We start from the raw sequence: 57,671 nt of genomic DNA on the forward strand, positions 1-57,671 counted from the left end.
GTAGCCCCGTACCATAGAATCTCCCACAGTTTGGATCGGTGCCAGCCCGCGATTTCCCGGCCAACACAAATCCCCTGTGGGAGCAAAGCTTGCTCGCGATAGCGGTGGATCAATCTACATCCAGTTTGAATGTGACCGCACAACAGCCGTTATTGCGTCGCCACCCTGCCCGTCTCATCACGCTCGCGGATAATCAACGCCTGATAGTGCGGATCGGCCTTGATCTGCTGTTCGGTGAATGGCAAGACACTCCACTGCTTCTGCGAAAACGCCTGGGTCTGGTCGGCCGAATAAGGCGATGCCGGGTCGCTGGAGAGAGAGAATGCCAGCAACCCCTGGGCCTGCGGACCTTTGCCGTCAAACGTCACCACTTGCAGATAACTGGTCCCGCTGACCACCTCCCGCTTGCCGTCCGCCCCGGGCACACTCTGGATCGCGTTGTAGATGCCCAGCTCCCCGGGACCGCCGTGAATCGGTGTCTGTCGGCTGCCGCTGCTGGCCACCTGGACGTCTTGCCATTGGCTGTCCTTCGACAAGCCGGCGACCTTCACCGTCTCCACCGAAGCCAGCATGGCATCGCGCACGGCCTTGAGCACGGCTGGCCGCTCGATCGCCAGGCCACGCGGTGTGTGTTGCGGGTCTTTGGGGTCGAACGCGACGCGCCATGAATCAGGCAGCGCCTCCAACCGGTCCATGATGTGCTGGAAATGCACGAACCCCAGGCCGCTCTTCAGGCCGGCCTTGCGATCCCAGGCCTTGAGGCTGGCACACGCCTCGACCAACGCCGAAGCCTCCACCCCCAAGTCACCGGCGCACACGCCGAGCAGGTCCGGCATCACCTGGTCAGCCAGGTAAACCTGATCGTCCATGACCATGCGCTGCAAATCCTCGACCTTCACCGGCCCGCTCTTGGCCAATTGGCCCATCCGGTCCAGCGCAAAACGCGCACGCAGTCCCAGGGGCTGGCCTTGCTGGCTGATCAACGGGGAGTAACCGGACAACGGCTGCGCAGGGTTGACCATCCAGGCCGAATCGTTGGAGTTCTGCACATAATCGCGACGCAGCAACTGCGGAAGCTTGTCGGCGGCATAAATGCCTTTTTGCACGGCGTTGGAATCGATATCCCAGGCACACTCGCTGCGAGAGCCATCCAGCACGATCAGTCGCAACCCGGCCCGGGGATCGCTGCACCGAGCCAGTTTCTCGGCGTCGACGTTCGGCACCACCGACACGTTCATGTAGAGGCTTTGCCCCTGGTCGTCCACCGCCAGGGTATTGACCCAGGGAATGCCCTGGATCTTATGGACCGCATCCTGCAGATCCTTGAGCGTGACCGCCTTGTTCATGGCGTACCACTGGGCCAGCACGCGATCGTTGTCCAGGTTCGCGTCCCGCAGGCTGTAGGCGAACCGGTTATCCCAATCCAGCCGGCCAGGCCATTGCACGATCGGGCCGAACTGCGAGCCATAGACCACTCGGGAAATCGTCTGCACCTGGCCGTCAGGTTGCTTGACGTCCACCGCAACCGTCTGCTGACTCATCGGCACAGACTTGCCGTCGAGCAGATAGCGGGTCGGGTCCTTCGGGTCGAGTTGCAGGCGGTACAGGGTGAAATGTTTCGAGCTGTCGACGGTGTGGGTCCAGGCCAGGTGCTGGCTGAAACCGATATTGATCATCGGCAGGCCTGGCAGCGCCGCGCCCATGACGTCCAGCTTGCCGGGAATGGTCAGGTGCATCTGGTAGAAACGCATGCCGCCCACCCACGGAAAATGTGGGTTCGCCAGCAACATCCCGCGGCCGTTGAACGAGCGCTCGCTGCCGATGGCCAGCGCATTGCTGCCACGCTCCAGGGCAAAACGCTGCTGCCGGGTTGCGGCGGCAGCGAAACCGGTGACCGGGGTGCCCGTCAGCGCGGTCGCCTGGGGCGGTTGCGCGCCGGCCAGAGCCTCGGCGAATTGGCCAACGCCGCCTTCCACCAACAGCCGACGGGTCAACTTGACCAGGTCCAGCGCCGTGATCGGCCGCACCCACTCGCTGGCACATTGTTCGGGCAGGCCTTTGGCCTTGCGTTCGACCAGCGCACGGTTGTAACCCGCCACGTAGCCTTCGACCAGTTGCTGCACTTGAGGTGTCTGGGCCTGCCAGAAAGCGGAAACCGCTTGCGGCGTGTTGAGCCAGCTGAAGAACAGATCGCTGACGCGGTTCTCCCGCTCCTCGACCGTGACCTGCTCCGGCCCGAAATAGCGCGAGCGCTGGGCGTTCACCGTGACAATCTCATTGGCCAACAGGCACAGGTTGTCCTGGGCATACGCATAACCGATGCCATAACCCAGCCCGCGTTCATCCTGGGCCCGGATATGCGGTACGCCAAAACGGGTGCGACGGATCTCGGCACTGGCCTGCTGCCCATCGTCTTGCGCATTGACCACGGGGCTGAGCCCGAGGGCGATCCCCAGAAAAGCGCCTGCGAGGCCAATCCTCGATAACTGCACGGACATTCTCACGTTCACTCCTGATGAAACTTCAGAAACCAGGACGGCTACCGGTGCGCCAGTAGACAAACACTCGACCCGCCTGGGAAATCACATGCCGCGTGCTGAACCGGAATGTGCCTACCTTGAAAACGAACCGGATGAAAAAAAATTAATGGCTGGCGACCGTTTGAACACGGGGGTTTGACGAAGCAGGGGCAATTTTTTCACATCATCGCCCTCATGATTGCGCGTCCTCGTTCGTCCTATTACAGGAGAGTATCCGTGACCTTTTCTGATCAGGCTGGTAAGGAGTTTTTGCATGCGTAACGCGCAACTGCCCATGGAGGGCAAGCCAAGGGCGAACGGCGTCTCGCTGAGCGCCCCCCACCGTGTATTCGACAGGCCGACGGAGCGAGGCGGCAATGACCACATCAGGCGTTTGCTCAAGAGCTTCGGGCTCAGGACCAGCCTGATTCGCCTCAAAGTCATCGACGCGTTGCTCAAGGCCGCCCACGAAAACCGCAGCCTGGGCGTGCGCGGGGTGCACAGCCAGTTGTTGGGGCTGGACATTCCATTGTCCTTTCTCAGCGTGCGTGAGGTGTTGAAGCGCCTGTGCAGCGAGGGCGTTGTCACCCTCAACCCGGATAAAAGCTACTGCCTGCACCCCAGTGCGATGGCCGTGCTCCAGGCCGAGGATTGAAGCCGGCGCTCAGGACTTGACCTTGCGCCGCATCACGCCATTGATCACCACCACGATGATCGCTACGGCGATGGCGATGTATTGAAACAGCTGCTCGCTGATCATGCCCTTGCCCTGCATCCAGGACAGTCCCAGCATGATTGCCAGGACGACGAGGACGATCAGAATCGAGTATTTCAAACGTTGTGAATGAGTCATTGCCAATTTCCTGAATGTATCCGTTCTGTATCCGAAGACTTGCCAAGCCCATACCGTATTGCGGGAATGGCGGGCTGCCAACGGGGTCCCATGGTACAGCCGAAGGAGCGTATTCGCGCAACCGCGGCGGTTAATCATGAGGAATTATGTATGTTCCGTCGTATCAGCCTATCAACAGCCTGAACACCCAGATCGCCACCGCCGCCGAGCAACAGAGCGCGGTGACCGAACAGTTGGCCTAGGGTTTGTTGACCGGGTACATATCCATTGCTGCGGTAACGGCGGCTTATGGTTCCGCTCTTACAGCGGGTCACTTTTGGAAGAGCCGGGAGCCGGACCAGCCAAAAGTAACCAAAAGCGCTTTGCCCCACCACTCGGTGCCTCGCCTAGGCTCGGCATGCCCTCACTCCGGCATTGCTCCGTGGGCCCGCCGCGAAGGGCCATCCATGGCCCAGCGCGGCTAACCCGGCATCCATGCCGGGTTGCCCACTCCACAATGCCTGCGTTCAGCCATCGTGGTTAACGGGGCGTCCCAGATCAAAAACAAAAGCCAGGCGGCCTAACAGCCGGCCTGGCTCTTACGGTCGTACACCCGTCAGATCTGTTTGAGCAGAACCTGTGGGAGCGAGCTTGCTCGCGATGGCGGGGCTCAGCCTCGATGGATGTCGAATGGGCTGATGCCTTCGCGAGCAAGCTCCCACAGGACTTTATTCGCCCTTGCAACCTGACAATTCTGTAATCCCCGCCTCAGCCCCCCGTCAGCTCGCGCTCACTACTCTGTTATCCTCTCTCCAAACCGTTCGACAAGAGACCACCTCCATGGCCAACCCCCTGCACCTGCTCGCCTTGAGCGCCCTGTTCATGACCACCCTGGCCCAGGCCGCCGAACCGGTCACCATTGATGTGCACCGCGACGCCAACTGCGGCTGCTGCAAAAAATGGGTTTCACATCTGCAAGAAAATGGCTTCAAGGTCAACGACCATGTCGAGGCCGACATGAGTTCGGTCAAGCAGCGTCTGGGGGTCGCGCCGAATCTGCGTTCCTGCCACACCGCCGAGATCAACGGCAAATTCGTCGAAGGCCATGTCCCGGCTGATCAGGTGCTGGCCTTGAGCAAGCGCGATGACTTGCTCGGCGTGGCCGCACCGGGCATGCCCATGGGCTCGCCCGGCATGGAAATGGACGGCATGAGCGATGCTTATCAAGTGATTGGCCTGAAAAAAGACGGGACCCAAACCGTAGTGGCGGATTACCCGGCTCACTGATGGGCGAAGCCTATATCGGCTTGTTCCTGGCGGCTTTCGGCGCGGCAACCTTGTTGCCGCTGCAATCCGAAGCATTGTTGGTCGGCTTGTTGCTCAGCGAGCGCCACGAGGTCTGGTTGCTGCTGGGGGTCGCCACGACTGGCAATGTCCTGGGTTCGCTGGTGAACTGGTGGCTGGGCACGCGCTTGGAGCACTTCAAGGATCGGCGCTGGTTTCCGGTCAGCCCGGCCCACCTGGACAAGGCTCGCGTGCATTACCAACGCTTCGGCCGCTGGTCGCTGCTGCTCAGTTGGCTGCCCATCATCGGTGACCCGTTGACCCTGGTGGCCGGGGTGATGGGCGAACCGTGGCGGCGCTTCCTGCTGATCGTGACCCTTGCCAAGGGCCTGCGCTATGGCGTTCTCGCTTTGGCGACACTGGGCTGGATGGACTGAACGTTCGGGCCGTTCGGTTGCCTGTGGTTAATGTCGCCATAATCGGGTCGCGCCAGGATCGGCGGCGGCCACAAGGAGATTGACCATGCCCCGCACCACCGCGCGCTGGTTGCCCAGCCTGTTCCTCACCGCCGCCCTGCCCCTGTTTGCCCAGGCCGCCAATCCGCCGGAGGGCCCGGCCTACGGAGCCCAGTTGGAGGGCTTCGAACATCCCTATACCCTCAAGCACTTCGCCTTCCAGTCCCAGGGCCAGTCGTTGCAAATGGGCTATATGGATGTGCCGGCCCAAGGCAAGGTCAATGGCCGCTCGGTGGTGCTGATGCACGGCAAGAATTTCTGTGCCGCCACTTGGGGCGATTCGATCAAGGCCCTCAGCGAGGCCGGATACCGGGTCATCGCAGCCGACCAGGTCGGCTTCTGCACATCGAGCAAACCCGAGTATTACCAGTACAGCTTCCAGCAACTGGCGAGCAATACCCAGGCCTTGCTCAAAACCCTCGGCGTACAGAAAGCCGTCGTCCTCGGCCATTCCACCGGCGGTATGCTCGCCACCCGCTACGCCTTGCAGTTTCCCGACCAGGTCGAACGCCTGGCGATGGTCAACCCCATCGGCCTGGAAGACTGGAAAGCCCTGGGCGTGCCCTATCGCACCGTGGACCAATGGTACGCGCGGGAGCTGAAGGTCACCGCCGAGGGCATTCGCAATTACGAGCGCACGACCTACTACGGCGGCCGCTGGAAACCTGAGTTCGACCGTTGGGTGGATATGCTCGCTGGCTTGAACAAAGGCCCGGGACATACGCAAGTGGCGTGGAACTCGGCGCTGATCTACGACATGATCTTCACCCAGCCGGTCTATTACGAATTCAAGGACCTGACCGTGCCCACCCTGCTGCTGATCGGCACCTCCGACACCACCGCCATCGGCAGCGACATCGCGCCGCCAGCGGTCAAGGCCAAATTGGGCCACTACGAGGTACTGGGCAAGCAGGTCGCCGGGCTGATTCCCCGCTCGACCCTGGTGGAGTTCCCCAATCTGGGGCATGCCCCACAGATGGAAGAGCCGGACCGGTTCCACAAGGCCCTGTTGGGCTGGCTGGACAAACCCACTCCCTGACGAGGTGTTCCATGGCGGTGCAAATAGCAGTCATAGACGATTGGCAAGATGTGGCACGTGGCGTGGTCGATTGGTCGGTACTGGACGGTGTCGGCCAGGTGACGTTTCTCCACGACTATCCCACTGACCGCGACACCCTTGCCGAGCGCTTGCAGCGCTTCGAAGTGATCTGCGTGATGCGTGAACGCACGGTGTTCGACGAGGGCCTGCTGCGCCGCCTGCCCAATCTCAAGCTGCTGCTCACCGGCGGCATGCGCAATGCCGCCCTGGACCTGAAGGCCGCCGCCGAGCTGGGTATCCAGGTGTGTGGCACCGACAGCTACAAGCACGCCGCGCCCGAACTGACCTGGGCGCTGATCATGGCCCTGACCCGCAACCTGGTGCAGGAAGCCAATGCCCTGCGCGCCGGCCTGTGGCAGCAAGGCCTGGGCGGCGACTTGCACGGCAAGACATTGGCAATCCTCGGCCTGGGCAGCATCGGTACCCGGGTGGCGCAGTTCGGCCAGGTGTTCGGCATGCGGGTCATCGCCTGGAGCCAGAACCTCAGCGCCGAGCGCGCCGCCGAAGTGGGCGTGACCTACGTCAGCAAACAAGCGCTGTTCGAGCAGGCCGATATTCTCTCGATCCACCTGGTGCTCGGCGAACGCACCCGCGGCCTGGTGGATGCCCAAGCGCTGGGCTGGATGAAACCCGAGGCGCTGCTGGTCAACACCTCCCGTGGGCCGATCGTCAATGAAACCGCCCTGATCGACGCCCTCCAACACCGGCGCCTGGCCGGCGCCGCCCTGGACGTATTCGCCCAGGAGCCCTTGCCCGCCGCCCATCCGTTCCGAACCCTGGATAACGTACTGGCCACGCCGCACCTGGGTTACGTCAGCCGACAGAATTACCAGCAGTTCTATTCCCTGATGATCGAAGACCTGCTGGCCTGGGCGGCGGGCCAGCCGATCCGGTTGCTGACGCCGGCAGGCTGAATCTAAGCCCCAAATACCCAGGACAACTCCTTCTGTGGGAGCGGGCTTGCTCGCGAATATGGTCTGTCAGTCACACATTTTCCGACTGATACACCGCATTCGCGAGCAAGCCCGCTCCCACAGATATAGCGTCTTTTCAGCGCCGACAATGGCCATCAAAACGCCTCTACCGCGCCCGCTCCTCAATGGTGCATCACGCCATTCCATCGCGCACGCCAATGAAACAACCCCGTCCCCATACACATTTTTCTTTTCAGAAAACTGCACTTCGTCGGTGCGTATCCCCCTTTGTCGTGTAAGAGATTGCCGACAAAAACCGTGATTGTCGGACAATACGACGAACCGAGCCGCACCGCTCTAGGTTCTGACCTAGACTGCCTAACTGGGGGGGAACCCAACCGGTCATCCAGACGAAAAAAAGTCGAAACTTTTCGCAACGGCGACAGGTCAGGTTAGAGGTAGGGCAACCGCGACTGGTGCAGTCCTTGCACTGGTCATTGCAACAGCTCCTTCAGCTGATTCGCTTCGCCGCATTGGGTAGCCGTTCGCTTTCCTTGCGTTGCGCTTGTGCGCCTGGCCGCAGGATTTGGCCAATGAAACAACAGCTCTGGCGCTTGCCGGAAACAGATCGAGAAAATGGGAGATATTTATGATCAGTGCTGCCTTGGAACCACAACAAGTCCGTTCTCAACTACCGCCCGCGGCCGAATCGCCAACGGCACCGGTGCTGGCCACCGGCGGCAAGGCACTGCTCCCCGTCGTTCGACAGAATCCCAACCGCAAGAAAGTATTGTTCGTCACCTCGGAAATCGCTGACCTGGTCAAGACCGGCGGCCTGGGCGATGTCTCCTCCGCACTGCCCCGGGCCATGGCTGGGCTGCATGATGTCCGGGTGCTGATCCCCGGTTATCCGCAAGTGATGAACAGCGGCAATCCGATCCACATCATCGGCGAACTGGGCGGCCACGCAGCGCTGCCGCCCTGCAAGATCGGGCGCATGGACATGGCCGACGGCCTGGTGATCTACGTCCTGATCTGCCCGGAACTCTTTGCCCGCGAAGGCTCCCCTTACGGTGCCAACAACGGTCGCGACTGGCCCGACAACCACATTCGCTTCGCCCGCCTGGGCCTGGCCGCCGCCGACATCGCCGCCAACCTCGCGCAGATCCACTGGTGCCCGGACCTGGTCCACGCCCACGACTGGCCAGCCGGGCTGGCGCCGGCCTATATGCACTGGCGCGGGCAACGCACCCCGACCCTGTTTACCATTCACAACCTGGCCTACCAAGGCGTCGTCAGCCTGGCGTCCTGCCCGGAGCTGGGCATCCCCGAACACGCCCTGCAGCAGGAAGGCATGGAGTTCTACGGCAAACTGTCGTTCCTCAAGGCCGGGATGGCCTACTCCAGCCATATCACCACCGTCAGTGCCACCTACGCCCAGGAGATCACCACCCCGGCGTTTGGCTGCGGGCTCGACGGTTTCCTCGCTGCCAAGACCCAACAAGGTTTGCTCAGCGGCATCCCCAACGGTATCGATGAAAGCTGGGATTCGGCCACCGACACCCACCTGTTCCGTCAGTTCGCCATGGGCGACTGGGAAGGCAAGGCGGTCAACGCGTCCCATGTGCGCGAACTCTTTGGCCTCGACGACTCCACTGGCCCGCTGTTCGCCGTGGTTTCGCGCCTGGTCTACCAGAAAGGCCTGGACCTGACCGAAGCGGTCGCCGAGTTCATCGTCGAGTCCGGCGGCCAGATCGCCATCATCGGCCGTGGCGAACCGGAGGAAGAACAGGCCATGCGTGAACTGGCACTGCGCTTCCCCGGACGCATCGGCGTGCGTATCGGCTTCAACGAAACCGATGCGCGGCGGATGTTCGCCGGCAGCGACTTCCTGCTGATGCCTTCGCGCTACGAGCCCTGCGGCTTGAGCCAGATGTACGCCCAGCGCTTCGGCTCGCTGCCGGTGGCGCGCAATACCGGAGGGTTGGCGGACACCATCGAAGATGGCATCACCGGTTTCCTGTTCGATGAGTCCACCGTGGAAAGCTACAAACAGGCCTTGAGCCGCGCCTTCAAGGTCTTCGAGTTCCCCGACCTGCTCAACGCCATGCGCTGCCGGGCCATGTCGGCGCCGTTCAACTGGTGCCAGGCCGTGGAACCCTACGCCGAACTTTACGAACAGCTGGTGGCTAAGTCACTGGGAAAATCGGCCAGACAATGAGGTAACGATGACGTCAAGGACGCCTGAAACATGGACCCACGGGGCGGTCATGCTGGATGACGAGCACACCCGCTTCGCCCTCTGGGCCCCGGATGCATTTTTTGTCAGTGTCGAGCTCGACACTGGAGATTCAATACCGCTACTGCCCCAAGCCGACGGCTGGTTCATGATCCAGACCCGTTGCCCCGCTGGCACCCGCTACCGCTACAACATCGATGGCGAGCTGGAGGTGCCGGACCCGGCCTCGCGCGCCCAGGCCGGCGACATCGATCGCCAGAGCGTGGTGGTCGACCCGCATGCCTACCCCTGGCGACACACCCAATGGTCCGGCCGCCCCTGGCACGAAGCCGTAATCTACGAGTTGCACGTGGGCGCCCTGGGTGGTTTCGACGGCGTCGAACAGCATTTGGCACGCTTGGCCGGGCTGGGCATCACCGCCATCGAGCTGATGCCATTGGCGCAGTTTCCCGGTGATCGCAACTGGGGCTACGACGGCGTCCTGCCCTACGCACCCCAGGCCTCCTACGGCACGCCCGAACAGCTCAAGCATCTGATCGACAGCGCCCACGGCCATGGGCTGTCCGTCATCCTGGATGTGGTCTACAACCACTTCGGCCCCGACGGCAACTACCTGCACCGTTATGCCAAGGGGTTCTTCCGTGAAGACAAGCACACGCCCTGGGGCGCGGCGATTGATTTCCGTCGCCGCGAAGTGCGGGACTTCTTCATCGACAACGCGCTCATGTGGCTGCTGGAGTACCGTTTCGACGGCCTGCGCCTGGACGCGGTACACGCCATCGAAGACCCGGACTTTCTCCAGGAGCTGGCGACCCGGGTGCGCGAGCAGGTGGACCCGATCCGGCATGTCTGGCTGACCGTGGAAAACGAACACAACCAGGCCCACCTGCTGGAGCATGTCTACGACGCCCAGTGGAACGACGACGGGCACAATGCCCTGCACGTGCTGCTGACCGGTGAGACCGACGCCTACTACGCCGACTATGCCGAGCAACCGACCGAACAACTGGCCCGTTGCCTGAGCCAGGGTTTCGTCTTCCAGGGCCATCTCAATCGCCATGGCGAAGCCCGGGGCGAGCCCAGCAGTCACCTGCCGCCGAGCGCGTTCGTGCTGTTCCTGCAGAACCATGACCAGATCGGCAACCGTGCCTTGGGCGAACGCCTGCATCAGCTCGCCGCACCCCAGGCCCTGCAGGCAGCGACAGTCTTGTTGCTGTTGTCACCGATGATCCCGCTGCTGTTCATGGGCGATGAGGTGGCGGCCGAACAACCGTTCCTGTTCTTTACCAGCCACCACGGCGAGCTGGCAGAGCTTGTGCGCGAAGGCCGACGCAACGAATTCAAGGCTTTCAGTGCCTTTGCCGATCCGCAGCAGCGCGAACGAATTCCCGATCCCAACGCCGCCAGCACCTTCGAGGCTTCACGCCCAAGCCTGGAGTCGCGAGGCCCGGAGCAGCAGGCCAACGAGGCACTGTATCGGCAACTGCTGAAAATCCGCCGTGAAGAGATCGTCCCGCGCCTGCCCGGTGCCCAGGCCCTGGGCACCGATGTGCTGGGCCATGGCGCCATCAGCGCACGCTGGCGATTGGGCGATGGCAGTGTGTTGCGCATCGACTTCAACCTCGGCGATCAGCCCGTCGAACACAATGCCCCGGAAGAGGCACGCATTCTTTTCGAACATCCGCAGCAAGTCATGGGTCTGTTGCAACAGGGCGCCCTTGCGCCCTACAGCGCGCTGGTCAGTCTGACGCAGGCGACAACCTTGCCCAACATCACTGGAGAGCGCCTATGAGCGATGCGCAACTGGAAATCCTCGCCAGCCGAGCGGGCCTGGCGGTGGATTGGATCGATGCCAATGGCCGGGCCCAGAAAGTCTCGCCGGCGGTCTTGCGTTCGGTCCTCACCGGCCTGGGCCATCCGGCCGGCAGCGCCCAGGAAATCGACGCCAGCCTGCTGCAATTGCAGGAAGCTCAACAGAACCATCAATTGCCACCGCTGATCACCGCCGACGTCGGGGTCAGCCTGGACTTGAGCCGCTACTTCGAGGCCGGGACGCCCTGCGAAATCAAACTCGAAGATGGCGCGACACTGAACCTGAACCTTGATGCCGATGCCAAGCTGCCGGGGATGGTCCCGGTGGGTTATCAGCACATCAGCATCCAGGACCAGCATTTCACCCTGGCCGTCGCGCCGGCCCGTTGCTACAGCGTGGCCGATGCGGTGGACGACCCGACGCCACGGGCCTGGGGCCTGAGCGCGCAACTGTATGCCCTCAGGCGTCCCGGTGACGGTGGCTTCGGTGACACCCAGGCCTTGGAGGAGCTGGCACGGGTGGCCGGCGAGCGCGGCGCCGAGGCCGTTGCCATCAGCCCGATGCACGCGATGTTCAGCAGCGACACCGGGCGCTACAGCCCCTACTCACCGTCGAGCCGACTGTTCTTCAACAGCCTGTACGCCGCGCCGGGCACCATCCTCGGTGAACGTGCGCTGCGCACCGCCATCGACGCCACCGGCCTGACCAATCAACTGCGCACCCTGGAAGAGCAGCCGCTGATCGACTGGCCGGTCGCCGCCCAGGCCAAGCAAAAAATCCTGCGTGCCCTGTACGACGGCTTCAGCCAGGGTGAGCATCCGTTGCATGAAGACTTCAGCAGTTTCCGCCACACCAGCGGCGAAGCCCTGGAAAACCATTGCCGCTTCGAGGCCTTGCAGGCCGAGCGCGCCGCCCGGGGTGAAAGCCTCGACTGGCGCCACTGGCCGGAAAAATGGCGCGATCCGCGCAGCGCGGCCCTGGCCCATTTCGCCGAGGAAAATGCCGATGAGATCGGCTTCTACGCTTTTTGCCAATGGTTGATCGCCCGCTGCCTGGAGCGCGCCCAGAGCGCAGCCCAATCCAGCGGCATGGGCATCGGCCTGATCGCCGACCTGGCAGTGGGTGCCGATGGCGGTGGCAGCCAGGCCTGGAGCCGGCAGGACGAACTGCTCGCCTCCCTGACCGTGGGCGCCCCGCCGGACATTCTCAACCGCTCCGGCCAAGGCTGGGGGATCTCGGCGTTTTCCCCGGAAGGCCTGGTGCGCAACGGCTTTCGCGCCTTCATTGAAATGCTGCGGGCCAACTTCGCCCACGCCGGCGGCTTGCGCATCGATCATGTCATGGGTTTGCAACGGCTCTGGGTGATCCCTAACGACGCCCCACCTCGCGATGGCGCCTACCTGTATTACCCGGTGGACGACCTGCTGCGCCTATTGGCGCTGGAATCCCATCGTCATCAGGCTATCGTGCTCGGCGAAGACCTCGGCACCGTGCCCGACGGCCTGCGCGAAAAACTCATTGCCCGCTCGATCCTGGGCATGCGCGTGCTGTTGTTCGAACAGGACAACACCCACTTCAAGCCCATTCTCGACTGGCCGGACAATGCCCTGGCCACCACCAGCACCCACGACTTGCCCACGCTCAATGGCTGGTGGCACGGTCACGACATCGACTGGAACGCCCGGCTCGACCTGATCGACTCGCACACCGAAATGGATTGGCGCAAACACCGCGAGCGCGAACGCGAAGGCCTGCGCCAGGTGCTGAACCAGGACCCGCAGAACTTTCGCGAAGAACACCGCGAGACCGACCAGGTGCTCGATGCCAGCGTGCGCTTCCTCGGTCACACCCGCGCGCCGCTGGTGCTGTTGCCGCTCGAAGACGCCCTGGGCATCGAGGAGCAAGCCAACCTGCCGGGCACCATCGACACCCACCCCAATTGGCGCCGCCGCCTGGCCGGGCCAAGCCAGACGTTGCTGGATCACCCGGACGCTGCCCGGCGTCTGGAAATACTCGCCTGCGCGAGGCTTCAGGCGAACGAGCGTGACCGATGAAACAGCCGTTGATCCAACCCCTGCGGGCAACATTGCGCCTGCAGTTTCATAAAGGCTTCACCCTGGACGATGCCATCCCCCAGGTGCCGTACTTCGCTTCGCTGGGCATCAGCCACCTGTATGCCTCGCCGCTGCTCAAGGCCCGCGCCGGCTCCATGCACGGCTACGACGTCGTCGACCCGACCCTGGTCAACCCTGAACTGGGCGGCGAAGCCGCGCTCAAGCGCCTGGTCGCGACCTTGCGCGAACATCGGATGGGCTTGATCCTCGACATCGTGTCCAATCACATGGCCGTCGGCGGCAACGACAACCCCTGGTGGCTGGACTTGCTGGAATGGGGGCGCCTGAGCCCCTACGGTGAATTCTTCGACATCCAGTGGCACTCCCCCGACCCACTGATGGAAGGCCAATTGCTGCTGCCGTTCCTGGGCAGCGACTATGGCGTGGCGTTGCAGGAAGGCACCTTGCAGCTGCACTTCGATGCCAACCACGGCAGCTTCTACGTCGAGCACTACGAACACCGCTTCCCGATTTGCCCGATGCACTACGGCGAACTGCTCAAACCCGCCGAAACCTTGCCCGCCGAGCAAACCGAAGCGCTCAAGGCCCTGGCCGAGCGCTTTACCACGCTGAATTACCAGACCGACGCCCACACCCTCGCCCGCCCGCTGCAAACAGAGTTGCAGGAGCTGGCGGCACAAGCAGACATCTTCGCCGCCATCGAGGACAACCTGGGCGGCTACGACTCTACCGACGCCGAAGGCTTCGAGCGCCTGCACCAACTGCTCGAGCGCCAGAGCTACCGGCTCGCCAGCTGGCGCACGGCAGCGGACGACATCAATTGGCGGCGCTTTTTCGATGTCAACGAACTGGGTGGGCTGCGGGTCGAGCGTCCAGCGGTATTCGAGGCGACCCATGCCAAGATTTTCCAATTGATCGACGAAGGATTGGTGGACGGCCTGCGCATCGATCACATCGACGGCCTTGCCGACCCTCGTGGTTACTGCCGCAAATTGCGCAGGCGCGTCGATTCACTGTCGCCGACCCGACACCTGCCGATTTTCGTCGAGAAGATCCTTGGCGACGGTGAAACGTTGCGGCGGGACTGGAACATCGACGGCAGCACCGGTTACGAATTCATGAACCAGGTCTCGCTGCTCCAGCATGACCCGGCCGGCGCCGCCCCCCTCGCCGAATTCTGGAACCGGCATAGCGAGCGGCCAGCGCACTTCATCGAAGAAGCCCGCCTGGCCCGCCAGCAGATCCTCAATGGCTCCCTGGCCGGAGACTTCGAAAGCGTCGCCCAGGCCTTGCTGCAAGTGGCCCGTGACGATGTGATGACCCGCGACCTGACCCTGGGCGCGATTCGGCGGGCCTTGCAGGAACTGATCGTGCACTTTCCGGTGTATCGCACCTACATCACACCTGTGGGCCGCTCCGCCGAAGACGAGGTGTTTTTCAACCAGGCCCTGGAAGGCGCCCGGCAAACCCTCAGCGAAGCCGACTGGCCGGTGCTCGACTGCCTGGCCGGCTGGCTCGGTGGGATGCCCTGGCGGCAACGCCCGCGCGGTAGCCAGCGTAAACGCCTGCGCCATGCCTGCGTGCGTTTCCAGCAACTGACCTCGCCGGCCGCCGCCAAAGCCGTGGAGGACACCGCGCTCTATCGCTCGGCGGTGCTGTTGTCGCGCAATGACGTGGGCTATAACACCGAGCGCTTCAGCGCCCCGGCCCAGGAGTTCCATCAAGCAGGCCTCGAGCGACTCGAACATTTTCCCGACAACCTGATCACCACCGCTACCCACGACCACAAGCGCGGCGAAGACACCCGCGCCAGGCTGGCCGTGCTCAGCGAACGCGCCGATTGGTACACCGCCTGCGTGGAGCAATGGCGCATTCTTTCGCCTTCGCTGCACAGCGACCCGGCGGCGCCCTCGGCCGGTGATGAACTGATTCTGTACCAGGCCTTGCTCGGCAGCTGGCCGCTGGACCTCGACCTCCAGGACCACAAGGCCCTGGCCGCCTACAACGAGCGCCTGTGGCAATGGCAACGCAAGGCCCTGCGGGAAGCCAAGCTGCAAAGCAGCTGGGCGGCGGTCAACGATGCCTATGAGCAAGCCACCCAGATGTTCCTCGAACGGTTACTGCTGGGCGATGAGGGGTTGCCCTTGCGCAGTGCCATCGCCGAGGCGGTCCAGGCCATCGCCCCGGCGGGCGCCCTCAACAGTCTGGCGCAAACTTTGCTGCGCATGACCGTACCCGGCGTACCGGACCTGTACCAAGGCAACGAGTTCTGGGATTTCAGCCTGGTGGACCCGGACAACCGTCGCCCGGTGGATTTCCAGGCACGCCGCGAGGCGTTAGGGGCCGACAGCACGCCAGCCGCGTTGATACGCGATTGGCGTGACGGCCGAGTCAAACAGGCATTGATCGCCAGGACGCTGGCTGTGCGAGCCGAGTATCCGCAGCTATGGCGCCAGGGTCGCTACCAGCCCCTGGAAGTGCTCGGTGAGCAAGCTGAGCGAGTACTGGCCTTCATGCGTGAAGACTCGCAACAACGGGCGATCATTGTTGTACCTGTCCATGCGGCGCCGTTGCTGGAAAACAGTGCCGTGCCGCTGGTGGCTGCGTCGGATTGGGGCGATACCCGTGTGTCGTTACCGTTCGCCGCTGGGGATGAAAAACTGAAGGGACTTTTTTCAAGCGCAACAGTCACACCCCAAAGGGAGCTGCTGATCAGCACCGCGCTGGGGAATTTCCCGGTCAATGTCTTTATCCAACCTTGAGTTGAATCAGGAGCACTGCGATGAGTACCGACGATAAACGCATTCGCGAATTCGCCTATCAGATCTGGGAGTCCGAGGGTAAGCCCGCCGGGCAGGAGAAACGCCATTGGGAGATGGCGCGCAAACTGGCCGAAGCCGAAGCACTGGCGCCGAGCAAGCCACCCAAGGCGGCGAGCAAATCAGCGGCCAGCAAAACCGATGGCGTCAAGCCTGCTGCCGCCAAGAGCACCACGGCCAAGACCGCCGCAAAAAGCACGCCCCCCAAGGCCAAGCCTGCGGCCAAAGCTGTTGCGACCACCGCAGACAAGAAGCCACGGGCCACACGCAAGCCGCCGGCGGTTTGATTCATCCCCCTATCGGTCTCGTTGCCAGGTGGGAGCAAAGCTTGCTCGCGAAACAGGCGCCTCGATTTCTGAAGGAGCGCATCGCTTCATCGCGGGCAAGCCTTGCTCCCACAGAAAAGCAACGTTGTCCCACATAGCGGGGCGGTGCGACGTTTCGCTAAATCCCCTCGCCACAAGTGAACCGCATCGCTGTATCTGTCTGTCTTTTGCAGGAGCAACTATGACCCGTCCAAACAAAACCACGCCGCCGCCCGTGATCGAGGCTTCGCGGATTCGTGAGGGGCTGCCTTTTCCACTGGGTGCAACCTGGGATGGCCTCGGGGTCAATTTCGCGCTGTTTTCAGCCAATGCCACCAAGGTGGAACTGTGCATTTTCGATGATGCCGGCGAAGTCGAACTCGAACGCATCGAGCTGCCGGAGTACACCGACGAGATTTACCACGGCTATCTGCCGGACGCCCATCCAGGGTTGATCTATGGCTACCGCGTCTACGGTGCATACGACCCGGCGAACGGCCACCGTTTCAACCCGAACAAGCTGCTGATCGACCCGTATGCCAAGCAACTGGTCGGCCAATTGAAGTGGTCCGAAGCCCTCTTCGGCTACACCATCGGCCATCCCGATGGCGACCTCAGTTTCGATGAACGCGACAGCGCCCCGTTCGTCCCCAAGTGCAAGGTCATCGACCCGGCGCACACCTGGGGTCACGACCATCGCGTCAGCGTGCCCTGGGACAAGACCATCCTGTATGAGACCCACGTACGCGGCCTCACCATGCGTCACCCTTCGGTGCCGGAGAACGTGCGCGGTACGTTCGCCGGGCTGATGGTCGACGATGTGCTGGAGCATATCCGCAAGCTGGGTGTCTCGTCGGTGGAACTGCTGCCCATCCATGCCTTCGTCAATGATCAGCACCTGCTGCACAAAGGCATGACCAACTACTGGGGTTACAACAGCATCGCCTTCTTTGCCCCGGACCCACGCTACCTGGCCAGCGGCAAGATCGCCGAGTTCAAGGAGATGGTCGCGCACCTGCACGAGGCCAACCTGGAAGTCATCCTCGACGTGGTCTACAACCACACCGCCGAAGGCAACGAACAGGGCCCCACCCTGTCCATGCGCGGCATCGATAACGCTTCGTACTACCGGCTGATGCCCGACGACAAACGCTACTACATCAACGATTCCGGCACCGGCAATACCCTGGACCTGAGCCATCCTTGCGTTCTGCAAATGGTCACCGACTCCCTGCGCTATTGGGCCACGGAGATGCACGTCGATGGCTTCCGCTTCGACCTGGCGACCATCCTGGGTCGTTACCATGACGGCTTCGACGAGCGCCACAGCTTCCTCGTGGCCTGTCGCCAGGACCCGGTGCTGCGCCAGGTGAAAATGATCGCCGAGCCTTGGGACTGTGGTCCCGGGGGCTACCAGGTGGGACGTTTCCCGCCGGGCTGGGTCGAGTGGAACGACAAGTTCCGCGACACGGTACGCGCCTTCTGGAAGGGCGACGACGGCCAGCTCGCCGATTTCGCCAGCCGAATGACGGCTTCGGGCGAGATGTTCAACCAGCGTGGCCGGCGTCCGTACGCCTCGTTGAACTTCGTCACCGCCCATGACGGTTTCACCCTGCATGACCTGGTGTCGTACAACGACAAGCACAACGAGGCCAACGACGAGAACAACCAGGACGGCAGCAATAACAACCTGTCCTGGAACCATGGCGTCGAAGGCCCGACGGACGATCCAGAGATCAACGCGCTGCGCCATCGACAGATGCGCAACTTCTTCGCCACCCTGCTGCTGGCCCAAGGCACGCCGATGATCGTCGCCGGCGACGAGTTTGCCCGTACCCAGCACGGCAACAACAATGCCTATTGCCAGGACAGTGAGGTCGGCTGGATCAATTGGAACCTGAGCGAGGACGGCGCGGCGCTGCTCAAGTTCGTCAAGCGCCTGATCAAGTTACGCCTGACCTACCCGATCCTGCGGCGCGGACGGTTCCTGGTGGGTAACTACAACGAGGATATCGGCGTCAAGGACGTGACTTGGCTGGCCCCGGACGGCAGCGAAATGACCATTGAACAATGGCAGGACAGCCATGGTCGCTGCCTCGGCATGTTGATGGACGGCCGTGCCCAGGAAACCGGCATTCGGCGCAAGGGCGGCGATGCAACGCTGCTGCTGGTGGTCAACGCACACCATGACATCGTCAACTTCCGCCTGCCGGAAGTCCCCGAGGGCAGTTTCTGGACCTGCATGGTCGACACCAACCAGCCGACCGTTCGTGGTCAGGAGCGCTTCGATTTCGATTCCGAATACTCCGTCACCGGACGCTCGCTGCTGCTGTTTGAGTTGCAACGCGAAGAAGAGGAATGAAGTACCGGCTGTAAAGCGCCAGGAGGACCGCAAGGACGCGGTTTTTCGATGCACACAGCCCAGTTTGAAGAAAAAAATGCAGTTCAGACACACATCTCGCAAGACGAATCGGCCGACATGGTCAATACTTCACATGCGGTAGTCTCCAGGATTCGGAGCGCTGTGAATCGCAGTCATACCCACGCGGGCGTCATCGGACAGTAGGCCCGGTAGATGGCTGAAAGATTGAATACACACAAGGATGTCTCTCATGAAACCAGCCTCTCGCTTGCCTGGCCGGCAGCATCCGCAAATCTGGAACAGTGCTGCGCAACTGGCCGATATCCCGATTATCAGTACCCAGACGCTCATTCCCGCCGGCGCCCGCGCGGTCGTCCTCTCCCCGCACCCGGGCGATGAGATCGGCGCCTGTGGCGGATTGCTGCAGTTGCTGAACAATCTGGATCAACCCATGTTGCTGATCTCGGTCTCCGATGGAGCCCTGATCCATCCCGGTTCACCGCTGTGGACCGATGAGCGCCTGCGTACACACCGCCCTCACCCGCAGGAAAGCGTGGACGCCCTGCATCGCCTGGGCATTGCAGCCCATGGCCTGCAATGGGTGCGCGGCGGCTTCCCGGAAAAGGCCCTGGCCGAACACGAGGCCGAGCTCACCGACTTTATTGCACGTCACCTGCGCCCCGGTGACGTGGTGTTCAGCACCTGGCGCCAGGATGGCGACAGCGACCACGACGCCGTCGGGCGCGCCGGGGCCCTGGCCGCCGACAGGATCGGGGTGGCGTTCAACGAACTGCCGGTGTGGGCCTGGCACTGGCCGGTCCGCGAGCAAAATAAAATCCCCTGGCACCGGGCCCGCAAACTGCGCCTCGACGTCTGGACCACCGCCCGCAAGCGTCACGCCATGTACGCCTACGTCAGCCAACTCAACGGCGAACCGGCAAGTGGCATCGCCCCCCTGGTGCCCCGGGTCATCCTGGATCGGATGGGGCTGCCGTATGAGATTGTCTTCATCTGAGTACGCACCGGTAGAAGCGGTTTTGTTAGCGGATGGCGGTGATTCAGACACCGCCATCGCGAGCAGGCTCGCTCCCACAATGGATTTGCGGGGATATGCAACATCTGCGTACGCCACCGCTCTCCCTGTGGGAGCGAGCCTGCTCGCGATAGCGCTGGGCCAGGTACGATGAACCCAGCAGGAATATGAAAAATCCGGAACTGCCGGCGCCTTGGGTCAGTCGCATGAACAGGTACGTCTGATTCAGGAGGGAACGTGACTCAAGATCCCGATTGGCGGACCGTCGAACCCATGCCATCGGACCTGCCTGCGGCGGTTCATCGACTGCGGGTCCTGACGGTCAACACCCATAAGGGTTTCACCGCCCTCAACCGTCGCTTCATCCTGCCCGAGTTGCGCGAAGCGGTGCGCAGTACCGGCGCCGACCTGGTGTTCCTGCAAGAGGTGCTGGGCGAACATGACCGACACGCGTCACGCTACAACAACTGGCCCCAGACGTCCCAGTACGAATTCCTCGCCGACAGCATGTGGAGCGACTTCGCCTACGGCCGCAATGCGGTCTACCCCGATGGCCACCATGGCAACGCCCTGCTCTCCAAATACCCGATCCGCCAGTTCCGCAATCTCGATGTGTCCATCACCGGCCCGGAGCGGCGCGGGTTGTTGCACTGTGTGCTGGATGTGCCCGGGCACGCCGCTGTCCACGGGATCTGCGTACACCTGAGCCTTCTGGAAAGCCATCGCCAATTACAGCTCAAACTGCTCTGCCAACTGCTCGATTCGTTGCCCGAGGACGCCCCGGTGATCATCGCCGGCGACTTCAACGACTGGCAGCTGCGTGGCAACCTCGCCCTCGCCCGCCGTGGCTACCTGCACGAAGCCTTCGAGCAACACCTCGGCCGCCCCGCCAGGACCTATCCGGCCCGCTTCCCGCTGTTGCGCCTGGACCGCATTTACCTGCGCAACGCCAGCAGCCACGCCCCGCAAATCCTGGGCAACAAACCCTGGACCCACCTGAGCGACCACCTGCCGCTTTCAGTGGAAGTGCATTTGTAGGGCGGGCCTTTGCGGCTCTTTCTGCGCGCTGACCTGTAAGTTCTGACAGTAGCGACGCTGTTTTTTCATTGCTAGGGTGCCATCCCATACAGCGAGCGTTGCCAGGCCCTATGTGCCATCTGTTGTGCAACCGATGCTGAAACCGGTGTCCACGGGGATGCCGATGCAGAGGGATAGCACATGATTCGGCACGATAAAGGATTCAATCGGCTGTTCAACGCTGTGTGGATATCAGCCCCCTTTCTGTTACCCGTCCCGGCCGCCATGGCCGCTTGCACGCTGACGCCAACCGCAGGCGATGACGCTTATGTCTGCGACAGCGGCACCAGTCCTGGGCTGACAGACCTGTCGGGTAACAACAGCCTGACCATGCCCGCCAACGGCAGTGGCGTCATTAGCGGCGACGTCACGTTTGGCACCGGCGTCGACCGCATCGTGATCAATGCCAACGGCGTGATTGACGGCGATGTCCAGCAAGGCTCCGGCGTGGACGACTTCATCATGAATGGCGGCAGGATCCTGTCCCTGGCACAAGGTGACGGTCTCGATACGTTCTTGATGACCGGCGGCACTATCGTCGACGCGTTCGAAGACGGCGACGTCGCGACGATGACCGACGGCACCATTGGCCGGGTCGACATGAAACTCGATGACAACGTTTTCGATATGTCCGGTGGAAATATCATCGGCAACCTGGTGACCGGTTTCGGCCAGGACACCATCATCCTCTCCGCAGGACGCATCGGCGGCAATGTCAGCGTCAGCGGCGGCAATGACAGCATTACCGTCAGCGGTGGCGAAATCATCGGCGAGGTCCGGGCCAGTGCCGGCGATGACCAGTTGCAGTGGAGCGGCGGCCTCATTCATTCGGCCATTTTGATGGGCGACGGCAACGACACGGCGCTGTTGAGCAACCTCGATGAAAGCCTGCTCGCCACCACGCCCAGCCTGAACGGAGGGTTGGGCCAGGACGTCTTGACGTTCAGCGGCAGCACCTCCAGCTCCGGCCCCCGCTACCTCAACTTGGAAACGATCAACCTCACCCAAGGCTCGCAACTGGACCTTGACGACACCCTGACCTTGGGGGACAGCGCCACCGCCACCGGGACGCTCAACATAGAATCCGGCAGCACGCTAACATCGACCCAAGGCGTCATTGCCCCTTTTACTGCCGGTCAGTTGGCGACGCTCAACAATGCCGGCGCCGTAGACCTCACCCAGGGCAACACCCGCACCAACGACACCCTCACTGTCCAGGGCAACTACGTCGGTAACAATGGCCAGTTGCGCCTGCAAACGGTACTCGGCGCCGACGACTCCCCCAGCGACAAGCTGGTGGTCAATGGCGGGACACTCACCGGCAGTACCGCCATCACGGTCACGAACCTGGGCGGTACGGGCGCACAGACGGCTCAGGATGGCATCGAAGTGGTCCAGGCCCAAGGGGGCGCGGTCAGTGATAGCGGCGCCTTTTCGCTGGCACAATCGGTCTCGGCCGGGGCATTCGATTACCGCTTGTTCAAGGGCGGCGTAACCGGCAATGAAAACAACTGGTACCTGCGTTCCACTGTGGTCGCCGGACCGGTAGCGGCGCCCAGCCCGACGTTGCCCGTACTGCCGGTCGCAGTACCCGGCGCAGCGCCCATTCCTCTGTACCGGCCGGAAGTACCGACCTGGTCGGTATTGCCCCCGGCAGCGGCACAACTGACCCTGATGGCCCTGGGCACGTTCCATGACCGCCAGGGCGACCAGCGCCTGCTCACGGAAAACGGCACGTTCGGCGCGGGCTGGGGCCGGGTCTATGGCAAGGACCTGGATCAAACCTGGGCCGGCACGGTGACGCCGCGGTTAGATGGATCGATCAAGGGTTTCCAGGTGGGCAATGACCTGTACAGCTCGCCGCTGGCCAATGGGCAGACCCAGCGCATCGGTTTCTTCGTCGGCCATACCGAATTGAACGGCAACGTTGATGGCTTCAACCTGGGTTTCAAAGGCCGACGCGCCGGCAAGATAGAACTCGACGGCGACAGCTACGGACTCTACTGGACGCTCACCGACCCCACTGGCGGCTACGTCGACGCCGTAGTGATGGGCACGCGACTGGACGGCGACAACCGCTCCGAGCGTGGGCTGAAAATCGACAATCGCGGGCACGCCCTGACCCTGTCGGCGGAAGCCGGTTACCCCTTCGCCGTGGCCACCGACTGGGTCCTGGAACCCCAGGTGCAGATCATCCACCAGAAGGTCTCCCTGGACACGCAAGACGACGGGGTCTCCAGGGTCGAGTTCGACTCCGACAGTGCCTGGACCGGCCGTCTCGGCGCTCGCCTGAAGGGCCGCTACCAGGTCAGCGGCATGCCCGTGGAACCGTACCTGCGCGCCAACCTCTGGCACACGTTTTCCGGCACCGATACGGTGACGTTCGACGACACTGAGCGGGTCGAGACCCAACAGCGCGCGTCCACCGGCGACCTGGGTGTCGGCGTCATCGTGAGCCTGGCACCCACGGTCAGCGTCTACGCCGCAGCGGACTACAGCAACAACCTCGACAGCCTTCAGCAACGCAGTGTGTCGGGCAATCTCGGTGTACGGATCAGCTGGTAGGCAGGTTCTGCGACGATGATTTGACGCCCAAATACTCGCCTTAATAACCAATTGAAATCAGCATCTTATTGACGCTGATTTCATCTTGCCATTCATCGTTCATTTTCTTGACGCGCCGCCATCGGTCTTCTTGACTACACCGTACTACCCCCGGAAGTACAGTCAGGGGCAGGCCTCTGGAACCCGCCAAGACGGGCCGCCAAAGGCTTGCCTCAATCCATTCGGTCGCCCCTCATTCGGGGTAGGAGAGACGCCAAAAAGCGAGAAACGCATGCGATTGCAAGGCAGGCCCCCATGAAAACTTCCCTCCGTCCGCAAGATATCTCCACCGCCACCCTCCACACCCTCTCCACTTCGTTGTTGCTGCTTTCCTCCATGGAGGTACAGGCCTGGCCTGCCGAGGAGACAGTGCAGCCCTGGTATGGCCGAGCACAGTCCGACAACCTCAATACCGCATTCATCGGCAGTGACCCCGCCTCCGGCAAGAGCCCCGCCCTGTTCACATTGCGAAACGACAGCGGCCATACCCAGCGCATGGGCCTGATCAGCGGGCAAAACCAGATCATTTCAACGGGAAGTGGCCAGCTGGTAACGCCTGCGATGGCCGAACCGGGCAAAGATGCCCTGAACCTGACAGGCTCGAGCCTCGGCGCCTATTGGAGCCTGACCGGCCCCGCCGGCTGGCACGTGGACCTGAGCGCCAGCGGCGGCCGGGTCAATGGCTACAGCCGCACCGAACAAGGCCAGCGCCAGGCCAGCGAAGGCAATGCCGTGACGCTGTCGGTCGAGGGCGGCTTTGCGATTGGCATCGGGACCCACTGGGTCGTCGAACCCCAGGCGCAGTTGATCAACCAGCGCATCACCCTCGACACACCGAATGCCGAAAGCGGCACCGGCAATGAACTGAACAGCTGGAGTGGCCGCGTCGGCGCACGACTCAAAGGTAATTACCAAGTCAACGGTCTCGGCATGGAGCCCTATGTGCGAACCAACCTGTGGCATACGGTCCAGAGCGCCGATACCTTGTCCCTGGATAAGGTCGACAAGATCAGCAGCAGCCGAAAGTCCTCCACCGTCGAAGTCGGCCTGGGCCTGGTGGCCCGGGTCACGCCGGCGGTAAGCCTGTATGTCAGTGCCGATTACAGCAGTGACGTCGACGACAACGACCTCAACGGCATCATTACCAGCATGGGGGTGCGGATGCGCTGGTGATGCCGACTCTGTAGGAGCTGCCGAAGGCTGCGATCTTTTGATCTTTCGCCTGGGACTCAAGTGTCTGGGGAGAGATCGCAGCCTCGCTGCACTCGTCAGCTCCTACACAGCTCCTACACCGCGCCTACATAAACACGGCGCAAGCAATCTGCCGCCACTTAAAAAACACCTCCATTAAGGCGTATAACGCTAAAAGCGATTTATACCTGCAAGCCGTCTGCCTTGGCTCATTTCATTGATGGAGTAACGACATGACCACAGCCCCCTTCCTCGCCAACCTGTTTCCCGGCGCCGCCGACATCCCGCAGGCCTACCGCCTCGAAGGCCGGATCGAACAGCGCGAATACCTGGTCGACGGCGTCCTGCAAACCTGGCAAGGGCCACTGGCCGTCGTCCGCAGCCCCGTTTACCTGACGGGTGAGCTGGGCGATGAGCAAGTGATTCTCGGCAGCACACCGCTGCTGGACGCCGAAACCGCCCTCACCGCCCTGGACGCTGCCGTGCGGGCTTACGATCGCGGCCAGGGCCAGTGGCCCACGATGCGCGTCGCCGAGCGCATCCGCCACGTGGAAACCTTCCTGGCGCGCATGCGCGAGCAACGCGAGGCCGTGGTCAAGTTGCTGATGTGGGAGATTGGCAAGAACCTCAAGGATTCCCAGAAGGAATTCGACCGCACTTGCGACTACATCGTCGACACCATCAACGCCCTCAAGGAGCTGGACCGCCGCTCCAGCCGCTTCGAGCTGGAACAGGACACCCTCGGGCAGATCCGCCGCGTGCCCCTGGGCGTGGCCTTGTGCATGGGCCCCTACAACTACCCGCTGAACGAAACCTTCACCACGCTGATCCCGGCCTTGATCATGGGCAACACCGTGGTGTTCAAGCCGGCCAAGCTCGGCGTCCTGCTGGTGCGGCCGTTGCTCGAAGCCTTCCGCGACAGCTTCCCGGCAGGCGTGATCAACGTGATCTACGGCAGCGGCCGCGAAACTGTCAGCGCGCTGATGGCCAGCGGCAAGATCGACATCTTCGCCTTTATCGGCACCAACAAGGCGGCCAGTGACCTGAAGAAGCTTCACCCGCGACCACACCGCCTGCGTGCCGCCCTGGGCCTGGATGCGAAGAACCCCGGGCTGGTGCTGCCGGAGGTCGACCTGGACAACGCGGTCAACGAGGCGCTGACCGGCTCGCTGTCATTCAACGGCCAGCGCTGCACGGCGCTGAAAATCCTGTTTGTCCATGAAGATGTGGCGCCGGCGTTCATCGAGAAGTTCAACGCCAGGCTCGCCAGCCTGAAACCCGGCATGCCCTGGGAGGACGGTGTGGCGCTGACGCCGTTGCCCGAAGCGAGCAAGGTCGATTACTTGCATTCGCTGGTCGCCGATGCGCTCGCCAAGGGTGCAGAAGTGAAGAATGCCCATGGCGGCGAATCGCGCAGCTCGTTCTTCTACCCGGCGGTGCTGTACCCGGTGAACACCGCGATGCGGGTCTACCATGAGGAACAGTTCGGCCCGGTCGTGCCCATCGTGCCGTACCGCGACCTCAATACCGTAATCGATTACGTACTGGAGTCCGACTTCGGCCAGCAGCTCAGCATTTTCGGCACCAACCCGGCACAAATCGGCAAGCTGGTGGACACCTTCGCCAACCAGGTCGGCCGCATCAACATCAACGCCCAGTGCCAGCGTGGCCCGGACACGTTCCCGTTCAATGGCCGGAAGAATTCGGCCGAGGGCACCTTGTCGGTCCACGATGCGCTGCGCACCTTTTCCATTCGCACGCTGGTGGCAACCAAGTTCCAGGACAGCAACAAGGCGTTGATCAGCGACATTATCCGTGAGCGGGATTCCAACTTCCTGACCACTGACTACATCTTCTGATCCACGCCCGAACATGGGCTACGACAGGGCTGGGCGCCGCGATTTGATACCCCAGCCCTGTTGCATGCCGGCAGCCGCCAGCAGGATCGCCGCCACGCCCAGCCATTGCAGCGGCTCCAGGCGATGGCCGAAGGCAAACCAGTCGACGAAAATCGCCGCAATCGGATAGATGAACGACAACGCACCGGTCAATGCAGTCGGCAAGCGTTGTATGGCGCTGTACAGCAACACGTACATCACGCCGGTGTGCACCATGCCCAGGGTCAGCAGGCTGGCCCAGGCTTCGGTTTGCTGCGGCAACGCCGAGAAGTTCGCCCAGGGCGCCAACAGCAACACGCCGGTGCTGACCTGGATCAGCGCGATCAGATGAGGCGGCGTGCCGGTCAGGCGCTTGATGATCAAGGCCGCGATGGCGTACAGCAATGCGGCCCCCAGCGCCAAGGCAATGCCCAGCAGATAGTCGCCGCCGCCCTGCCCTTGCTCACCATGGGCACTGACGATGGCCAGCATTCCGAGAAACGACACCGCCAGCCAGAACAGCTTCTGCGCGGTGATTTTTTCCCCCAGGAATAACGCCGCCAGCCCCACCAACATGAACGGCTGGACGTTGTACACCGCCGTGCCGATGGCAATCGAGGCGCGGGAATAAGAAGCAAACAACAACACCCAGTTGCCGACGATCGCCACACCGCTGAGTACCGTCAGCAGGAAGGTGGTACGGGTGAGAATGCCGGGGCGCAAAAAGCCGAAACCGGCGCAGATCAGCAGCAAGGTCACGGCGCCGAACACGCAGCGCCAGAACACCACATCCAGCACCGGCAGGCCGGAAACCAGCACGAACCAACCAATGGTTCCGGAGATCAGCATGGCGGCAGTCATTTCCAGCGAACCGCGGCGTAAGGTCTTGTCCATCTTCAGGCTCCTTCAGCAAGTGGGCACAGTATGCCGAGCCAATGGGTACCTTCTCCATGGCTTGAAAAAGGCTAAACTGCGATTCGACCTTTTTTATCAAGGCAACTTCACACATTCGCCTAATGGAGTTGAAATGACTGACGATATTGACCAGATCCTCATCAGTGCCCTGATGGAAGATTCCCGACGCTCCCTCAAGGCCCTGGCAAACCTCAGTGGCCTGTCCTCCCCCAGTGTCGCCGAGCGCCTTCGCCGGCTCGAAGAACGTGGCGTGCTCAGGGGCTATACCGTCGAGGTGGACCCCAAGTGCTTCGGCTATCAACTCCAGGCCATCGTGCGTATTCGCCCGCTGCCGGGGCAGTTGCAGGAAGTGGAGCGGCAGATCCAGGCCATCGCGCAATTCACCGAATGCGACAAGGTCACCGGCGACGACTGCTTCATCGCCCGCCTGCACGTGCGCTCGATGGAACAGCTGGATACCTTGCTGGACAAACTCAATGTCCATGCCGAGACCAATACAGCCATCGTCAAGAAGACGCCGGTCAAGCGGCGGTTGCCGCCGATGGCGTAGGCATTTGCCTGGATTGAGTGAACACTTTATCCCTGTGGGAGCGGGCTTGCTCGCGAAGGCGATGTCACAGTCGACGAAGATGTTGAATGTGCTGGCCCCCTTCGCGAGCAAGCCCGCTCCCACAAGAAACCCGGCCTCGGCGCTTGTCCGAGGCCGGGGGGGGTACGCTACTGAAGCTCTTCCAGGTCAGGGCTGCGTTGTACTTTGAACACCTCTTGTTCAGGCGCATCGCTGGCCTTCATCAGGTTAAGGGCCTTTACGTTGGCGCAAGCATTCTTGCCGTCGGCATAGATGCCGCTGTGGTTGCATTTCCAGTCATAGAAGTTGGCCAGGGCACCGGACAATTGCAGGCTGTAATCGGTGCTCCGAGTACCCGGCGAAAAGGGCTGCCCGGCCGGGATGTTCTGGAACCATTTCATCCATTCGTCGCTCCCCACCGGTGGCGGGTTGGGTTGGAAGGTCGGATTCATCGGCGCCAGTTGCTGGTACTCAGCGGTCATATGGCAACTCAGGCAGGACGCCTGGGGATTGTCCACGGGGCCGTTGAGGCGGCCGTTCCAGCCCAGGTGGGTCGGTGGCAGCTCCTTGGTGTTGGCATTGATCGCGGTCTGCTTCAGCGCCGGGTTGATCTTGGTTTCAGTCGGCGTCGGGTTGGTGAACGCGTTACCGTTCTCCTTGGGATCGTTCCCCCACATGATCCCCACTGGCACCAGGTTGTCCCAGCCCGATTTACCGGTCATCGCACCGTTGTACTGGAAGGTACCGAACAACCAGCCGGTTTCTTTCACGCGCGTGTCCCGGACGGCAATGTCCATCTGAATCAACGCGACTTTAGTGATGGCACGTTTGGTTGAGTAGAAGTCCTTGGCGGTGTAGGCACTCCAGAGCACCGGATTGACCAGCGAGGGCACCGTATTGATATCGATGTCTGCGAACAACGCCTTGCACACCACTGTGCCATTGGGAAATCCCTTTGGTTGCGAGGTGTAGCTCGGATCAGGATTCTGCGGGTCCTTCCAGACCTGGCCGATGGTGTACGCCCCTATATCGTTATAGATGCCGACCGCGTAGGTCTGGCCATTCCCGGTTTGGGTACTCGCCAACTGTTTGGGCTGGATCGGCGCCTCTTTGGTCAGCCCGTGAATAGCTTCACGACCGTTGGGGCCATAGTGCTGCCAGGGCATGTGATACCACTGACGAACCTTGTTTTTCTGCACGTCCCAGGCGACTTCCGTGTTGCCCTCCAGGCAATATTTTTTCACCTCGTTCATATAGGTGCGCCAGGTTTCAAAGTCATTGCTGAAATTGGCGGGCAACTGCTTGAAAAACGCCGGCATCGAAGAAGAAGGCGGCGCCACGGTGGGATAGTTTTGACTGAGTCGGAAGAATGGAGAGGGATACGAACTCTTCGGTGGAGCGAAGCCGTAATCAGGAAACGTTCCGGCCTGGGCGCCAGCCATGGACAACGCGCCTGTCAGGGCCAGCAGTGCAGCGATCTTTCCTTGGGTATGGTTCATCGATATCTCCTTATCGGGAGACGCCCGCCGTCCCAGCGAAGGGTTTAGCGATGCGCAGGGCCTCCTTCTGTTATCAGGCATTGGCACTATGCCAGACCTGCTCACGGTCCACGCTCAGCGACGTGACGCACCTCCTTGGCGCCCGCCAAGTGGGCACGGTCAGGCCTGGCTCTGGCAGCCGGGTGGGAACGTTATCGAGGGAGTGTGGCGAAGATTTCGCGCGATGATCGACCGATCAACCGCATGCCGACCTTGGCAATGCAATCCCTTGCCTTAGGTGTAGATCATTTATCCAAAGGTGCCATCATGCTCCAGGCTTTTGCCGGCCATTGGCCACACTCCGGCGATGGTCAGCAAAAAAGGGCTTATCCGTGGCAATACGATCCGAGGCTTTGGGCCCGTTGGCCGCCTGACCATCGACGTACCAGTAACAGTGCTGCACCGCACGCGTGATACCCACATACGCCAGGCGCAGGATTTCGTCCTTTTGCGCCGAGTCGTAAGCTTCGGCGTCACCGTCCTGGCCTAGCCCGGCCATTCGATAGACCTGGTTCTTGTAGGGTGAACTGCTCAGGTGCTGGCAGTCGCCCAGAAGGAACACCGCATCGGCCTGGAGCCCCTTGGCACTGTGATAAGTCATCTGCCTGAGCCGCCGGGCATCGTACGGCAAGCTAGAATCGACATTAACTGTTGGCTGAATATACTTTTCTATCAATAGCTTATCGCTGCTTTTTCGATACAACATCAAGATCGAATCGCCCTTGCGATAGTGCTCTTCCAATCGCAGGGCCAGCCCTTCGTCATCTCGATCCAGTACGTTGACTGGGCTCAGAGAGCGAGGCACACCACTGGCCTTAGCCTTTTTACCGGGGATAGCCGCAGCAGCCCGCACGATGTGCTCGGCCGCGTCGATGATGTGCTGGTGGCTACGGTAGTTGTCGGTGAGCATGACCCGTGTCGTCGTTGGCGAAGGGAATTGCTTGTTGAACGCCATGAAGTAGCTCGGCGAACTGCCGCGCCAGCCATAGATCGATTGCCAATCGTCCCCGACACATAACAAGGAAGAGCGCTGGGCACCGCGCCCCACGTGCATCGCGGGCCCACGGCTGCGTATTTCCCGCAGACTGGCGCGCAGCCAGGAGACGATCTGCGGTGACACGTCCTGGAATTCGTCGATCATCAGGTGCGAAAGCGGCCTGAGCAACGCATCCCCCAGCAACTTGAAATTTTCCGGCGAGTGCTCGCTGAACAGCGCAAACATGCGGTTGTAGGTCATGACCGGCGGCGATTGGTCGAGCAGATGGTCTTCGAATGCCCGCCAGTAGCGGCTCAGCGCTTCGAAGAAATACCGATCGGGGTCATCCTGGGCAAACGACATCCGGCCCACGGCATCCGGGACGTCCAGGCCCAGGTTCTCGATAAAGCCTGCCGCCGCGACAAAACAGTCTAGCAATGGCGCTGAGCCCAGTTCGCCCTTGACCTTGTAGTCGAACCCAGGCCCGGCGCTGGCATCGCCGGCCATTGACGCTAATACACGTTTGGACGCCTCATAACTTTCCAACCATATCAGTGGCTTACGGCAGAAAGCTTGAAACAGGGTGCGCTTGACCGCCCATTCCGCACGGATGCTCAACTTGGCGCCCGGACGACTGAGCCGAGCGTCTTCCCGTGGATCGAACCCCAGTATCACCCAGGCATCCAGGGAAGGCGCGTAGCCGTGGCAGTGGAACGTCGAACCATTGATTTCGAACGTTTGTCGCTTCGGCTCGATCCCCTTGATCGGCCAGGCACCGGCGCGCAACCACAGGTCTTCGATGGCATCACATAATTCTTCGTCGCGCTGGGCTGCCAACTCGGTCACGGCGACGCGCTTTTGCACATCCGGGTGATCGCGTTCCAGCCCCTTGAGCTGCAGGGCGTGGCGGGACAACGGCAGGATCAGCTCACGGAAACGCCCGTCACGCTGGTAAAGGTTGTAATAGCAGGCGTTGAGTTGCTGGCGCTGGGCGTCGTTGATGCGCAAATCAAAGGGATTGCCCTGGGCATCATCGTCACCCGCTTCGGCGCGATGACTCAGGGTCTCGAACGCCTGGAGCCGTTCGAACCCGGGCAGGCTGCGGACCATGGGCAAGATGCGCGAATGGAATGTCCGCACCAGGTCACGAGCCTCCTTGAGGCTGACGGTACGCCCCCACAGGGCAAACACTTCGATCAGTTTCTGGATGAAATCCTTACGTGACTCCCGGGTAAACGTCACCACGGTCATCGAGTCCAGTTCAAAACCCAGATATTGGGACAACAGCACAATGCGCAGCACCAGGGTGGTGGACTTGCCCGCCCCGGCCCCGGCGACCACCGAGGTCGAGGGCGTGTCGCTGAAAATCATCTTCCATTGCGCGGTGCTCGGTTGTGCATGGGCCGGTAGCAATCGGGCGACATCTGCCTTGATGCGTTTCTTCAGTTCGGCGGTCAGCGGCAGGCGCCAGTCATCGAACAGCAGATCATCGACCTGCGGTGCCGGATGCTCCGTGCTGCGCGAATCACGGATCAACAGGACCTGACGGCCCTCCTCAAGCCCTTCGGCCCGGCCTTCCTTGTAGCCATAGTCAAAACCGGCGGTATGACCGCTGCGGAAACCGTCGGCCTGGCCATGCAACCAGGAGGCACGATGCTGGGCACGCAGGCGTGTCAGGCCATGGCCGAAGAACCGGGCGGCCAGGCGCTTGAACAGCGGCATCTGGGCCAGGGATAGAAGCTCGGGGGGAAGATCGGGAGTGTGTTGCGCCACGCTGGGGACTCCGGTGTTCATGAACCATGACGGCTATGGTGTCTGTATTTGCCGCCGGGTTCCACCCAAAAGCTTTTAAGTCATGGGTTTAGGCGATGAAGTGAAAGTTGGCTCACGGTTTTATATCTAAATAGACGATAGCTTTGACGCGTTTTTTACGCTTTTTATCGATGTTTTCATTGGCGAAAATAGCCCCATCAACCATCGCTTTCGCTGCTCAGCGGAAAAGGACACGAACATGCTCGAACTCAGGCCCTTCGCCACGTTGGGCGCCGCCAACCACGGCTGGTTGGATGCCCACCATCATTTTTCGTTCGCCGAGTATTACGACCCACAGCGCATGAACTGGGGCAACTTGCGGGTCTGGAACGATGATGTCATCGCCCCTGGTAGTGGTTTTCCCCAACACCCGCACCGGGACATGGAAATCATCACCTATGTGCGCGAAGGCGCGATCAGCCACCAGGACAATCTGGGTAACAAAGGCCGTACGGAGGCCGGTGATGTACAAGTCATGAGCGCAGGCACCGGCATTGCCCATAGCGAATACAACCTGGAATCGACGGCCACCCGCATCTTCCAGATATGGATCATCCCCAACGAAGAAGGCCTGGCACCGTCATGGGGCGCCAAGCCCTTTCCCAAGGATTCGCGCGAAGGCTTCGTGACGTTGGCCAGTGGCAAGGCCGGCGATGACCAAAGCCTGCGCATTCGCGCCGACGCACGGCTGGTAGCGGCCAATCTCAAGGCGGGTGAAAGTGCAGAGTATCGGTTGGACGCCGCACGTCGAGCTTATCTTGTGCCGGCCACAGGATTGATAGAAATCAATGGCTTGCGCGCACAAGCTCGAGACGGTGTTGCGATTGAAGATGAACAGGTATTGCGGGTGACGGCGATCGAAGACAGTGAAATCGTGCTCGTAGACCTGGCTTGATTAATCTTGTGGCGAGGGGGTGTGGGAGCAAAGCTTGCTCGCGAAATGGGCGCCTCGATTTCTGAAATACCGCATCGCCTGTATCGCGGGCAAGCCTTGCTCCCACATGAATCACCTGGCCACAGGTTGGAACAAGGCTTGCCGACGGTGTCACTTGCTGGTGATAGCCCCATCCACCAACGTTTGCGCCTCGGCCACCAATTGCTTGAGGTGCGAGTCGCCAATGAAGCTTTCGGCGTAGATCTTGTAGATATCCTCGGTGCCGGATGGGCGTGCCGCAAACCAGCCGTTTTCGGTCATGACCTTCAGGCCGCCAATGGCCTGGTCATTGCCTGGCGCATGGCTGAGGATGCTCTGGATCTTCTCCCCGGCCAGTTCGGTAGACGTCACCTGATCCGGCGACAGCTTGCTCAACAGCGCCTTCTGTTGTGGGCTGGCCTTGGCATCGACGCGTACCGAGAACGGTTCGCCCAACTCGTCAGTCAACGCGCGGTAGGCCTGGCTCGGGTCGCGACCGGTGCGCGCCGTCATTTCAGCTGCCAACAGCGCCGGGATCAGACCGTCCTTGTCGGTACTCCAGACGCCGCCGTCCTTGCGCAGGAACGAAGCACCGGCACTTTCTTCACCCCCAAAGCCCAGGGAACCATCGAACAGGCCGTCGGCAAACCACTTGAAGCCCACCGGCACTTCATAGAGGCGGCGCCCCAGGCGCTTGGCCACGCGATCAATCAGGCCGCTGCTGACCACCGTCTTGCCCACGGCGGCATCGGCGCGCCATTGCGGGCGATTCTGGAACAGGTAGTCGATGGACACCGCCAGGTAATTGTTCGGTGCCAGCAAGCCGCCAGACGGCGTCACGATGCCATGGCGGTCATGGTCCGGGTCGCAGGCAAAGGCCACGTCGAAGCGGTCCTTCAGACCAATCAACCCTTGCATCGCATGGCTGGAGGACGGGTCCATGCGGATCTGCCCGTCCCAGTCGACGGTCATGAAGCGGAAGGTGGAATCCACGTGGGTGTTCACCACTTCCAGGTCCAGGCGGTAATGCTCGGCAATGGCCGGCCAGTAGCGCACGCCTGCGCCGCCCAACGGATCGACGCCCAAATGCAGCCCGGCGGCGCGGATGGCATCAAAATCGATGACATTGACCAGGTCCGCCACGTAGGTGTTGACGTAGTCGTGACGGTGTGTGGTGTCGGCCTTCAAGGCTTGCTCGTAGCTGACGCGCTTGACGCCGGCGAGCTGGTTGGCCAGCAGTTCATTGGCCTTGGCTTCGATCCATTTGGTGATGTGGGTATCGGCCGGGCCACCGTTGGTAGGGTTGTACTTGTAGCCGCCACTTTGCGGTGGATTGTGGGACGGCGTGATGACGATACCGTCCGCCAGGCCCGAGGTGCGGCCACGGTTGTAGCAGAGAATGGCGTGGGAAATCGCCGGTGTCGGGGTGTATTCATCGCCCTCGGCGATCATGACGGTGACGCCATTGGCCGCGAATACTTCCAGTGCGCTGGCACCCGCCGGGGTCGACAGCGCGTGGGTGTCGATACCGACGAACAGTGGCCCGTTGATGCCCTGGGCTTCGCGGTACAGGCAGATCGCCTGGCTGATGGCCAACACGTGCCACTCGTTGAAGCCCAGGTCGAAGGAGCTGCCACGGTGCCCGGAGGTGCCAAAGGCCACGCGCTGGGTCGCAACCGAGGCATCGGGTCGGCCGGTGTAGTAGGCCGTCACCAGTCGCGGGATATCGATCAACAACTCTGCCGGTGCCGGCTTGCCCGCAAATGGACTGACTGTCATGCAAAACCTCTGAGTGGAGTGGCTCGGTAAATGGAGTGCAGTTTACTGACAGTTCGACCATGGCGCGATGGGTTCGATCCATTGCCGCCGATTACGCTTGTTCGAGCCTCAAGGCGTCGGCCAGCGCGCAGAGCGCAGCGTCCATGTCCTGAGGCCCGTTCAGGGCATGGGTCAGGCGCACATGTTGTGCGTACAGGCCCTGGAGACTGAACAACTCCCCCGGCGCGATGACGATTCGCTGGGCAAGCAGCCGATGGAAAACCCGTCGCAAGTCGACCCGTCGCGTCGATTGCATCCAGATCGTTGCGCCACCTTGGGGTTCTGCCCATTGCAGGCTGTCTCCCAGCCGCTCGCGCAGCAATTGTGTGGTCGAAATCGCACTTTCGCGCAGCAGGCGACGCAACACCAGCAAGTGCTGGTCAATCCGACCGTTGCTATACAGCCGGGCGATGGCTTTCTGGCGAATCGGCGACAAGCGAAACGCACGCAACAGGAAATGTCGCTGCAGGTGCAGGGTCAACTGGCGCGACAGCACGTAGCCATACGGCGCCTCTGGCCCGATGGTCTTCTCGAACGTCGAATAAACGATCAGCCGGTCCGGGTCGAGCAAGTCTCGAAAAGGCGTCATCCTTGCCTCGAACGCCAGGTCTGTATGGCTATCGTTCTCCAGCACCCAAGTTCCGTGCCGTTCCAGCAGATGCGCGATGGTCCGACGGTTCTCTTCAGGAACCAGCGTCCCCCTCGGCATGTTCAAGACCGACGACAGCACCACCAGGCTTACCGTTTCGTTCACCAGCAGTTGTTCCAGTTGCTCGACATTGAGCTCGCCGCCGGCCAACAGTGGCAGCTCGATGACGTTGACCTCCGCCGCCTGCAGCAGGCGCAACACCGCCCAGTCGCAGGGCGATTCGATCACCACGGTGGCCCCCCTGAGTGCCAGCACCGCGATAAGAATTTCCAGGACGCCCCGCAGGTCGGCGCCAATGTAGACGTCATCGGCATTCCAGCAACGGGCCGGCGAAGACGTGTAGCGGGCCGCCAGCGCGGTGCGAAGCTCCAACTCGCCCCAGGGTTGCGAGGGTGTCTGCGAGGAGCGTGGGTACTGGCGCAGCAATTCGCGCTCGAGCAGCAACAGCGGGCTGTCCAATGGCTGCATCGACGCTGGTTCGTCCGCACTGAGCACCTGCATGCCGGGTCGTCGGGCATTGACGTACAGGGTCTCGAGTAAATCGTCACCGCCGTCCAGGGTGGCCATGCTCGGCACGGGCAGCGCGTAGTAACCGGACTTGGCGATCGAATAGACCCGCCCTTCCTTTTCCAGCAGCGAATACGCGTACTGGATGGTCGATATCGACACGTTCAGACGCTCGGCCAATTGCCGCAGCGACGGCAGGCGAACCCGCGCATCAACCTCCAGCTCGTTGATCAGCGTGGTCAGGTAGCGATAAACCGCCTGATAGGCGAAGTCTGTCTCCCGGCAATTTTTCATCGGCTCAGGCCAGGACAGCGGGTCGCAGCCGATCCAGTCGCAACGCCGGGTACAAGGACTGGGGACGAGGTAGATGAGTCCGTCAAACCTCGCTCCTCAATGCCTTGCCGAGCGTTCGTGCAGCCCGTCTACAGGCGAACCGGCTTCTGCAGCGTCAACACCATCAGTGGCCTGCTGCGGATCGGCGCCCGTGGCGATTTCCGGTTGTTCCGGCAGTGAGACACTCGCCCGGTACAGCTTGCCAAGGATGTCGATGGGCAGGCCGCTGACATCGACCATCCACTGCGCAACCTGATCGGCGACGGTCGCACCCTGCATGGCTTTGTGCAGGTCCGGCATCGCCACCAGCATGCCGGGGTGGCAGCAACGCAGGAAGTCCTCCAGGCCCGCGCCCTGCCCCACGAAGGGGGCGAACAGCATGCACACCAGTTGCGTTTCACTGAGCCCCAGGATCTTTTGCGCTTCAAGGGCGGCGTAGGCACGACGCTCGGGAATCGACGACGGTGAGCCGAACAGCGCCCGAGCCTGTTCGCAGGCGTGTTCCGGCAGTTGCTTGCGGTGCATGATCATGATCGCCCGCTGCGCGTAGTCCCCGTAGCCGGTTTCATAGCTGCGTCCGTGCAGGTAGCAGGCCTGCAGGCCGTGCAGATGAGCCGACAGCAGCGGGCTGATGTACTCGTTTTCGGGCGCCGATGGGACAAGGCCCTCGGTCTGCACCCGCAGGAACTCGTTGAAGAGCGGCCAGTTGGTTCCCTCCGAACGATCGACGATCAGGTCGTCGATGCCGACGTGGCCCACTCGCCGGCAGGCCTCGAAGTGCCCCTCGGGCTTCCAGGCATCGAGGCGCTCCGGCCCATAGAAATGCCGGTAGACATCACCGCCCAGGGTATCGAGGTGGGCAAAGAGGTTGTCGAAACCGCAGGCCTGCTCGGTCAGCAGGCCGATCTTGCGAGTCGCGCGGCGCAGGCCCGATATGAATTGTTTTTGCTGACGCGGTGTATCGCTGCTGACCAACGAGTCCACGCCCGCCTCCCAGCGAGCCATGTGCCGATAGAACTCGGCCATCGCCAGGTAGCCGTCATCCCCAATCTCCAAGGGGCTGTCGACCGCACGAAGGTGTCCCAGGACCAGGAGGTCCATGCGATTGGCTTCGTGCCCCGCCACCGACAAGGGCTGCCGGTGATTGAACGGCAACACCTCGCGGTTATCGGCCATCAGCAATTCGACCCGGGGATCATCGTAGACAAACAGCGCGCTGTAGCAGCGGTGGATGTTTTCCAGCGTCGCCTGGGTGGTTTCGCTCAGGCGTGGCGTGGCGACGCGCAAGGTGAAGGTCACCGGATGCCGCCCCGCGATGCTCAGCTGTGCGGCCCGCAAGGCAGTCAGCACATAAAAACTTTCCCTGCTCCCGTTCTGGACCGTCAACACGCGGTAATCGCCAATCCGCTCGATGCCTCCGGCGGCGACAATTAAACGCTGGATCAAAAGCTGCAACGCGGTACGTTCTGCCCGGGAATAAAAACCTGACAGTCGTTGCAGTATCTGTTGATACACGTGAGTCATTGCCTGCTCATGAATTGCACTCATAGCCATTTACCTGGAAATTCAACTATCGGCGTCGCACCCGCACCAACGTGACTGCGCGACGTGTTGGTCTAGATGATTGTTCTAGCACTCAAAGAGTATTAGCAATACGCTCGAGCATTGCTTGTCGTAATTATTTGATACATATGCCGAGAGTAGGCTCGCGCCCCTTCACATCCCCGCCGAAAGCCGCGAAAACAGGGGGGCTAACCGACCGAGCGGCACGTCCTAGGAGAATTCCGACAACGTCCCACAGACAATGAGTACGAGAAACAAAGAACTTGCCGAACTTTAATAGGCTCTCTACCTCGCCCTGTTTTCCCCAAGGTCGATAGATAGCCTCGCACCAATTAACGCTCGTTGCCCCTTGAATGCATCTTGAAGGATGAAGACCTTCGAAAAAGTTATACCGCACCACGACTTCTTCCTTGATATGGAAATCAGTGTTCAATTATCAAGACTTAAACAATGATTAGAAGATACAGATTGAGGGCAAAAACCAGTTCAGATGTTGGCCGACAAACCGCTTCAGTCTTGAGCGAACCGGGACAGGCCAGTCAAGGCGCGAGAGGGTGAGGTACGAACGCAGCACCGCCAGGCAGGAGGTGCCGTAAGAAAGGATGGGTGTCAGGACGAAGGCAGCGCAAGAGCCCGGGGCGATGACTCTTGCGCAAGACAGGGTTCAGGCCGGGTCGACGACCTGAAGGGCAACACGTTCACGGCAAGGGCATTCGCCCATGTAACGGTGAGCTTCGACAAACTCGGAGAACGGGAAGACCCGAGTCTTGAGTGGCAACAGCACACGGTCGGCGGTCAGTTGATTGATATCACGCAGTGCTCGTTGCAAGGCCACCTGGTCCTGGAGAATGCCCAGTTCTGGCTTGCCAGTGAAATTGCCGATGCAGTGCACAAAGAACTGAATGTTCTTCTGGAACGCCGCACAGGCTGGAAACGGCGTCTGATTGCCGCCCTGCAAGCCATACAGCACCAGGCTGCCACGCGGTGCCAGCACGTCGCCCAGCAGCGACATCTGCGGCCCGCCGAGGCCATCGAATACCACATCGACGCCACGGTTGTCGGTGAGCTTGTTGATTTGCATCAGCAAGTCCTGCTCTTCGGTGACGATGACCTTCTCAGCGCCCAGCGACAACAGGTACTCACGCTCGTCAGCCGTCTTGGTGGCCGCGATCACCCTTACACCCAGGGCCTTGCCCAGTTGTACGAAGGAAGGACCGGCGCAATGACTGGCATCGGTGACCAAGGCGAATTGCCCCGGTTTGACCCGTGCCAGGTCCATGTAGGCGAAATACGCGATCAGCAGCGGCGTGTAATGCACGGCGGCTTCGATCGGGCTGAGCACGTCGGGATAACGGGTCAGTGCGGTGCGTGGCAGCACGATGACTTCACCGTACACCGGATAATCGTTCGGGCTCTCGGCCGGGAAGCTGGCGACCTTGTCGCCCACGGCCAAGTCATCGACGCCGTCGCCGACGGCCGTTACCACGCCGGCCATTTCATGGCCCAGGCCCGAAGGCAGGCGCGCCTGGGACGAGGCCAGGTTCTGGCGCCACAAGGTGTCGTACCAACTGATGCCGATCGCTTCGACACGGACCTGCACTTCTCCTGGCGCAGGAAGAGCCGCCGCATGCTCTTCACATTTGAGCACCTCGGCACCGCCAAACTTGTGAAAACGGATCGTGCGGGACATCGCAAACCTCGTCAAAGTAACCTCTAATGCCATGAACTCTATCCGGGCTTTGTACCCAAGACCATCAGTGGCTATTAATAGTCGACATGCCTGTCATTGATTCCGCAGTAAGAAAAACCAACCAATCCTGTGGGACTTAACCTAAGAAAACTCAATTAGCCGGTGCAGAGTACCAGCCTTTCCCCGTAAGATTCATGCCGGCCATTGTTCCCATATGGCCGCTCACGTCAAGCTTGCCGAATCTGCCAGGACCCCAGATGAATCGTAATGACCTGCGGCGTGTCGATCTGAACCTGTTGATCGTGTTCGAAACACTGATGCATGAACGCAGTGTGACTCGCGCGGCCGAGAAACTGTTCCTAGGCCAACCGGCCATCAGCGCCGCGCTGTCGCGCCTGCGCAGCCTGTTCGATGACCCGTTGTTCGTACGTACCGGCCGCAGCATGGAGCCTTCGGCCCGGGCGGTCGAGATCTTCGCCCTGCTCTCCCCGGCCCTGGATTCGATTTCCACGGCGGTCAGCCGTGCGGCGGAATTCGACCCGGCCACCAGCACCTCGGTGTTTCGCATTGGCCTGTCGGACGACGCCGAATTCGCCTTGCTACCGATGCTGCTCAAGCGCCTGCGGGCCGAAGCACCCGGCATTGTGCTGGTGGTGCGCCGGGTCAACTACATTCTGATGCCCGGTTTGCTGGCGTCCGGTGAAATCTCCATCGGTGTCAGCTACACCGACGACCTGCCGGCCAACGCCAAGCGCAAGGTCTTGCGGCGCAGCATGCCCAAAGTATTACGGGCTGACACCGCCCCAGGACGACTGACCCTGGACGAATTCTGCGCTCGCCCCCATGCCCTGGTGTCTTTCGCGGGTGACTTGAGCGGTTTCATCGATGAAGAGCTGGCGAAACTCGAGCGCAAGCGCCACGTAGTGCTGGCCGTGCCGCAGTTCAACGGCCTGAGCACCCTGCTGTCGGGCACCGACATCATCGCCACCGTGCCCGACTACACCGCCGACGCGCTGACCGCCGCCGGCGGCGTACGCGCCGAAGACCCACCCATACCGGTGCGCAGCTTCGAGCTGCACATGGCCTGGCGCGGCTCCCAGGACAACGACCCTGGGGAGCGCTGGTTGCGGTCGCGGATTCAGATGTTTTTCGGGGATCCTGAGAGTCTTTAGGCGTCGTCGGGCAGGCGATTCAGTTGATCATTTTTGCCTTTCCACAAACCATGGAGCTCCATTCATTTCCAGTGGATTGCTGCATTGGGGGCACATCTGAGGGCATGCTTTGGATGGTTTGAAAAGGATGCCCCCAACCTAAGGTCCGGCAGCCCCTTCTCGGAAAAGTCATACTACTGGTCGCAAACCGCCGTCGAGCGCTATCCGATTACATCAGCGTGTCGATTACTATCTTCTGGCCCCTATGAAATACTGCCGGCCCGGTGCAGAGACACGATACGATCCTCCCCCCGAACATAGCGGCATGACCAAACGTGACGGAGACCAACACGATCAATGAAGAACCGGTGTAAGCGTATGGTGAATTACCCTCTCGCTCTTATGGCCGGGGTCGGGTAGGTGAATTGCCGGACGGCTTAGACGTTGATCACCTCCAACCCCCGCCACGAATACCCAATCTCGCGTTTCTTCACTGGGCCACCGATCCGCGGCAGCGCCTTCAAATTTCACGGCCATGATCGAGAAAGTTCGAAGCGCGAGGATCAATCACAATCTTCCTCCGAGATATCCGAAAAGTCTGTGAGCACATCGCAATTGATGCAGTGGCACATGCCGGAAGCGTCTTGGTAATGCATACCGCAAAAGCATCCACAAAACGGGCAGCACTCTTGAATCTCCAAATCACCCCACGCCCAGACGCCCACGTATTCCGGTAACGCGTCTCGCCCATACCCCGTGATTTCGAATGCATTAGCATTTTTCGCTATGAATCCATCTTCACCTTCATCCATCAGGATGGGCAAGACGTCAGCAGGTTCGATTCGGAACCATTCTCCTATCTGCCTCTGTGGCGCGAAATGGATGTGGAGCTTCCTTTCAAGAGCTGCATCATTTTCTGAATGAATCCAGCCCATCACCTCCAAAGGAAAGGGGCTACCGGTCTGTAGCTGACCACGCCGGCGCGTGATGTCGCTAGCGCGCCCAATTTTGATGTGGATGCAATTGTTGGCCTGTACCTGACCAATGAAATAGACCGGCATCGCATTTTTCTCGATAGAGGTGAGTCGGGACGAAGGGGCTGAAGAAATCCGCTGGCTCACCCTACTGAACCTAAGGGTTTATCTTTCGGGTGACATCAAGCTTACGATGCATCAGCGATACCATCGTGAGAATGTCGAGGGCGTCTTGCTCGGACATAGGCCAATCTATCTTCGTCGCATGCGCCAAAGGATTGCGGACGGCCCCGAACAGTCCGATTAGCAGATTCGCAAATCCCTTCTGCTCACTTTTCTCAGATTCGGTGGCCAGGGGGCCCAAGGCAAGCATTGGGCTTTGCCCAAGGAAAGCCTTTGTCACCAAATCGGCGCCATCACCATTCAAGCCCGAAAGATTTCGGATTCGTGCCGCAATCCCCTTTGTAGCCTCAAATACGGCGTGGAAGTAATTTTCGCTCAACAGTTCTGCCCTACAATATTTCAAAACCTCCTCATGTACTGCTCGGGCTTCTAGCGCAGCTTTGAGCCGGCCTACACGAGCACGGGCCACATCCAGTGTGGTTGCCTTGTCCGCACGCCCGACCTTTCCATCATCGCGCACATAGAATCCCGAGAATGCTAGGACAACGTTGAGTTCATCCCTGCGCCAAATAAAGGCCTCACGATCCCGGGCGTAGCTCACAGGATTCATAGCGCTGTTGATGAAAAGAATGAGATGGTTCCCGACCTGATGCTGCTTTTGCATTTGTGCCAAAGCGTTGAACAAGCGCTTCCACTTGGTGTTGTTGGCGTCGGCGTCCGGAACGCGAATGTCTTGGAGGAGATATCCAATTTGAGTGCCGCTCAAGCCACGTTCCGTATCAGCCAGAACACGACATGCAGCTTCTAGGTGTTGCGAACTAAAAGGTGGGATGCGGGTACTCAAAGCCAATCTCCATCGGTAAACACTAGAGTGCCGCTCGAGCAGCTGCGAAAAATAGCCCATAGGCTAATGTATCGAATGAGAGAGCGCACGAGGTGCTAGCCCTCAATATCCGATCTGAGGTTTTCCTCCAGATGCTCAACTCTGGATGTGCCCGGAATTGGGAACATGACCGGCGAGTAGTTCAGAAGCCATTTCAAGGCATGGGTTGCCGAGGCGGACTGGCCTCGAACCTCACCGGTTGAAAAATACCTTCCGGCGCTCAGAGGCGCGTAGGGAATGAACGCTATTTCGTTCTGCTCACACCAGCGGATCACATCCTCGGACTGGTTATCCAGGATGCTAAATTGATTCTGAACCGCGGCGATGGGTGCAATCGCGATCGCCTGCGTGATTTGAGGAATATCGACTTTCGACAAGCCCAGGCATTTGATCTTCCCTTCTTGTCGCATCTGCTCAAGCTCCTCGACCTGGTCAGCCAAGGGGACATTTGGATCGACACGGTGCAAGTAATACAGATCTATCGCTTCGACGTTGAGCTGCCTGAGGCTCATCTCAACGCACTGGCGCAAATACGCTGGAACGCCGCATGGCGTCCACTTGCCGGGACCTTGACGGGTGAAGCCACCTTTAGTTGCAATGATCAGGTCGTCAGCATAGGGAAACAACGCTTTACGAATTAGCCCCTCGGCCACATTTGGCCCATAGGCGTCAGCGGTATCGATGTGTTGCACGCCCAACTCCACCGCTTTACGCAGGAGCTGGACGGCTTCAGTTTCGGAAGCAGGCGGGCCCCAGATGCCCAGCCCCGTGAGCCTCATGGTGCCAAATCCGAGACGCCTCACCTGCTTTCCTGCCAAGAGTCCCGTACGGGGGCCGGTCATAAGTGCTCCAACCTTTGAAGGATTTCGATGTGTAAGCTATCGAGAAGAACATCTCGTACGTCAGGAAAAAGCATCTGATGCTGGATCCCGAAGTCGCTCAAAATCTGATGCAAATGGCTGTCGACGGACGCCCTGAAAGGCAAGTTGGTATCGCGTCCTGGGCCGAGAGCAATGGAGCTATCAAGCCTGGTCGCAACGATCATCGTGTAGCCAGGAAGCTGGCTGGTGATTAATGATTTGACCGCCTCTACCTGGTGCATCGGTGCAGATGTACCTCGATGCTCGACTGCGGCATTCCAATACGCCACGGCATCCATGATCGGTCGATCGACCAATATCACCTCGGCAGTGTCAGCCGCTGCTCGTTGCGCCTCAAGCGTACGGTCGATAAACCACATCGTGGAGTCGTAGGTATGCTGAGTGAGCAGCGGGATACCTTGCTGTACCGCAAGCTTCCCGAACGATGGGATGGTAGCAACGCAGATGCCTTTGCACTCAAGTGAAACTTTGAGCGCTTCACAGAAGGTGGACTTCCCCGTGGAGTGGGTTCCAGTGACACCTAAAAGAACAGGCTTCACCATAGGCTTCCTTGTTCCGGGGGAGGCGATTGCTCGTAAGGTTGCGTTTTGAGCTGCGCGATTTTGCAGATCTCCTGCCAAGTGCTGGCAGCCGACTTTTCGATGAGATGATCAAGCAATATGGCCGTCGCATAAGCATCATCTGCTGCCCGGTGGAGCTGGTCGGCGACCTTGTCGCGCAGCCCTGTGTCAATGAGCAATGACTCAAGCCGATGACTCTTGGCGTTAGGGTAGACGTGACGAGCAAGTTTCAAAGTGTCGATGACCCCCACTGGCGACCATTCGGGTAGGTGACGCTTCATCACGCCATAGTCGATCGACGCATTGTGCGCGACGAACCATCGGCCCTGCAGGTGCTGCTCGACGTCATCCATGATCTCAGCCCAGGATGGGCAATTTTCCAGCTCCGCGTTTTTAATACCGTGGATTCGCTGGGCCTGCCAAGTGATCCGGTGGACGGGCTTGATTAACCAAGACAAAATCTCGCGGTTTTCCGTCGGTGGGAATGAGGCGATTCCCACCTCGACCAAGTCGGGTGGCATATGCCCATTGCCCTCAACGTCTACGATGATGACTGGTTCAGAGGGCCAGGCGAAGTCTGTTTTTAGCATCAGAGATTCCTTGTAGCCTCGGCGCGGCCATGGCGCGCGTAGTGATGGGGTTTGTCAGCGTCGTGCACCTGATAGCCTAGTGAGTGCTGTAAATAGTAACGACGCTGTTCATCCAGGCCACGAACGACAATCGCACGGTCGTTCACCTGCGGGGCTTCCACAGCACCCAGCTCTTGGCACATTCGATTGAGAATCTGCAGATCTGGCTTCTTCCATGCCGCCTTGCAGATGGAGAATTGGGAGCTTGGGCAGGTATCGCATAGTTCGGTGATGCCGAAGTGTCCGTTGTAATCGGGTTGTGCATGCGCAAAGGCGACTCCGCAAGAGGTTTTGTGGAAGATCGGTGTCACCTGATTTTGTTCCCCATACAATCTGAGCAACCTATGCTCATCTTCCAGCGGGAGTAGTTTTCGTCTTGCCGTCATTTTGTAAGGTTCAGGGATTCCTTGGCTCTGGTAAAACTCGGCTATTTCCTTTCGATAGAACAGCCCGCTAAATACGGTCGCATGGGCATGGTTGGCCAGCGCCGCGGCCTTTGCAATGTGTTCAAACGAGTCGTTTAGCCCTGGAACGATTGGGCGCCAATACAACACCACTTTGTAGTGCCTGGCATGGCGGAACAGCATCTTCAGACTGTTGGCAGCGATCGAAGACTTGATGGGCTCGACCTTCGGATCATCAATTCCTGAGTACGTAACCAGCACTGTTAGCTTGATATTTCTGAGCGTATTGAAGCGCTCGCAATCGTCCTGAGATACACGCCATCGAGTGATCACAAGCACATTGTTGGTCAGCCCGGCCTCATCAAGCATACGCAGCAGATTATGGGTATGACTCTTGACCTCGGGGAGCATCGGGTCGGTGGCCCGGTTGAACAACTGAATGGGTGTGATATGAGGCTGGAAATACCGGTGAGTGATAAATCGCTGGAAGGCTTCTTCATCGCTCATCAATGCTTGCGGCGTTCGCTGATCAAAATTTCCATAGAGATGACGAACGCAGTAGCTGCAATCGAGTGGACAGCCAATAATGTGATTCAAGCTCAGCCCGCTTTTGCGGTAACCGACAGGATCTACAAGGTTCGGGTTGGCGTTTTTTAACTGCGTCGAGTCGATGATTCTGACCTGGGATCTCACTGCGATTCTCCTTGCTTGCCATCGGATCATCAGATGGAGTGAGCGCCCATTTAGGGTGCCTACCCGCCCATCCTTGGTAGGTAACAGTAATGGCTAGATGATAGCTTGATTTCTGAGCTCACGGGCAAGCCCAGCTCATATGGCTGAGCCAGTAGTTTCGCTGTCCGCAGCATCCCACGCTTAAGCGCCCCTCATAATGTGATCCAAATAAATTGCGAACCCAGCGAAACGCACTGGATCAAAGGCCACTAGTAGAAAGCCTCGCAGATCAGATAGAGCACTGCAGCACGCGCTTGACCAATTGCACGATGCTGGAAATGGTGCTTCGTTCGCTTATTTGCTGCTTTGAGGTCATCATTTGCACTGCGGACGACTTGAAGTGGACTAGACAGATGCTCGGCCCGATCACCCAGACATCGAGGATCGACGTCCCTCTAAATGCCGCCGGGGCTTTGACCGCAGAACTCTCTCGATCCATTGTCCCCGCGCTTCGCCTCCAACATTTGATGTTTGGTGACCGCTGACCCGCCAAGTCAGCGCGCTCACTTCCTGGCCGAAGAGGGACTGGCCGAGCATCGCGGGCAGCGCGTCATACTGAGAAGAGGAAACGCAACAGTGTATAGTTAGCGTCGCAGAGCATCACGAGGCTCAGGATGCTCGCACAGCGGTTGCGTCGTCCGTCCAAGCTTGCAGATCGATCAGACCCGTTCATTCATTCTGAGATGCAAGCGGTTGAAGATCTGACCGGACGTCCCTAGGTTTCGCCAGCCTCGAAAACGTTGGCACGCCGTTGACCACGGACCGAAGCGATCTGGCTTTTCTCAAAACGAAGCCCCCGAAGGGCATCGATTGGGTTTCTTAGGATTTCGTGCAGAGTGCCAGGCACCATGCCCGGCAGTCTTTTCATTTGAACTTTCAACAAGCCCCCCAAGGGTTGGCGATGCCATCATTACGCTTAAACGATGTCAGAATCGTGTCGTTGCCTCGGTGCTCTCCAATGCATTGCCACCAAAATTTCTTAACAGTTCGTTAGTACTGGATAATCATGTCCCTAAAATATTGATGATTCGTTATCTTGTGACTGAACAGGCAATCCACGAACTCTCCATACCCTATCCCAATTTCGTTCACCATTTCACTAATAACAAATTTGTGCCTAAACCCATCATAAATCTCCTGATGTAGAGTCACAAAAAACTCTTGAAAATTTACATCTTGATAACACTCAGACAGGACACCCGACTCATAATGATACATCCTTTTAGATTCACCGTAGCCGTACTGAAACAAATCATCCAATCTTTCAAGTAAAACATTCTCCATATGTACCAACTCATCTCTAGACACATCATGATTGCATTTAAAAGCACAGAACAAATAGTAATTAGGGTTTGCTGAGCTGTATGACCGAGAGCCCAGATCCCCCATAGTTATACCTATCTTAGCGAAGCGGTCATTACCTGCGTCGGCCCCTAGATATAGCCATCTATCCACTGACGTAAAGTTCATCATTGTCTGCGTATAAGCATGATCAAGCTTATAGTCATCAAACGAAATCGATTCATCCCAAGGAAACTTGTCTTTTCTCAAAATACCACCCAGCTCATTAACGAATAAAAACAGCTTTAGTAGCGGTTCCGACATACGGAGATTTTGTCGCTTATCCTGATCAAACTCGCAGCCGCTTCCAAGATCCTCAATCAGATGGGTTTGAGGTTCATCTTGGCTTCAAAAATCAGCAGATCGCTTTCCTCGTTGTTTATCATCATGTTGACTAGGCGAGGGCTCACTTCGATCTCGCCGCCAAGCGCCGCACGCACAGTTTCGGGGTACCGTTCGAGCATCAGATCCGCTAGGCCATGGCTGTAGCCATCGCGGATGAGCTTGATCTTCGTGTCATCCGCAGTACCGTATTTGATGAGTTTGTAGAAGCCTGGATCCAGGGCACCTACCCCATTCAGCACCTCGACGAACTTGAAAATCTTGTTGTCGAAGAAATCGTCCTCGTCCTTGAGACGGACAATTGCCAGGTTAATACGCTCGCCGTCATCCTTTTGGGAGATTCTTACCCAGTTCTCGTACTTGCTGTCGCGATATTTGGTATCACCCCATTTACCCACGAATACGTGATCGCTATGGCTAGTCTCGACCAGCTTTTTCCAGTACGCGAGCGTCTGTCGGATCGTCTGCTTGACGCTGAGTTTCTTCAGCTTCCAATCCAGGATCATGGCGTAGAAATTCCGGGCAGGCTCTTGCTTGAGACGCACCAGGTCGCTGTACTCTCGGCTGTCGTCGAAGTGATCGACGAACGATTTGGAGATCGCAAGCATCAGCCTGTCAACGGTATTGATGACGCCGTTCGCCTCGATGCCTCGTCTGATCTTCCGTTCAATAGCCTCCTCCTCTGAGAACACGTCAATTTCACTGACACTGTTCGCAATGAGGAGCTTGCCCACCTGAGTGGTAACGTACCGACACTCTCGATCTTTAACCACGCCAGGATGCATATTCTCAAGACGAGCCACGGCGTCGTCGTAGAGAACCGACACCTTCCCATCGATGATCTTGGTGGCTTCAAGCAGAACGTTGCTGACAGTGTCCTTGACCACCTTTGAGACGTTGACGGATTTATCGTAGAAAGTCTCAAGCGCTGCATTGTCGCGTGTGTAGCCATTTACGCCCAACAGGTAGATGCTGGACTCCAGCTTTCTCAACGCAGCCTTAGCTCCAGGCGCAAAGACCTCACTGAACCGGTTGACGCGTCCGACCAGGTTCTTGAATTGAGATGGCGTCAGCTTTTGCTTCCCTTTGAAAAAATCAAAAACGAAGAGTCGTTCGATCGGCAGGTTCACCCCTTCCAGAAGTGTGGAGTTGCAGACCAGAAACCTCATCTGCTTGGAGCTACTGAAGAGGTTCTCCAAGTAAAGACGGATGGTGTCAGGGATCGAACCATGGTGGTACATAACCCCTTTGCGCAGGCAGCCGATCAGTTTGTAGCGTCGGTCAAAAAGCTCCCCTAGCTCGGCACAGGCCGTCTGGATCAGCGGACAATCTACGGGCGGCAGCACGGCCGCCAGTTCAACCGCAAATGACTCAATGCTTTTTTTCCTGTTGCCGTAAACGATGTTTTTGGACAGTGCTTCGCCTTTGATGAGCTCGAAGCAGTTGGCATACCTCCGATCGAACTCCATCCAGTCATTCAGGAAATGGTCATAGAGCTTGAGCTTCGTCTGGCCCCTCCCTGCCCTAAAATCCCTGATGTAGAAGCGCTCAGACTTGATGTACTCGTCGATCTTGAATCCGCTCGGGATCATGTCCAGGAAGCGCACACGGACGTTGAGTTCATCGCATAGGAAGGGAGTCAGGAATTTGAATGATGTTTCCGGATTACGAGCCCCCAGGATGCACAGCATGGCAGCAAGTAACTCACTTCTGCGGTCGCTCTGCAGCAGGTTGTGGGCCTCGTCGACGAAGACCATATCGAAGCTCAGCCCGGCGTTCTCGTTCAAGAGCCTGTTGAGCCGCTCCTGGGTCAGGACAAATGCCCTGTTCTTTCGCTCAACCGAATACATCTCGGGGTGGGTCACCACCTTGCCCAACCCCTCAATGTCCGCGTAGATCAACCGTTTTTTCGTCTGGGCCAGCAGAGCCTTAGAAGGCACGAGGATCAGGATCCGCTGCCCTGGATTTTCCCTCACCGATTGGATGATGAGCTCAGATTTACCGTAACTGGTCGGAGCAACCACGACTGACGACTTACGGTACTCCGACTGAACAAATGTCCGCAGGGCATCCTGTTGCTCAGTCAGCACGATGCCTTGATCACGGAAGGTATCGATGTAGCTGCCCACGATGTTTCGGATGAACGACTCGCTGCGGTGATCATCCTCCGAAAAGTAGCTGCTGATTACTGCTGAAACAGGGTGCAGACCACTGTTGAGTGCTACATCGTACAGCGCCTGGTACTGACCCGAAGCGTTACCGTAAAACAGGATAATGCGGTAGCCGAGACGCCGAATTTCGAGGGTCTTGTGGTTAAGGAGCAGCACGGCGATCGCCAAGAGTTTCACAATCTCTGTGTTACCCAGTTCGTCTCCCTTGAGGAGTTGGAAATACAGATCCTTGAACTTGGTGTTGCCCAGCTTCCTGATAGTCAGCTCTTCCATGCTACTGCTCCGCCTCCTGCCTCAAAAACTCTTCCAGCTTTTCCATGGTGCCTTTGTGGAGGGACAGCACCCACACCGTTTTGAACACAGCTTCAGCTACCAGCTTGGTGGTGAAATTTGACACGGTATTTTCGGCGATAGCCTGGGACACTTCGCTGAACAGGGCAGAGACCAGAAACACATTGTTGTCCGAAGCACTCGCCCCGTCTTCTTCAGCCAAATCACCTTCCATCTCCAAGATCTCAATAACCGAGTCCCGGTAATTAGCTTTGTTGTGGATCGCATTTTTCGCGGCATTGATCGCGTTGAGCCAGTGATTGAGCTCCGGCTCAGCCAAACGCCTCTTGAGGTCATCCCGAGCCAAACGCAATTGCGCACTTGTGGCCGAGCAAGAAGTCTTGTCCGCCCCTCTGCCGCCCGACTTGACCTCGGTGATCCAGACGTTGTTGGTTGAGGTCTCGTATAGGAGGAGATCGAAGCCCTTCCGGATACTCTTCTCTTCCATATTGAAGAACGGGGAGACCACATCGAAGTTGGGGAAGAGCTTCAGAATGATGACGTGAGACAGGAGCTCACCCAGCATACCAATCCGGGTTTCCCAAGTTTTCTTGGAATAGCGCTCGCTCCAGAAGTGCTTAATCGTCGCAGGGTATTTGTAGATCGCCCTGTCCTTGCTGGCCTGATCAGCACCATGGCAGATACGGGTGAGGTTTTCCCTCAGCGCGAGCTTAAGCTCATCAGAAAAATTCTCGACACAACACAGGGCATACTGGTCTACCTGCTTGAAGCTCACGCCATCCATAACACTTCCTACAAACACTAAACCGCAGAATCCTCTTGCGGTAGCTGCGCGCGATCAATGATCCCGCCCTGATTAAGGGTAGGCACCAGCTGAGCAGCTGTGCGCGCGAGTGAGATCTAGTCAGGGATGACCGATAGCGGCACTGTGCCAGCGTTACCGCAAGTTAGCGCGATTGTCGGGACCGGTAAACAAGATCGGAGACAATTTTTGGTACAAATCGTCGGAGTCTGCGTGACAGCTGTATAAATATCCAATCGTTCGTAGGTCAATCAGCGTCGGATTGAAAGATACGCAGCACTGTAGACAGCCCCATCCAACGCCGCTGGTCATTCCCGACTGAGAGGTAGGCAGCGTGAGCCACTCCCCCGCACTTATGAACTACTGAAAGCCATCTGAATCCATCTGGCTCTGTCGGAAATCGTCACTCGCGAACCTGATGCACTGGGGGCAAAAATGGGGGCATCACCAGTTTTTTAAAGCCTGAAACCACCGCCCTAGAGCCCAGTCAAAATGTTCTTTGGGGATCCAGACAGCCTGTAACAGAATTCAACCGAGTCCGAAAAAACTTTTCATAACATGTTGAGTGCCCTTAACAGGCTCAGTCATTGAAACAGTCATGGCGCACTCAACAACAGATTACGATCTCGGCCTCGCAACATCCGAGGCCAGACCTCTGACCCCTTCAGATTAAAACCTTTGTGGCATCACACTCCCCACTCAGACTCAAACCAATTCAGCTAAAGATGCCGGATTGAAGCCCTTCAGATCCGCGTAATCGCCTTTTTCCACTTTAGCGACCCAGTCCTTGTCGCTCAGCAGAACACGTCCTACAGCAATCAGATCAAACTCTTCGCGCTCCATACGCTCGACGAGCCGTTCCAGGCTCGCAGGGGTTGAGCCCTTGCCGGCGAATGCGTGAGTAACATCGTTATCCAGCCCGACCGAGCCGACGCTAATGGTTGTCGCCCCAGTGACTTTCTTCGCCCAGCCTGCGCAGTTCAGCCCGTTCTCACCATCAATTTCGGGAAACTCAGGGTCCCAGAAGCGTCGCTGCGAGCAATGCAGAACATCAACACCCGCTTCGACCAACGGCAGCAGCCAGTCCTCCATCAGTGCAGGGGTCTCGGCGAGGCGCACCCCAAAGTCCTGCTGCTTCCATTGGCTGACGCGCATGATGATAGGAAATTCGGGGCCGACTGCATGACGAACGGCAGACACGATCTCAGCGGCAAAACGCGAGCGCTCTTTGATCGTCGGTCCGCCATAATGATCGGTGCGCTGATTGGTGCCGGCCCAGAAGAACTGATCGATCAGATAACCATGCGCCCCATGGATCTCAACGGTGTCGAAACCCAGGCGTTTGGCATCCGCCGCGGCCTTGGCGAATGCAGCAACCGTGTCAGCAATATCCTCTTCGCTCATTGCCACACCGCGCGGCTCGTTTGGTGAATCGAGACCAGATGGGCTTTCAACCGGCGCATCAGGCTCCCAGCCGCTGATGTCACGCACTGCACCGGTGTGCCAGAGTTGCGGTCCCATACGACCACCCACACTGTGAACCGAATCGATCACGTTCTTCCATCCGGCCAGCGCTGCCTCACCGTGGAAAAAAGGAATGCCGGAACCGTTACGTGAAGCGGGACGATCGATGACGGTCCCTTCCGACAAAATCAATCCGGCCCGACCTTCAGCGCGCCGCCGGTAGTACGCAGCACTCCCTTCTCCGGGAATGCCCTGCGGCGAAAATTGCCTCGTCATGGGCGCCATGACAATCCGGTTTTTCAGTTCAAGCGAGCCGATGGAAAAAGGACGGAATAAAATGCTGGTATCAGGGTTCGACATTGGATGGACTCCATTGCTTTGGGGAGCCACATAAGTATATTTTGTAGACCTAATGTCAATTAGGCACCTAGAGTAGCCTAGGTATACATGAGGAAACTTCGATGCTGGAATTGAAGCCACAGTGTTTTTCGGCAGACTGCCCGAGCCGGGCATTATTCGACCAGATCGCAGACAAGTGGTCGATGATGGTTCTGGCTGTGCTTGATGACGGGCCGCATCGCTTTAATGCCATCAGGCGCCGCCTGGAGGGCGTCACTCAGAAGGCACTGACACAGTCCCTACGGCGGTTAGAACGAAATGGCCTCGTCTCGCGCAAGGTCATTTCGTTCTCGCCCGTGGCAGTGCAGTATGAGATCACCCCACTTGGTCAAACATTGCAGCAGCCATTTCGCGAATTGCATAAATGGACGCTTGATAAATTGCCTGATGTTGAAGCTGCCCGGTTGAAGTTTGATGAGGCCGCAGAAATAAGCTGACGGAGTGATTCTTTTTATTGAGCATATTTCAGATTATCTGGGACAACTTGCGTGTGAGTTCTTCACCTGCTGCCGGGCACGATAGTCCGATGCGTCATCTGAGAGAATGAGTCTGCCCCGGACACTTGTTGCCCCACACTCTTCGTCCCCTTTGCCGCAAGGGCGAGGTAACGGACGAGGGGCCTGATCGTTTCTCCGCGTCGTCTTACATACTCGAATCACGCGTGACGCGGTTAGTCGAGCCGCCCACCATTTTCCCGTGCGTGCTTGATGTCTCTGGAGGGTGGGGCTCCGAAACGTCGGGCATATTCGCGGCTGAACTGGGCGACGCTTTCATAGCCGACGCGCAATGCGGCGGTGTTCACGTCTAGCCTATCGGTCAACATCAGGCTGCGCGCGGCTTGCAGCCGCAACGATTTTTGATACTGAATGGGGCTGGTACCCGTCAGCTTGCGAAACCGGTGATGCAGGGTAGAGCTGGCCATTCCTGATCGTTCGGCGAGCTCGGCCACGTGCAGCGGCTTGTCATAGTGATATTTCAGCCACTCAATGGCTCTCACGATGCCCTTGTCTCGGTAACCATCGCGAGTGACGCTGCGCAACAAATGCCCCGCTTCACTGAGCAGCAGCCTACCGTATATCTCCCGCTTGATAAGGCCCGACATCAAGCCTGCTTCAAGCGGCCGTTCGATCAGCGTGGCGAGTCGAGCGAACGCATCGAGCATCTCACTCGTCGCCACACCGGATACGAAGCCCCGCGCCTCAGTAGCCATTTCCTGCTTTGGCGATTCCAGGGTCAGGATCACCTCGTTGAGCATGGCAAAATCGAGCTTCAACACAACTGATAAATAAGGGGTTTGCTCACTAGCCGCGTTAACGCGAGCCAGTGTGGGTATATCGACCGAAGTGACAAAAAACGCCCCTTGCCCGAACTCACAGGCTTCCTCGCCGAACGTGATCTCCTTTGCGCCCTGCAGAATGATGGCCACGCAAGGCTCATAAATGCAGTACTTGGGCGTACCCAGTTCGGCCACTCGATAAAAGGCCAAACCTGGAATCGACGTCGTGCAAGCCTCGGCCAAGCCAATCTGCAAAGTGACTTTTTCGATAAGCCGTCTGAGTGCCTGGAGGCGTTCGTTGGGCTGAGCGGGTTCGTGCACGCTCAGGGAATGCACATGGCTGGAACGGAATTGCGAGAAGGAACCGCTCGTCATTACATGCCCCCCTATTTACGGAATGTTCGAGTCTGCTGAGAGTGTGTGACCAGCACAAGTGCATCGGCAGGATTGTGCAAAAGATATGGCGCATTAGGGTCACCCGGCCAACCCTCGTTGTTCTAACTTCTAGTACGAATACCGGCTTCGATGAGCCCGTGAAACCTCAGTCGCGAAAGGAAAGTTGGATGGACAGACGAGATTTTCTTACCTATTCGGCGACGGGTGCTGTTGCAGCCGCTTTGCTGCCAGCATTGAGTGTCGCAAGTTCGGCGGCTACAGCCCCAGCGCCCTCTTCGCTGACAGAGCGCGGAAGCGTGATGCCTACGCAAGGGCGGCTCGTGCGCGCAAACCTGCCCCTCAATCCGTCCTCCCATACAATGAGATACATGACACCTCAACGATTTGGCATGGGCGGGACGCAGATCGGCAATATTTTTGCGCCGATCAGCGACGAACAGGCGGACTTGGTTCTGCAGGCTGCTTGGGATGCGGGTGTAAGGCTTTACGACACGTCGCCGTTCTACGGGTTTGGCTTGAGCGAATATCGTCTGGGCCGCTTCCTTCATGACAAAGATCCAGACGACTATGTGATCTCCACCAAGGTCGGTCGCGTATTGACGGCTGCGGGTGGCCTGCGCGCGGACCATGCCATCTGGAAGTCGCCAGCCCCCTTCAACTACCGATATGACTACACCGCAGCAGGCACGCGACGTTCCGTGGAAGACAGTCTGCAGCGTCTGGGGCTACCACGTATCGATATCGTTTTTATCCACGACATCTCGCCCGATAACACTGAGCTGGAAGGCGGATGGGAAGCGGCGTATCGAATTGCGCGCACAGGGGCGATGGTTGAGCTTGAAAAGATGCGTGATGAAGGGCTCATCAAGGCATGGGGCTTCGGCGTCAATACGCCGAACGCCGTGGTTCAGGCACTGGCCAGTAATGACCCGACGCCAGACATCGTGTTGCTCGCCTGCCAGTATTCCCTCCTAGACCACGGCGATGCGTTGCGCAGCACCTTTGCGGCATTGAAACGAAAAGGCACCAGCGTCGTCGTTGGAACCCCCTTGAATGACGGATTTCTGGGCGGTCGCAACCGATATAACTTCAGCCAGGATCTACCTGCCGGTGCGGTAGAAAAGCGCGCGCGAATCATGGCGGTTGCGAGCCGACATGGCATCGACATTCATACTGCCGCCTTGCAGTTTGCAGCGGCACATCCACAAGTGTCCGCGATCATTCCGGGGGCGCGTTCGCCAGGGCAGGTAGTTTCCAATGTACAGGCGATGAAGGTCGGTATTCCGGCAGCCTTTTGGGAGGAATTGAAGAGCCAGAGTTTGATTGATGCTCAAGCACCGGTTCCTTCCTGAACTGAATTGGCGTTTTACCGGAGCAAACTTTAACTTCCTTTCACGACCACCACTTATATCCATAACATTGAGAATTCAAGGACCTTATTCTCCAGCAAATAAACTGTGCACGCGTTCAAATAGGAACGCGAGCCTAAGGTCGTAATAAATGAAAACACGAACGTCTCTCATGATTTTCGGCGGCCTACTTGCGCTCTCCAGCAGTGGTCACATACTCGCGGACACACTTGCGCTTAGCGTTCCGTTGCCTGATCCACTCCCACAGTTGAAGGTTCTGACACTCCTTGTAGGTTTACACCTGCTCGGTATGTGTTTCGGTCTCGGCGGGGCGACGATGCTGGACCTCTGGATTTTGCGTTGGATGCGTAGGGGTAGCCTCCCCGTTGAAATCGGACGCACCTTTCACTTCATCAGCGACGCGGTCACTCTTGGACTATGCCTCCTGTGGCTTTCAGGCCTTGGTTTCCTTGCTCTTTATGCGATGGAGTCGCCGGAAAAGTTTGAAAATCCTAAACTCTGGGCGAAGGTCATGGTGGTGGCCGTCCTGACCATCAATGGAATAATCATTCACGCGTTTGTATTGCCAGAAGCACTGCGCGACTTGAGTCGCCCCCTGCTCTTTGGAGTCTCCCTCAGGAGAGCTACCTTGTTTCTCGCATCAGGTGCAGTTTCGGGTGTGTCTTGGTACACAGCTTTTGCCTTCGGCATTCTTCGCGAGTTAAACAATAGTGTCACCTTCACCCTCTTGGTCATCATGTGGCTTACGCTGATAATAACCGCCTCTCTCGCAGCCATTCTGCTCTGGTTAAACTCTGCAGCGAAAGTAAGAAAACGCCCTTCGTTCAGTCCTCCGACTTAAAGATAAAGGTATTGTTTGTAACTGCCCGGGCAATTGAGGCGAATCCAGCCAGTACTGACCGGCTGCACTGAGTTGATTGCGGTCACGCTGGCGGTGGATGTGCGTTAGCCCTACATTAAGGCCCACCACACCCGCGCGGAATATCCATGACGCCCCTCCAGGACAAAGGCACCACATCAATTGCCTTGGTGCATGAGGCATTGCATAGCGCCAGGCAAAGGCAACTGGACCTGACAGCTGCGTTAGCCAATGCCGACATCGACTCTCAACTGCTCGACGCCCCAAAAGCCAGGGTCTCAGCGACCTCCTTTGCCCGCCTCTGGGTGGAGATTGCCGACCTGCTGGACGATGAGTTTTTTGGCATCGACAGCCATCCGATGCGTCGCGGCAACTTCAAACTGATGTGCCATGCGCTCCTGGACTGCCGCACGTTGGGTCAGGCGTTGCAGCGCATGCTGTCATTCCTGCGTCTTGTACTGGATGACATTCAGGGCGAGTTGCAGGTCCAGGACGATCTTGCATTTATCGTGGTACAGGACCGAGGTGTCTTGCGCCGTCTGTTTGCCTACGGCACTTGGTTTATCCTCGTCCACGGGCTGTCATGTTGGCTGGTGAATCAGCGTATCCCCCTGCACAAGCTCAGCTTTCGGGCGGCCAGGCCAGCGGATCAGAGCGACTACCGCATGCGCTTCTGTGAGGACATCGAGTACGACGCACCCGCGACCATGGTCAGCTTCGACAAAAAATTCCTCGACATGAAAATCGCGCAGTCGCCGGCCACGGTGGGTGCCTTCCTCAAGG

43 protein-coding genes and 1 pseudogene (1 of these 44 running past the window's edge) are annotated in these 57,671 nt (G+C 59.3%); 23 read left to right on the forward strand and 21 right to left on the reverse strand.

What is annotated here, in order from left to right; translation table 11 throughout:
* Nucleotides 1-149 precede the first annotated feature (149 nt).
* On the reverse strand, nucleotides 150-2,498 hold the full coding sequence (locus CFII68_RS23810) for an acylase (protein WP_018601333.1): 2,349 nt from the start codon (nucleotides 2,496-2,498) through the stop codon (nucleotides 150-152).
* 295 nt (nucleotides 2,499-2,793) lie between these two features.
* Between CFII68_RS23810 and CFII68_RS23805 the strand changes: the two genes are divergently transcribed.
* A complete protein-coding gene (locus CFII68_RS23805) occupies nucleotides 2,794-3,174 on the forward strand; it encodes a hypothetical protein (protein ID WP_018601335.1) in 381 nt (126 codons plus the stop codon).
* Between the two features lie 9 nt (nucleotides 3,175-3,183).
* On the opposite strand, the gene CFII68_RS23800 is transcribed toward CFII68_RS23805, so the two are convergent.
* A complete protein-coding gene (locus tag CFII68_RS23800; protein ID WP_018601337.1) occupies nucleotides 3,184-3,372 on the reverse strand; it encodes a hypothetical protein in 189 nt (62 codons plus the stop codon).
* An 819-nt stretch (nucleotides 3,373-4,191) separates the two neighbouring features.
* Here CFII68_RS23800 and CFII68_RS23795 point away from each other — a divergent pair.
* The 15 genes from CFII68_RS23795 to CFII68_RS23725 all read left to right on the forward strand — a co-directional run bounded on the left by CFII68_RS23795 (nucleotide 4,192) and on the right by CFII68_RS23725 (nucleotide 26,540).
* Complete coding sequence (locus tag CFII68_RS23795; RefSeq protein WP_018601343.1) at nucleotides 4,192-4,638, forward strand: DUF411 domain-containing protein; 447 nt, start codon at nucleotides 4,192-4,194, stop codon at nucleotides 4,636-4,638.
* The gene (locus tag CFII68_RS23790; protein ID WP_014338249.1) at nucleotides 4,638-5,072 is read left to right on the forward strand and encodes a YqaA family protein; all 435 of its coding nucleotides are present in this window, start codon (nucleotides 4,638-4,640) and stop codon (nucleotides 5,070-5,072) included. The genes CFII68_RS23795 and CFII68_RS23790 overlap by 1 nt, the downstream gene beginning before the upstream one ends.
* A gap of 85 nt (nucleotides 5,073-5,157) precedes the next feature.
* Nucleotides 5,158-6,189, forward strand: a complete 1,032-nt coding sequence (locus CFII68_RS23785; protein WP_018601350.1) for an alpha/beta fold hydrolase — start codon at nucleotides 5,158-5,160, stop codon at nucleotides 6,187-6,189.
* Between the two features lie 11 nt (nucleotides 6,190-6,200).
* Nucleotides 6,201-7,163 carry a D-2-hydroxyacid dehydrogenase family protein gene (locus CFII68_RS23780; RefSeq protein ID WP_018601352.1) on the forward strand — a complete coding sequence of 321 codons (963 nt, stop codon included), beginning with the start codon at nucleotides 6,201-6,203 and terminating at the stop codon, nucleotides 7,161-7,163.
* A gap of 649 nt (nucleotides 7,164-7,812) precedes the next feature.
* Nucleotides 7,813-9,384: a glycogen synthase GlgA gene (gene glgA, locus CFII68_RS23775; protein ID WP_018601354.1), complete on the forward strand. Its 1,572-nt coding sequence runs from the start codon at nucleotides 7,813-7,815 to the stop codon at nucleotides 9,382-9,384.
* Between the two features lie 7 nt (nucleotides 9,385-9,391).
* Nucleotides 9,392-11,194, forward strand: a complete 1,803-nt coding sequence (gene treZ, locus CFII68_RS23770) for a malto-oligosyltrehalose trehalohydrolase (RefSeq protein WP_033062384.1) — start codon at nucleotides 9,392-9,394, stop codon at nucleotides 11,192-11,194.
* Nucleotides 11,191-13,269 carry a 4-alpha-glucanotransferase gene (gene malQ / locus CFII68_RS23765; RefSeq protein WP_018601358.1) on the forward strand — a complete coding sequence of 693 codons (2,079 nt, stop codon included), beginning with the start codon at nucleotides 11,191-11,193 and terminating at the stop codon, nucleotides 13,267-13,269. Before treZ ends, malQ begins: the two co-directional genes overlap by 4 nt.
* On the forward strand, nucleotides 13,266-16,052 hold the full coding sequence (locus tag CFII68_RS23760; protein ID WP_018601359.1) for a malto-oligosyltrehalose synthase: 2,787 nt from the start codon (nucleotides 13,266-13,268) through the stop codon (nucleotides 16,050-16,052). Before malQ ends, CFII68_RS23760 begins: the two co-directional genes overlap by 4 nt.
* Before the next feature lie 20 nt (nucleotides 16,053-16,072).
* Nucleotides 16,073-16,396, forward strand: coding sequence for a DUF2934 domain-containing protein (locus CFII68_RS23755; RefSeq protein WP_018601361.1), 324 nt, complete (start codon nucleotides 16,073-16,075; stop codon nucleotides 16,394-16,396).
* Between the two features lie 220 nt (nucleotides 16,397-16,616).
* The gene (gene glgX / locus CFII68_RS23750) at nucleotides 16,617-18,776 is read left to right on the forward strand and encodes a glycogen debranching protein GlgX (RefSeq protein WP_018601363.1); all 2,160 of its coding nucleotides are present in this window, start codon (nucleotides 16,617-16,619) and stop codon (nucleotides 18,774-18,776) included.
* 250 nt (nucleotides 18,777-19,026) lie between these two features.
* Complete coding sequence (locus CFII68_RS23745; RefSeq protein WP_018601365.1) at nucleotides 19,027-19,791, forward strand: PIG-L deacetylase family protein; 765 nt, start codon at nucleotides 19,027-19,029, stop codon at nucleotides 19,789-19,791.
* A 291-nt stretch (nucleotides 19,792-20,082) separates the two neighbouring features.
* The gene (locus CFII68_RS23740) at nucleotides 20,083-20,847 is read left to right on the forward strand and encodes an endonuclease/exonuclease/phosphatase family protein (protein WP_371103454.1); all 765 of its coding nucleotides are present in this window, start codon (nucleotides 20,083-20,085) and stop codon (nucleotides 20,845-20,847) included.
* Nucleotides 20,848-21,027: 180 nt separating this feature from the next.
* On the forward strand, nucleotides 21,028-23,451 hold the full coding sequence (locus CFII68_RS23735; protein ID WP_018601369.1) for an autotransporter outer membrane beta-barrel domain-containing protein: 2,424 nt from the start codon (nucleotides 21,028-21,030) through the stop codon (nucleotides 23,449-23,451).
* 294 nt (nucleotides 23,452-23,745) lie between these two features.
* Nucleotides 23,746-24,663: an autotransporter outer membrane beta-barrel domain-containing protein gene (locus CFII68_RS23730; protein WP_018601371.1), complete on the forward strand. Its 918-nt coding sequence runs from the start codon at nucleotides 23,746-23,748 to the stop codon at nucleotides 24,661-24,663.
* Nucleotides 24,664-24,914: 251 nt separating this feature from the next.
* The gene (locus CFII68_RS23725; RefSeq protein WP_018601373.1) at nucleotides 24,915-26,540 is read left to right on the forward strand and encodes an NADP-dependent glyceraldehyde-3-phosphate dehydrogenase; all 1,626 of its coding nucleotides are present in this window, start codon (nucleotides 24,915-24,917) and stop codon (nucleotides 26,538-26,540) included.
* Nucleotides 26,541-26,558: 18 nt separating this feature from the next.
* Here the strand turns inward: CFII68_RS23725 and CFII68_RS23720 are convergent, their stop codons facing one another.
* Nucleotides 26,559-27,452, reverse strand: a complete 894-nt coding sequence (locus tag CFII68_RS23720) for a DMT family transporter (RefSeq protein ID WP_018601375.1) — start codon at nucleotides 27,450-27,452, stop codon at nucleotides 26,559-26,561.
* A 133-nt stretch (nucleotides 27,453-27,585) separates the two neighbouring features.
* Between CFII68_RS23720 and CFII68_RS23715 the strand changes: the two genes are divergently transcribed.
* Entirely contained in the window at nucleotides 27,586-28,023 is a 438-nt protein-coding gene (locus CFII68_RS23715) for an Lrp/AsnC family transcriptional regulator (RefSeq protein ID WP_018601377.1), read from the forward strand.
* 167 nt (nucleotides 28,024-28,190) lie between these two features.
* On the opposite strand, the gene CFII68_RS23710 is transcribed toward CFII68_RS23715, so the two are convergent.
* Nucleotides 28,191-29,540: a hypothetical protein gene (locus tag CFII68_RS23710; RefSeq protein WP_018601379.1), complete on the reverse strand. Its 1,350-nt coding sequence runs from the start codon at nucleotides 29,538-29,540 to the stop codon at nucleotides 28,191-28,193.
* A gap of 304 nt (nucleotides 29,541-29,844) precedes the next feature.
* Nucleotides 29,845-32,328 (reverse strand): UvrD-helicase domain-containing protein, encoded by a 2,484-nt coding sequence (locus tag CFII68_RS23705; protein WP_033062385.1) that lies wholly within the window; start codon nucleotides 32,326-32,328, stop codon nucleotides 29,845-29,847.
* 238 nt (nucleotides 32,329-32,566) lie between these two features.
* Between CFII68_RS23705 and CFII68_RS23700 the strand changes: the two genes are divergently transcribed.
* Nucleotides 32,567-33,262 (forward strand): pirin family protein, encoded by a 696-nt coding sequence (locus CFII68_RS23700; protein ID WP_018601382.1) that lies wholly within the window; start codon nucleotides 32,567-32,569, stop codon nucleotides 33,260-33,262.
* Nucleotides 33,263-33,412: 150 nt separating this feature from the next.
* Here CFII68_RS23700 and pgm read toward each other — a convergent pair whose 3' ends face one another.
* From pgm to CFII68_RS23680, 4 genes are all read right to left on the reverse strand, one after another.
* Entirely contained in the window at nucleotides 33,413-35,059 is a 1,647-nt protein-coding gene (gene pgm, locus CFII68_RS23695) for a phosphoglucomutase (alpha-D-glucose-1,6-bisphosphate-dependent) (RefSeq protein WP_018601384.1), read from the reverse strand.
* A 91-nt stretch (nucleotides 35,060-35,150) separates the two neighbouring features.
* Nucleotides 35,151-36,548: an aminotransferase class I/II-fold pyridoxal phosphate-dependent enzyme gene (locus CFII68_RS23690; protein ID WP_018601385.1), complete on the reverse strand. Its 1,398-nt coding sequence runs from the start codon at nucleotides 36,546-36,548 to the stop codon at nucleotides 35,151-35,153.
* Nucleotides 36,549-36,644: 96 nt separating this feature from the next.
* Entirely contained in the window at nucleotides 36,645-38,135 is a 1,491-nt protein-coding gene (locus CFII68_RS23685; protein WP_033062386.1) for a hypothetical protein, read from the reverse strand.
* Between the two features lie 679 nt (nucleotides 38,136-38,814).
* Nucleotides 38,815-39,840, reverse strand: coding sequence for a zinc-dependent alcohol dehydrogenase family protein (locus tag CFII68_RS23680; RefSeq protein ID WP_003202189.1), 1,026 nt, complete (start codon nucleotides 39,838-39,840; stop codon nucleotides 38,815-38,817).
* Between the two features lie 257 nt (nucleotides 39,841-40,097).
* Here CFII68_RS23680 and CFII68_RS23675 point away from each other — a divergent pair, with 257 nt between their 5' ends.
* Nucleotides 40,098-41,012 (forward strand): LysR family transcriptional regulator, encoded by a 915-nt coding sequence (locus tag CFII68_RS23675; protein WP_018601395.1) that lies wholly within the window; start codon nucleotides 40,098-40,100, stop codon nucleotides 41,010-41,012.
* Nucleotides 41,013-41,554: 542 nt separating this feature from the next.
* Here the strand turns inward: CFII68_RS23675 and CFII68_RS23670 are convergent.
* The 11 genes and pseudogenes from CFII68_RS23670 to CFII68_RS23620 form a co-directional block, all read right to left on the reverse strand.
* Nucleotides 41,555-42,052: a GIY-YIG nuclease family protein gene (locus CFII68_RS23670; protein ID WP_018601397.1), complete on the reverse strand. Its 498-nt coding sequence runs from the start codon at nucleotides 42,050-42,052 to the stop codon at nucleotides 41,555-41,557.
* 70 nt (nucleotides 42,053-42,122) lie between these two features.
* Nucleotides 42,123-42,932, reverse strand: coding sequence for a TIGR02391 family protein (locus CFII68_RS23665; protein WP_033062388.1), 810 nt, complete (start codon nucleotides 42,930-42,932; stop codon nucleotides 42,123-42,125).
* A 95-nt stretch (nucleotides 42,933-43,027) separates the two neighbouring features.
* Nucleotides 43,028-43,813 carry an aldo/keto reductase gene (locus CFII68_RS23660; protein ID WP_018601402.1) on the reverse strand — a complete coding sequence of 262 codons (786 nt, stop codon included), beginning with the start codon at nucleotides 43,811-43,813 and terminating at the stop codon, nucleotides 43,028-43,030.
* Complete coding sequence (locus CFII68_RS23655; protein WP_018601404.1) at nucleotides 43,810-44,394, reverse strand: AAA family ATPase; 585 nt, start codon at nucleotides 44,392-44,394, stop codon at nucleotides 43,810-43,812. The genes CFII68_RS23660 and CFII68_RS23655 overlap by 4 nt, the downstream gene beginning before the upstream one ends.
* Nucleotides 44,388-45,002: a 3'-5' exonuclease gene (locus tag CFII68_RS23650; RefSeq protein ID WP_018601406.1), complete on the reverse strand. Its 615-nt coding sequence runs from the start codon at nucleotides 45,000-45,002 to the stop codon at nucleotides 44,388-44,390. The genes CFII68_RS23655 and CFII68_RS23650 overlap by 7 nt, the downstream gene beginning before the upstream one ends.
* Nucleotides 45,002-46,138: a hypothetical protein gene (locus tag CFII68_RS23645; protein ID WP_018601408.1), complete on the reverse strand. Its 1,137-nt coding sequence runs from the start codon at nucleotides 46,136-46,138 to the stop codon at nucleotides 45,002-45,004. Before CFII68_RS23645 ends, CFII68_RS23650 begins: the two co-directional genes overlap by 1 nt.
* A 651-nt stretch (nucleotides 46,139-46,789) precedes the next feature.
* Nucleotides 46,790-46,953, reverse strand: a pseudogene (locus CFII68_RS28125) (IS5/IS1182 family transposase); the annotation flags it as partial.
* A 214-nt stretch (nucleotides 46,954-47,167) separates the two neighbouring features.
* Complete coding sequence (locus CFII68_RS23635) at nucleotides 47,168-47,782, reverse strand: hypothetical protein (protein ID WP_018601412.1); 615 nt, start codon at nucleotides 47,780-47,782, stop codon at nucleotides 47,168-47,170.
* A 56-nt stretch (nucleotides 47,783-47,838) separates the two neighbouring features.
* Nucleotides 47,839-50,304, reverse strand: coding sequence for a DEAD/DEAH box helicase (locus CFII68_RS23630; protein WP_018601414.1), 2,466 nt, complete (start codon nucleotides 50,302-50,304; stop codon nucleotides 47,839-47,841).
* A 1-nt stretch (nucleotide 50,305) separates the two neighbouring features.
* A complete protein-coding gene (locus CFII68_RS23625) occupies nucleotides 50,306-51,106 on the reverse strand; it encodes a hypothetical protein (protein WP_018601416.1) in 801 nt (266 codons plus the stop codon).
* Nucleotides 51,107-51,829: 723 nt separating this feature from the next.
* On the reverse strand, nucleotides 51,830-52,948 hold the full coding sequence (locus CFII68_RS23620) for an NADH:flavin oxidoreductase (RefSeq protein ID WP_018601418.1): 1,119 nt from the start codon (nucleotides 52,946-52,948) through the stop codon (nucleotides 51,830-51,832).
* Nucleotides 52,949-53,049: 101 nt separating this feature from the next.
* Here CFII68_RS23620 and CFII68_RS23615 point away from each other — a divergent pair, with 101 nt between their 5' ends.
* Nucleotides 53,050-53,424, forward strand: coding sequence for a helix-turn-helix domain-containing protein (locus tag CFII68_RS23615; protein WP_018601421.1), 375 nt, complete (start codon nucleotides 53,050-53,052; stop codon nucleotides 53,422-53,424).
* Nucleotides 53,425-53,657: 233 nt separating this feature from the next.
* Here CFII68_RS23615 and CFII68_RS23610 read toward each other — a convergent pair whose 3' ends face one another.
* Nucleotides 53,658-54,638, reverse strand: coding sequence for an AraC family transcriptional regulator (locus tag CFII68_RS23610; RefSeq protein ID WP_018601423.1), 981 nt, complete (start codon nucleotides 54,636-54,638; stop codon nucleotides 53,658-53,660).
* A gap of 389 nt (nucleotides 54,639-55,027) precedes the next feature.
* Between CFII68_RS23610 and CFII68_RS23605 the strand changes: the two genes are divergently transcribed.
* The 3 genes from CFII68_RS23605 to CFII68_RS23595 form a co-directional block, all read left to right on the forward strand.
* Complete coding sequence (locus CFII68_RS23605) at nucleotides 55,028-56,011, forward strand: aldo/keto reductase (protein WP_172681154.1); 984 nt, start codon at nucleotides 55,028-55,030, stop codon at nucleotides 56,009-56,011.
* 148 nt (nucleotides 56,012-56,159) lie between these two features.
* A complete protein-coding gene (locus CFII68_RS23600) occupies nucleotides 56,160-56,870 on the forward strand; it encodes a hypothetical protein (protein WP_172681155.1) in 711 nt (236 codons plus the stop codon).
* Between the two features lie 146 nt (nucleotides 56,871-57,016).
* Nucleotides 57,017-57,671 carry the 5' portion of an AraC family transcriptional regulator gene (locus CFII68_RS23595; protein ID WP_018601430.1) on the forward strand. The gene runs 125 nt beyond the window's last position, so 655 of the gene's 780 nt are visible here — the first part of the coding sequence; the start codon lies at nucleotides 57,017-57,019; its stop codon lies off the right edge, out of view.

Origin of the sequence: Pseudomonas sp. CFII68, assembly GCF_000416195.1 — a bacterium.
GTDB lineage: Bacteria > Pseudomonadota > Gammaproteobacteria > Pseudomonadales > Pseudomonadaceae > Aquipseudomonas > Aquipseudomonas kilonensis.

Coding starts and splice junctions, on each gene's coding strand:
- CFII68_RS23810 (WP_018601333.1), bottom strand. CDS start 2,498: ATGTCCGTGCAGTTATCGAGGATTGGCCTCGCAGGCGCTTTTCTGGGG.
- CFII68_RS23805 (WP_018601335.1), top strand. CDS start 2,794: ATGCGTAACGCGCAACTGCCCATGGAGGGCAAGCCAAGGGCGAACGGC.
- CFII68_RS23800 (WP_018601337.1), bottom strand. CDS start 3,372: ATGACTCATTCACAACGTTTGAAATACTCGATTCTGATCGTCCTCGTC.
- CFII68_RS23795 (WP_018601343.1), top strand. CDS start 4,192: ATGGCCAACCCCCTGCACCTGCTCGCCTTGAGCGCCCTGTTCATGACC.
- CFII68_RS23790 (WP_014338249.1), top strand. CDS start 4,638: ATGGGCGAAGCCTATATCGGCTTGTTCCTGGCGGCTTTCGGCGCGGCA.
- CFII68_RS23785 (WP_018601350.1), top strand. CDS start 5,158: ATGCCCCGCACCACCGCGCGCTGGTTGCCCAGCCTGTTCCTCACCGCC.
- CFII68_RS23780 (WP_018601352.1), top strand. CDS start 6,201: ATGGCGGTGCAAATAGCAGTCATAGACGATTGGCAAGATGTGGCACGT.
- glgA (WP_018601354.1), top strand. CDS start 7,813: ATGATCAGTGCTGCCTTGGAACCACAACAAGTCCGTTCTCAACTACCG.
- treZ (WP_033062384.1), top strand. CDS start 9,392: ATGACGTCAAGGACGCCTGAAACATGGACCCACGGGGCGGTCATGCTG.
- malQ (WP_018601358.1), top strand. CDS start 11,191: ATGAGCGATGCGCAACTGGAAATCCTCGCCAGCCGAGCGGGCCTGGCG.
- CFII68_RS23760 (WP_018601359.1), top strand. CDS start 13,266: ATGAAACAGCCGTTGATCCAACCCCTGCGGGCAACATTGCGCCTGCAG.
- CFII68_RS23755 (WP_018601361.1), top strand. CDS start 16,073: ATGAGTACCGACGATAAACGCATTCGCGAATTCGCCTATCAGATCTGG.
- glgX (WP_018601363.1), top strand. CDS start 16,617: ATGACCCGTCCAAACAAAACCACGCCGCCGCCCGTGATCGAGGCTTCG.
- CFII68_RS23745 (WP_018601365.1), top strand. CDS start 19,027: ATGAAACCAGCCTCTCGCTTGCCTGGCCGGCAGCATCCGCAAATCTGG.
- CFII68_RS23740 (WP_371103454.1), top strand. CDS start 20,083: ATGCCATCGGACCTGCCTGCGGCGGTTCATCGACTGCGGGTCCTGACG.
- CFII68_RS23735 (WP_018601369.1), top strand. CDS start 21,028: ATGATTCGGCACGATAAAGGATTCAATCGGCTGTTCAACGCTGTGTGG.
- CFII68_RS23730 (WP_018601371.1), top strand. CDS start 23,746: ATGAAAACTTCCCTCCGTCCGCAAGATATCTCCACCGCCACCCTCCAC.
- CFII68_RS23725 (WP_018601373.1), top strand. CDS start 24,915: ATGACCACAGCCCCCTTCCTCGCCAACCTGTTTCCCGGCGCCGCCGAC.
- CFII68_RS23720 (WP_018601375.1), bottom strand. CDS start 27,452: ATGGACAAGACCTTACGCCGCGGTTCGCTGGAAATGACTGCCGCCATG.
- CFII68_RS23715 (WP_018601377.1), top strand. CDS start 27,586: ATGACTGACGATATTGACCAGATCCTCATCAGTGCCCTGATGGAAGAT.
- CFII68_RS23710 (WP_018601379.1), bottom strand. CDS start 29,540: ATGAACCATACCCAAGGAAAGATCGCTGCACTGCTGGCCCTGACAGGC.
- CFII68_RS23700 (WP_018601382.1), top strand. CDS start 32,567: ATGCTCGAACTCAGGCCCTTCGCCACGTTGGGCGCCGCCAACCACGGC.
- pgm (WP_018601384.1), bottom strand. CDS start 35,059: ATGACAGTCAGTCCATTTGCGGGCAAGCCGGCACCGGCAGAGTTGTTG.
- CFII68_RS23690 (WP_018601385.1), bottom strand. CDS start 36,548: ATGAAAAATTGCCGGGAGACAGACTTCGCCTATCAGGCGGTTTATCGC.
- CFII68_RS23685 (WP_033062386.1), bottom strand. CDS start 38,135: ATGAGTGCAATTCATGAGCAGGCAATGACTCACGTGTATCAACAGATA.
- CFII68_RS23680 (WP_003202189.1), bottom strand. CDS start 39,840: ATGTCCCGCACGATCCGTTTTCACAAGTTTGGCGGTGCCGAGGTGCTC.
- CFII68_RS23675 (WP_018601395.1), top strand. CDS start 40,098: ATGAATCGTAATGACCTGCGGCGTGTCGATCTGAACCTGTTGATCGTG.
- CFII68_RS23670 (WP_018601397.1), bottom strand. CDS start 42,052: ATGCCGGTCTATTTCATTGGTCAGGTACAGGCCAACAATTGCATCCAC.
- CFII68_RS23660 (WP_018601402.1), bottom strand. CDS start 43,813: ATGACCGGCCCCCGTACGGGACTCTTGGCAGGAAAGCAGGTGAGGCGT.
- CFII68_RS23655 (WP_018601404.1), bottom strand. CDS start 44,394: ATGGTGAAGCCTGTTCTTTTAGGTGTCACTGGAACCCACTCCACGGGG.
- CFII68_RS23650 (WP_018601406.1), bottom strand. CDS start 45,002: ATGCTAAAAACAGACTTCGCCTGGCCCTCTGAACCAGTCATCATCGTA.
- CFII68_RS23635 (WP_018601412.1), bottom strand. CDS start 47,782: ATGTCGGAACCGCTACTAAAGCTGTTTTTATTCGTTAATGAGCTGGGT.
- CFII68_RS23630 (WP_018601414.1), bottom strand. CDS start 50,304: ATGGAAGAGCTGACTATCAGGAAGCTGGGCAACACCAAGTTCAAGGAT.
- CFII68_RS23625 (WP_018601416.1), bottom strand. CDS start 51,106: ATGGATGGCGTGAGCTTCAAGCAGGTAGACCAGTATGCCCTGTGTTGT.
- CFII68_RS23620 (WP_018601418.1), bottom strand. CDS start 52,948: ATGTCGAACCCTGATACCAGCATTTTATTCCGTCCTTTTTCCATCGGC.
- CFII68_RS23615 (WP_018601421.1), top strand. CDS start 53,050: ATGCTGGAATTGAAGCCACAGTGTTTTTCGGCAGACTGCCCGAGCCGG.
- CFII68_RS23610 (WP_018601423.1), bottom strand. CDS start 54,638: ATGACGAGCGGTTCCTTCTCGCAATTCCGTTCCAGCCATGTGCATTCC.
- CFII68_RS23605 (WP_172681154.1), top strand. CDS start 55,028: ATGACACCTCAACGATTTGGCATGGGCGGGACGCAGATCGGCAATATT.
- CFII68_RS23600 (WP_172681155.1), top strand. CDS start 56,160: ATGAAAACACGAACGTCTCTCATGATTTTCGGCGGCCTACTTGCGCTC.